Raw genomic sequence first — 57,671 nt, forward strand, 5'->3', positions numbered from 1 at the left:
ATTGCGTGGACACAATTCCATTTCCCACGCGATTGGAAGTCCATTGTGTGGACGCAATTCCATTTTCAACGTGATTAGAAGCCCATTGCGTGGACGCAATTCCATTTCCAACGCGATTGGAAGCCTTTTGCGTGGACGCAATGGCATTTCCCACGTTTTGGGAAGCCAAATTCTTTCATAAAATCTCAAAATAGAACCCAAAGGAAGGTGTTTCAGACGGGAATGCGAATCTGTAGAATAGGGAGAAAGCGGATAGGCATAAAAAGAACCGGTTCGCTTGGGGAATGCGCATTAGCTCATGGAATGAGTCGTTAAGGTCGTGGTTAGCCCAAGTCGAACCGGTTTAAACCAAACAAAAAAACTAATTCTATTTGTCCATATAATCGGTCCCTCACGGGAGTACATTATATTCGAGAGGTATTAATTAACATAAATGAACATCGTTATAATTGCGGTCCTTCGCCCCATTGGGGAGCACCTTCGTCCATCCAAAGGCGTTCGGTATTGAGCACACCGCCCGATGAACCGATGCTGAGCCCTTGCTCCTCGTAGGTGTTGATAAGGATATCATACATCTGGTCGGTAGGCGAGGGGGCACTGATGGCCATACGGCGTGGGATGGAACTTGCCGGATACCCGTTGGATGCATAATCCATACGCGGGAAGATGTCGGAGTTAAACTTCGGCACACCTGAACGCAAGGCTGTACGGTAAGCGTCGATAGGCGAGAGCGAGAAGTGTATCATCTCTTGGAGGTATATCTTCTCCAGGTCGTCTGCGGTATTTCCTGTAAGCTGATAATCCTCGTGCGACATCATTTCCTCTATTTCCCCGCTTTGGAGGTCAATCACGGCCTCGTTCGGGTCATAGTTGTAAGTGGTACCGTAGTAGGGTATCTGGTTGAGGTTTGCCAACCGGTCATACTCTTCAACGGATGCTTCCAACGCTTTATTGTAGTAATCCTCGGCCGACTGCGGAAGACTTGCGCCTAAGAGCGCGAACTCAGCCAGATAGAAGTTCACTTCGGCGGTAGTCAGGTACATGCCGTACCAGGGTTGGTCGTCTGTATCTTCAATGACGGCATCGCCCGAAGCCACGGGAAGCGTGAAGTCGATACGGCCATACACTTGCTCTTGCTGGAAGTAGGAGAAAGGCGTGTACGTGTAGGATTCATCGTAACGGCATTGGTTAGAGTAGTCGAACCAATCGCCGTATGTCCCGGCCTGTTGGGCGGCATTGAAGTCGAGCGGCAAGCCATAGTAACGTACCCACGGTTCGCCTGGCGATTTCCACGAATCGAATTGGTAGTTGCCATCGCTATCTACCGTATAGTTGATGTTGTCCATAATATAAGAGGGCACATCATCCGCTCTCCCGGCATCGAAGAAGAGCTGTACCACCTTCGAGTTCCAATCGTTCTTTTGGAAGATAAAGCGTACGCGCGGGTCGCGATTGTTTACCATAAAGTCAATCATCGTTTGCGACCCGGCTACGCTTTGTAGTATTCCATTACTCCAGTGGTAGACATAATCGTTACTTGAAGTATTCTCTGTACCTTTGTTGAAGAGGAAGTCGTCCGACTCGCCATCGATAAGTCCGCAAGATGCGTTTGCAACTTCTTCGGCAATCGATAAAGCGCGAGAACGGTCTTGGAAGAGCAAGCGAACAGCTATCTTCAGTTTCAACGAGTTGGCCAACTTCGCCCATTTCGTAGCATCCGCGCTATAGATAGGGTCTTGAGCAGACTCGAAGTTCTGGTCCGTCGAAGTCGTAAAGGTAGTGATGCAAGTGTCCAGTTGGTTAATCCAAAGGTCATAGAGGTCTTGTACGCTGTCGTATTGTGGCGTCAGCGTTCCTCCATGCATGGCGTTAGCCGCTTCCGTATAAGGAATGTTTCCATAAAAGTCTGTATCATGGATGCCAGCATAGATGCACAATACGTTCATGGCAGCTTCGTAGTTGGCATACATTTCGCTTTCCTCTTCCGTCAACGTCGAACGTGTGTATGCGATTTCGTTTTTATACTTTAATACGTCAGTCGTAGTCAGTCCGGGTAGCGATTGAGCATCAAATGTAGTCGATGTGACACTTCCGGTCGACACCAACGTCTGCATGTATTGATACATAGCATCTGCCTGGTAGAACCAATAGGTATAGTCGGAGGTTTCAAACTCTAGTACACCCTGAGCAAACAGGTAAGCTACATCAGCATCTGTTACCGCGCTGGGGTCAGTATTTACTTCCGAAAAGTCGTCTCGGCAAGATACGGCGAGTACGGCACAACCTGCCAGCATTCCCGTTATCATTCCTTTGTATATATTCTTTCTCATTTTACTATCAATTTATAATTCGTAATGTTTACCATTATGTACTATTTATATTATTAGGAATTACTTTTGTCAAGCATTTAGAATCCTACATTGACTGTTAGGGTAAAGCTGGATGTCACACCTGAGAGCGAACGGATACGGAATTCGCTGGAAGCCGTACCGGAGACCGATTCCGGGTTGATATTGTTTGGCAACGAGTTGAGCAAGTAACCTAAGTTATGCCCGTTCAGGGTCAGGATACAGTGTTTCGCCTTAATCTTCTCACAAGCGGAAGTGGGAAGGCGGTAGCTGAGCGAAACGTCGCGTAAGGCGATGTAGTTCAATTTCGAGAACCACGCATCGTTTACTACACCATAGTTCGAACCGCTTCCGCTCCAAGCATTGTTCCAGTAAGTCCAAGCCGAGGCATGTGTTGGCTCGATAACGCCTTTATCGATCAACTCCTGATAGGATTCTCCTGCTGTGGACACACCACCCGAACCTACTGTATAGGTGCTACCGTCGGCTTGTGTGATGGTCGTTCCGCTGGAAATAATACCTTGCGGGATGACACCATCGCTATAGGTCAGACCGTCGTAGGCGGAAGTCCATGTCACGCCACCATATCCCGAACGTCCTTCCAAAGAGCTTTCTGTCCATCCATAAGCCGTACCATAACGATTGGCGTAAGATGCGACATAGCCACCGAAACGCATATCCAAGGCGACGCTGAGGCTCCAGTTCTTATAGCGCAGGCTGGTTGAAACGGAACCGAGGAAGTCCGGAATCATGGAACCAATCTCGACTACCTCTTCGTTGCGGTAGAGGTGAGCACGGTGCTGGGAGTCGGTCCATACCAACATGGGTAAGCCGGAGGATTCATCTATCTGGACGTAACTGTCGGTCATCAATGTTCCATACGAAGAACCTACTTTAGCCACCGAACCGATACGGTAGTTACCATAGCTTACATCTCCCGAAAGGACGATATAATCTGCCACATCCTCGTGGAGAGAGACAATTTTATTCATATTCTTCGTCCACGTAAAGTTCAAATCCCATTCCCAGTCTTTATTTTGGAAAGGAACCGTGTTCAAGGCCAATTCTACACCTTTGTTTTCGATGTTACCGGCATTTACCACTTTGCTGCTGATACCGGATACACTGGGGACGGAGATAGACATAATCTGGTCGTAGGTGTTCTCCTTGTAATAGGTAGCATCGAGGGCGATGCGGTTGTTAATGAAACGCCAGTCCAAACCTACTTCCCATGCTTTCTTACGTTCAGGCTTCAGGTCCGGGTCATAGTAGGTGCTACTCATCGAGAGGCCATAATATTTGCCCGACGAAGTGGTAGTTGTATTCAATGAATAGGCCGTATTGATTCCATACGGGTCGCAGTCATTACCTACTTGGGCATACGACGCACGTACTTTGGCGAAAGAAATCCACTCAGGCAATTGGTCGCGGAAAGTAGATGAGAGCAACCACGAACCGTTGATAGAGGGGTAGAAGTAAGAATAGGTTCCATGTCCGTCTGAATAGACCAAAGCAGACGACCAGTCATTACGTCCTGTAACATCTACGAACACTTGGTCTCTCCAGCTTACTCCGGCTTGGAAGGCTACAGATAGCATCTTCTTGTGGGCCTGAATCTCTGCGGTGTAGGACGGGGTATTCTCCGAGTTCTCAATAAAGAATTGATTGGGAACCACCAAATCTCCTTCCGTGTTCATCGCTTGCTGCTGCTGGAAGTTCTGATAATATTCGCCCCGCAGGAATCCGTTTACGGTCCAGTCTCCCCACGTCTTGTTGAAGACGAAGTTCGCATTCAGGTTGGTTTGTTCCTTCGTAGTCTGGCTGATGCCGTAGTATCCGCCTTCGTTGGCATAGCCGCTACCCGGCTGTTTGTTCTCATAACGGGTATAATAGTAATTGTAGTTACCTTCGACATTAAACTTCAACCAATCCAGCAGGTCTATGTCTAACTTGACGCTGGGACGTACCGACGTCTCTTTTTGGCGATAATCGTTTTCATATACGCTCCACCAAGTACTGCGTCCTGGCATATTCCCATATTCGTCGCCGTAGGAAGAATCCGCCAAACCACCGTGGTCGCCTTTGTATTTGTCTTTCGAATAAGAGGTATTATAAAGGTTCCCCCATGTGCCATCAACGAAGTTCAAACCAATGTTCTTTTGCGTATTGCGAGGAGTAGAGTTGGCGAACGACATGCTGGCCTCAATCTTCACCTTGTTGGTAATCTGATGGGTTGCCTTTCCTAAGAACGAGATACGGTCGAACTGGTTGTTGGGGACCGTACCGTTGGCATGCTTATAAGACAGAGAGGTATAGAAGGTTGTCTTTTCGTTACCTCCGCTGACGGCCACGTTCGTATTCGAATTGAAACCGGTATTATAGGCATCGCGGAAACGGCTCTTTACGGCACTATACGGAACAGTGGTGCCATCATAATATTCAATGTCTTGTCCGTCGAACGCAGGTCCCCATCCCATGGTCTCGGCTCCAATCAATGAACGGTTGCCCGACGAGTTAGTATAAAACTGACGTTCGTTGTCATACACATAGTAGTCACCGTTGGCATCCGTTTCTCCATAATCCACATAACCTGCGATGGTACCGTTACCAAATGCATTCTGGAGATTAGGTGTTTGAGTCACGACATCTATACCGATCGATTGGGAGAAGTTGATACCCAAACCTTGGTTCTTCTTTCCGCTCTTGGTGGTGATGACTACGGCACCATTCAAACCGCGCGAACCATAAAGAGCCGTAGCAGCTGCACCTTTCAGGACAGAAACAGACTCGAAATCATCTGGGTTCAAGTTCTTCAATTCGTTACCATAGTCGTTTGTATCGCTCGACCAATCCGGGTCTCCCGTATAGACATCGTTGCTCAAGATGATACCATCCACTACATAAATCGGTTGGTTATTGCTTCCTAACGTAGAAGCACCACGAATTTGAATCTTGGTTGAACCGAACATACCACCGTCCGAACCAGAGATTTCTACACCCGCTACTTTACCTTGCAAGGCAGATACCGGGTTAATCAAGTTGGTATTCAACTCTTCACCCTTCAGTTCTGTCATGGCATAACCTAACGATTTCTCCGAACGTTTCATACCTAAAGCCGTTACCACGACTTCGTCCAATTGCTCCGAATCCTCCGCCATCTTGACACTCAGCGAAGGTTGTCCTTCGTAGATAATCTCTTGCGTAGTATAACCGATGTAAGAGATTTGGATGACATCCCCCCGCTTCAATCCTTCCAAGAGGAAATTTCCATCCATGTCGGTAATGGTACCGTGGGTAGTTCCTTTAACCAGCACGGTAGCACCTACGACAGGTCCCATCGCATCCGAAACGGTCCCCTTTAGCTGTCCTTCATCTTGCGCAATACTTCCTGCAAGGGGATTCGCAGGAGCTATTTCTGCGTACACATTGCCTGTAATGCTCAGTACGGTAGCTATAAGCAAAAGGCAAACGGGTTTTGTACTTTTCTCTTTGTACATGATATAAAAGATTTAGTTATTAAATAGGTATAGATAGATTCTCCCAGTCCCCTTTGCCTTGAAACAGAGGCAAAAGGGGGGACTACGTGGCAAGGCGTTCGTCTGCCAGCATAGACTAAATAAGTGTGTGGATTAGAGCTTTCGTTTGCGTTCAAACGAATCGTTCGTCCTGCTTCCGGTAAAGGGGAAGCTTCTCAATAGGGAATAGTTCCTGCGGAGGAGGAAGGGGTTCCCATGCCACGTGGTGCATGGAAAACCGTTCATCAACACTAAATACATCATCATCACATTTCAACTTAATCTGTTCAACATCACATTTCCCTTCCTTAAAATAGGAGGTGGGAATGGTAATCGCTTTCTATTTTATGCAAATCTAAGCGAACTTTTACCAATGCAAATGTAGCTAATTTTAGTTGGGATAAACAAACTTTGTGTGTTAAAAATGAGGTGCGTAAATGCTAATAATTAGGAACTTATAAGTGCGCTGCAGGCTTTTGTATGGGAAAATTCAGCTTTTATCGATTGTTTTCCTGGTTTTGTCGATAAAACAGGGGAATGGGAAAAGGAGGAAAAAATAGTTATAATCGTTTTCAATCTTCGTTATAATCGTCGGCGATTCTCGTTATAATCGGAAAGGATGTCCGGTATATTTCTTTGGGAAATATATTTAATGTATCTTTGTGGCATTTTTAGTTTAGATAATAATTTAGGTATAAAGCATGATTTCAATCGACGGACTGACGGTAGAGTTTGGGGGTACTACCCTCTTTTCAGGCATATCATTTGTCATCAATGAGAAGGAGAGAATCGCTTTAATGGGTAAGAACGGGGCAGGGAAATCAACCCTTTTGAAGATATTGGCCGGCGTAAAGGAACCCACACAGGGGCGGGTTTCTGCGCCGAAAGATACGGTCATTGCTTATCTTCCCCAACACTTGATGACGGAAGACGGGCGGACGGTCTTCGACGAAGCGGCACAAGCGTTTGCCCATCTGCACGAGATGGAGGCGGAGATAGAGGCACTGAATCACGAATTAGAGGTGCGTACCGATTATGATTCGCCGGAGTATATGCAACTAATCGAGCGTGTCTCGACCTTGAGTGAGAAGTTTTATTCCATAGAAGAACGGAATTATGAGGCAGACATCGAGAAGACGCTCCTCGGATTGGGCTTCCAGCGGACGGATTTCGGACGGCAAACGTCGGAGTTCAGTGGCGGGTGGCGGATGCGTATCGAGCTGGCTAAGCTCTTATTACAGAAGCCGGACGTGTTGCTCCTCGACGAGCCGACGAACCATCTCGATATTGAATCTATCCAATGGCTGGAGGATTTCCTCATCGAGAGCGGGCAGGCGGTCGTGGTAATCAGTCATGACCGGGCGTTTGTAGACCATATTACGACGCGGACCATCGAAGTGACTATGGGCCGTATCTACGATTATAAAGTGAACTATTCGCAGTATCTGCAACTGCGCAAGGAGAGGCGCGAGCAACAACAGAAGGCTTACGACGAGCAACAACGGTTCATTGCTGATACAAAGGCCTTCATCGAACGCTTCAAAGGTACCTATTCGAAGACGCTACAAGTGCAGAGCCGCGTGAAAATGTTGGAGAAGTTGGAGCTGGTTGAGGTGGACGAAGAGGACACGTCTGCCCTGCGTTTGAAGTTCCCGCCCGCCCCTCGGTCGGGAAGTTATCCGGTTATTTTGGAAAATGTCTCGAAGTCTTACGACGAAAAGTGCGTCTTCCGGAATGTAAATCTCACCATCGAGCGGGGCGATAAGATTGCGTTTGTCGGGCGGAACGGCGAGGGAAAGTCTACCTTGGTCAAGTGTATCATGGGCGAAATACCGTATGAAGGGAAGCTGACCCTCGGCCACAATGTGCAGATTGGCTACTTCGCCCAGAACCAAGCCTCGCTGTTGGATGGCGAACTGACCGTCTTCCAGACCATCGACGACGTGGCAAAAGGCGACATCCGTACGAAGGTAAAAGACCTCCTCGGCGCCTTCCTCTTTGGCGGAGAGAACGCAAACAAGAAGGTAAAAGTGCTGTCGGGTGGCGAAAGGACACGCCTCGCCTTGCTCCGTCTCCTGCTGGAACCGGTCAATTTACTGATACTCGATGAGCCCACGAACCACCTGGATTTAAAGACAAAGGACATTCTGAAGCAAGCGTTGTCGGACTTTGACGGGACGCTTATCGTCGTTTCGCACGACCGAGACTTCCTGGATGGGCTGGTTTCTAAGGTGTATGAGTTCGGAAACCAGCGCGTCACCGAGCACTTGGAGGGCATTTATGAGTTCATGCAACGCAAGCGAATGGAGAACTTACGCGAACTGGAGCGCGTCTCGAACCGTCCATGATGGAGAAGTTGTTGGCGCTCTTGAAGCAATTTTTCGGGTATCCTTCCTTCCGTCCCCTGCAGGCAGAAATCATCCAGCACGTCCTTTCCGGGAAAGATGCCCTTGTCTTGATGCCGACGGGAGGGGGCAAATCCATTTGCTATCAGCTCCCCGCGATTTACCTTCCCGGTCTTACTTTAGTCATTTCACCACTGATTGCCTTGATGAAGGACCAGGTGGAGGGGCTGGTGGCCAACGGTATTCCGGCGGCTTCCCTCAATAGTTTGATGAGCGAAGCCGAGGTGCAGCAGGTCAAACAGCTGTGTGTGCAGGGGAAAATCAAACTGCTTTATATCTCGCCGGAGCGGGTGAAGGCGGAGGCGGACTGGTTTCTTCCTCGGCTGGATGTCTCGTTGATTGCTATCGACGAGGCGCACTGTGTCTCGCATTGGGGGCATGATTTCCGTCCGGAATACACGCAACTCTCCATCCTGAAGGAGCGGTTTCCCTCTGTTCCTGTCGTGGCGCTGACGGCGACAGCGGACAAAGTCACGCGGGCCGACATCGTCAAGCAACTTCATTTGGCCGATCCGCGTGTCTTTATCTCGTCGTTCGACCGCCCGAACATCGCGCTGAATGTCCGGCGGGAGCTCAACAAGCGGGAGAAAGTGCACGCTATGGTGCGCTTCATTCGCCTGCATAAGGGACAAAGCGGCATCGTCTACTGCATGAAACGGGCCGATACCGAGAAGCTGGTCGACGAACTGAAATTATTCAATATCCGCGCTGTGGCGTATCACGCAGGACTCTCTCCGCAGGAACGCATCACTGCGCAGGACGATTTTATCAACGATCGTGTCGAGGTGGTCTGCGCCACCGTGGCTTTCGGCATGGGCATCGACAAGAGCAATATCCGCTGGGTAATCCATTTTAATATGCCAGGCAGCATCGAAAACTATTACCAGGAGATTGGCCGTGCCGGGCGGGACGGCGCGAAAAGTGACACGCTTTTGTTTTATTCCCTGTCCGACTTGATCGTCCTTCGCCAGTTCGCCGAAGAGAGCGGACAGCAGGAGGTGAACCTCGAGAAGCTCAACCTCATGCAGCGTTACTGCGAGGCGGATATCTGCCGACGCCGCATCCTCTTGAGCTACTTCGGCGAAGAGGCGGAGCATGACTGCGGGAATTGCGACGTCTGCCAGCATCCGCCGGTCCGCTTCGACGGCAGCATTTTGGTGCAAAAGGCCCTGAGCGCGATGATTCGGACGCAGCAACAAATCGGCATCGAGATGCTGATATGGATCCTACGCGGCGCAGCCCGGCAGGAAATCACGGAGCGAGGTTATCACCACCTGAAGACGTATGGCGCGGGGCGCGACCTTCCTTATCTCCATTGGAAGGAGTATATTTACCAGATGATACAGCTGGGCTTCATCGAAGTGGACTATGCGAACGCGAACCGACTGCGCATGACGCCGCTCGGCCAGCGCGTTCTCTACGGGAAAGCCCAGGCTCAGTTGGCACAATATCGTCCGCCCGAGAAGGAGGAGAAGCCGGCCAGCAAGTCCGCACGCGGCGCTTTTCGGGCCGAACCTATCCGCCCGATGGCTTCCTCGTCGGTTGACGACCAACTCCTCGATGCCCTCAAACAGCTCCGCAAACAGTTGGCCGCCAAAGAAAACCACCCCGCCTATCATATCTTTACCGACGCAGCGCTCGAAGAAATGGTGCGCCTCAAGCCCGTCACCCTGGACGACTTTAGCCTTATTCATGGCGTGGGGCAAATCAAACTCGACCGGTATGGCCGCGTCTTTGTCGCCCTCATCCGCTTCATCTTGAAGCTGCCAAAGATGGGGTAAGGAGGGTGTTTTTATCAGGTTAGGATTATTTTTCTACATAAAAATGACTGTATTGAATAGCCATAAAGAAGATATTAGACAAGAAAATGCAGCGGGGAAGCAGCAAACAAGACCTAATTGGACGGATGAATTCAGTGGTATGTGGAACGCTGACCCGCGTTCTGCCGAAGAAATCATAACCGATATTCGCTCAAGTAGATGTCATCATGACCGGATTATATCACCGGAATTTGGGATAACAGACGGTGTAACCGTCTAATTATGCTTAACCGAAGGTGACGCGATAGCATCACCTTCGGCTCCACTGACCCCTATAAATCCGACCTCGAAGGGGTCGAATTCGTTGCATATTAGGTGGTTCGACCTCTTCAAGGTCGTCTCGTATAGATACATAGATACCGAAGGTGTCGCTTTCGCACCACCCTCGGTTAAGCATAATTAGACGGTTTCACCGTCTGTTTATCCCTTAAAAACGAAGAGGATGCACCGAAATAGAAAATGGCACACCGATGACACTGATTCAACAGATGACCGCAGATTCTTTTTTTATTGATTTATAATTAAATAAATCTGTGGCTATCTGTTGAATCAGTGTTATCAGTGTGCCATATAATCACTACGGCACACCTTCTTTATTTTTACGGTTTCACCGTCTGTTTTCCCTCTATACCAGCGTCACTTCCGGGCATTCTATCACGCGCGGCTCCTCGAGTGGCGTCTCCGTTCCGCTGTAGTAGGTAGTCAATGTCACCCGGTATTTACCTTCCGTCAGGTCAATAGGAACTACAAAGACCACCTCTGTATCGGTATTATGTCCGAATATTGTGACTGTTTCTACAGATGTATCCGGCGAATCAGACTGGTAGAAGTCGATGGCTCCCGAGCTGGTTCCGTCCGAACCTACCAGGAGAAGTCCGTTGCCAGTGAACTTGGTCAGCTGACCGCGCGTCAGTGTTCCGTCCGTTTTCTGCGTCTTCATGTCTAGGATTCCCGTCACAGCCGGAGGGATAACCGAGTTTTTTACCATCCGATAAGAATCCTTCGAGCCATATTTCACCCCGTCTTCCACCACGCCATCCAGTTCAAACGTAGCCGTTTGCAGAGCCTGTTTCAATTCGGTAGAGGGGGAAAATATAAATTTTAAGTTCTGTATCATCGTTTGCGGGTCGAAGTCATCAATATTATTTACCCCCTTACTACTAAACGATAATCGCAGTTTTCCTAAATTACCAAGCGTTACTGTGATTCCACTCATGATTCGGGGAACCAAATTATCTGCCACTGTTTCCATCACATGATTGAACTCTCCTTTCGACAATGTCGTATTTCCTACCGCTGCTTTTGCCGTTTCTGTAGCATCCATTACACCTTTTCCTGATGGAGCTGCGTACCATAATAGCTCTTTTGTCGACGGATTCATCCTCTTTACTAAATTGTAATTTGCTTTCATAGCTGTCTTTTTTTAATATGTTAGTAATCAAATTTTTATTTGGTTCTGACTATATTCTTTGAAAAATACCCTCATCTCGCTTGAAAAACCTGCCCGGATTTTGGTAAAAACCTGCCCAGGTTTTCATGTAAATCTGCCCAGGTTTTTATACAAACCTGCCCAGGTTTTTTTTAATTCACCATTGTATTTATAAAAGAACACCTTCATACCTAAAACAAGGCATAAAGGTGTTTTGTTTTAAGAAAAGGAGATTTTTTTCAAAAAAATAGCAGTACGCTGTCAGTATCTCGTCAGAAGATAGCATAAAAGGGCATTTTTTTTCTGGGAAAGAGACAGCTTTTCTTGTATCTGCCTGCCGGTTTCTTCAGCCTTTTCGGATGGGATACCCAGCCAAAGGGCATTCTCTTGGTTCGTCAATCGGAGGAAGGAGAGGTAGCTATATCGCTGTTCCAGCGGGGTGAGCCCGGCCTCATCCAGGCATTTCTGCAAGGAGGGATAAAAATAATGCAGTATTTTCTGCATGGATTTCCAATCCCTTTTCCCCAGCGGCTTCACCTTATCTGGATTTTTAATTCGCTTCTTTATCCGTGCATACGACGGGATTTCCTTGACGATGGTACGGTTTATCGATAGCAGTCCACGCAGGATACATGCCTTATTATCCTGTAATAGCCTATATTGTTCGCGCAAAATCTGTATGCGATACAGGCTATTTTTTTTATCATACCTCGATATTTCTATATCCAACTCCCTTATTTTTACCTGATTTTCCACCAGCTTTTTCCGTATAAACAGGTCTTTTGTCAAGAAATCTACCAACTCATTATTCGAAAAGATGCCGTTCAGGAAGTCCGTAGTTTCCTGCCATTTTTGCTGCCTATACTGCAAAAAAGGCAATAATTGCACCTTCGCCTCCTCCTGTTGCGACTGCATTAAGCGACTATTCCAGTACGCTTGTTTGTAAAACTTCATCTGCTCTGCCAGTTCTTGCCGCGACTTTTGGTTGTCTTTGTACAGCTCTTTCATCTCATCCATCATGCTCTTTAACTTCTTCCGATACTTTCTTTTCTGATATACATGGTAGGCTATCTGGAAAAACAGGACGAATAGAAGGAACACCATTACATATTTTAAAATCGAAATCTGCTGGGAAAGACCCGGCAAATTGAGCTTCTTTTCAAAGAGTTCCATGTGTTCTTCCGCTTTTTGATTCCACTCTTTCCGCTCTTTTTGACACTGAATTTCGTAGATTTTCGTCAGTTGCCGCGCCTTTTCTATAGAGTCTAAAGCCGTATGGTAGTCGTCTTTTTTCGCCATCATATTCGCGAAAGTTCTTAACCAATGGATATAATCTATGGTTCCCAAGGCGGATTTTCGCGCCTCTTGCAGGCAGTATTCTACCTGTTTCAGACTGTCTTCTTGCAGATAAAGAATGCCCAAGGCGATAAAAGCCGACGCAGCCGGTTGGGGAGAAGCCGCGTCAACAGCTTGCTGGAAGCAATACTTGGCTTGCGGAATATGCCCTGATTCCTGATAGATTTCCCCTACCTTATTATATAAGGAGACGATATCGGCCTGGCGGCCTGCCAGCCGGAAAAGGGAATCAGCCCGATGAATGCAATCTTGGGCCGCCGGGAGCGAATCCTGTGCCACGTAGGTTTGGCCCAAAATCTGCCACGCCCGTGCCTGAAGGAAGCTGTCCTGGGTCTGCCGGAATACCGGTAACGATTTCCGCGCCCAGTCTTGTGCCTTCGGAATATCCTTCTTTTTCACATACCAATTCGCCAGTTCCAGCCAGATACGAGCCGATAAATACCTGTCTCCTGCCGCCCGGCTATACATTTCCGCCTTGGCAAAATACTCAAAAGACGATGCGAAAATGTTTTCTTCCTGCATGGAACGGCCTAAATAGAAGCTCATGCGAGCCTGGTCAATAGGCTTTCCATGCTTTTCCAGATAACGATGTGCATGCTCAAGGTCGAAGAGATAAGGCAAAGGAGTCCGAATCGAATCGGCCAGACGACAAGCCACCTGGCAGTAACGCACCAGCCACTTATCCGGCAATAACACCGGATGTTTTACACTATCCAGCAGGGCACGCGCCTCCCACGGGGCGGACTGTTCGATACGTTCTGCCTGTTTTATCCACTGTTTCCACTGCTTTGTCTCTTTCCTATACGGGCTGCAAGCTATTAATGTAAAGCATAAAATGCCATAAATCCACCTGTGCATAATCTTTTTTGTTTGGAGGCACAAAGATAATATGAATCTATTAAATAACAAGAGACCAGCCTAAAACAATGGGATTCCGACGGCAATTCCTGGCAAAAGTCTGGCATAAGGACCAGAAAGAGGAGGGACCTTTGCGCGAAAACAGCCCGCCAGATACCAAAATGCCCCGCCTTGCGACAGGGCAAGACGGGGCATACGACCCAAAATCAGCCTCCTTTACGGGAAGAGAAACCGCTGCGTCAGTCCGGAAAAAGCATCAATACGGCGGTCGCGGAAGAAGGGCCACCAGCGACGAACCTGCTCTGAACGCTTCAAATCTACGTCGACTACTTGCACCATCTCCTCGCTGTTGGGAAGCTCGGCCAGTAGTTCTCCTTGCGGACCAGCAACGAAACTATTGCCCCAGAACTCGATGCCGCGCGTCTGTCCCGACGGGTCCGGCTCATGACCTGTGCGGTTTACGGTGATAACCGGCAGCCCGTTGGCAACCGCATGTCCGCGTTGTACCGTCACCCAAGCCTCCTTTTGCCGGCACTTCTCCGCCTCTGTATCCGAACTTTCCCAGCCAATAGCGGTCGGATAAATCAGGACTTCGGCGCCCCGCATAGCCATCAGTCGCGCGGCTTCCGGGTACCATTGGTCCCAACAGACGAGGACTCCCAAGCGGCCCACCGAGGTGTTGATGGGCTCGAAGCCCAGGTCTCCCGGCGTAAAGTAGAACTTTTCGTAATAAGCAGGGTCGTCCGGGATGTGCATCTTGCGGTACATGCCGGCGATAGAGCCGTCTCGTTCGAGGACGACAGCCGTGTTATGATACAACCCCGGCGCCCTCTTTTCGAAGAGAGACAGCACGATGACGACACCCAGCTCGCGGGCCAACGCGCCAAACGATTCGGTCGAGGGACCGGGAATCGGCTCTGCCAGGTCGAAAAGTGCGGTGTCTTCCGTTTGGCAGAAGTACAGGCCATTGTGCAATTCCTGCAAGACAATCAGCTCCGCACCGGCAGCAGCCGCCTCGCGGACGCGGGTTTGCAACTTGCGGACATTCGCTTCGATGTCCGAAGTATTACGCTGTTGAATTAAACCTACCTTCATGTTTTTATCTGTTTATCTGTGTCCTATTTTAGAAATCAACGGATGACTCCCTTCGGATACTGCATCGTGACGCAATGAAGAGAACCATGTTGCTTGATAAGCGGGAGGCAATTGACGCCCACTACTTCCCGTTCGGGGAACACCTCCTGCAGGATTGCGCGGGCGATTTCATCCTTCGGCGAGCCATAAAAGGGCAGGAGGACGGCGCCATTCAGGATAAGAAAATTCGCATACGTAGCCGGCAGACGCTCCCCATTCCAGCGGACTTCATCCGCCATAGGCAGCGGCACCAAGCGATACGGCGCCCCGTTTAATTGCCGGAAGGCCTGTAATTCTCGCTCCATAGCGCGGAGTTCCTTGAAATGTTCGTCCGTGGGGTCGAGACATTGCACGTAGGCAATCGTATCTTCCCGGCAGAAACGGGCGAGCGTATCGATGTGGCTGTCCGTATCATCTCCCGCTAAATAGCCATGTTCCAGCCAGAGAATGCGCTTCAACCCGAAGACCTGCGTCAAATAATCCGCTATCTCTTCCCGCCGAAGATACTCGTTGCGGTTGACCGAAAGGAGGCACTCGGACGTCGTGAGCAGCGTACCTTTCCCATCCGACTCGATACTTCCCCCTTCCAAGACGAAGGGCTTCATGCCGCAAACACGCGCATTAGCTGAAAAAACACGCTTCTGAAAAATCCTGCGGGTGATGAGGTTGTCGAGCCCGGCCGCGAACTTCATCCCCCAACCATTGAATACAAAGTCGTATACGAGCGGACCATCCGACGTAAACACCGTGATGCCGCCGTGATCTCGAGCCCAGGTATCGTTGGTTTCTAACTCGACAAAGCGGACGCGCGACGCGTCGAATACACCCAATTGCCGGCGTACCTCTGCTTCGTTACGGCAGACAATCAGCAGATTCTCTCGCTTTATGATTTCATGAGCAATCGTCACGAAGCACGCTGTTACTTCATCTAAGATAGGAGCCCAGTCGGTTTCTTCGTGCGGCCACGTCAGTTGTATGGCGCTTTGCGGGTACCATTCCGCCGGCCAAGTAATGTGAAAATGATCTTGCATGATTTTGTTTTCTCTGTTAAGACGGCGTAAAGGTACAATTATTCCTGCCATTTTCTATCGCTTTTTCATAGATTTTCCCTATATTTGCCAGCATATAGTTTAAAAAATACGGGAAGTTATTACCATGAAAGGAATCAAGAATCTGATATTTGACTTCGGAGGTGTATTGGTTAACCTCGATAAGACCGCCTGTCGGAAGGCGTATGAGCAGCTGGGGATAGAAAGTATCCATGAAAGCGTATTGGATGATTATCGCCAAAAAGAATTGTATATGCAGTTCGAGTCGGGCAATATCTCGGCGGCCGGATTCCGGGCGAGTATGCGCCGTTTGTCCGATCAAACGTTGACTGACGAGCAGATTGACCAGGCCTGGATTGCGATGTTGGCAGATATTCCATCCTATAAGTTGGATTGGTTGCTTCGTCTGCGCGAGACGTACCACGTCCTATTGTTGAGCAATACCAATAGTATCCATTGGCAATGGGCGGAGCAACATCTTTTTACCTATAAGGGACATCATGTGGATGATTTCTTCGACCGTATTTACCTCTCGTATGAATTGCACATGCAGAAGCCCGATATTGAAATATTCAAATGCGTATTGAATGATTCAGTGATTACCGCAAACGAGACATTCTTTATCGATGATTCTCCTGCGAATTGCAAAGCTGCAGAATCGATAGGCATCCGCTCCTATTGTTGTCCTGCCGGTTCAGATTGGACATTCCTGTTTAAAGAGTAGCCTTGGATGGCGCGAGGAAATATTTTCCCGAAGTCCCTTTTGGAGAATTTCAGGTTAAGCTCGCATATTGTTCGCGGAAGGCTTGTGGAGAAAGTCCGGTTTCGCGTTTGAAAAATTTGCCGAAAGCGGATTGGTCGGAGAAATGGAACTGGTTTGCGACCTCTTGGATGGAAGTATCCAGATGGCAGAGGCTGCGCTTGGCTTCGGCCACCATTCGTCCGTAAATCCAGTCGCGAGGGTTTACTTTCATGTAACGTTTGACGAGGCGAGCGAGTGAACGAACGTCGATGCCTATTTGTTCGGCGTACCATTGCACGTCATGGTGTTCTTTGCTGTTTTCATGCACTAAACAAACAAAATGGTAGATGAGATTTTCGGTTCGACCGTCATCGACAGATCGTTCGCTTGTCCGGGCCTGCAAGACGGCGTCTAATACTTCCAGGTTCAGCTTGCGCAGTTCTACCTTCATCAGTTCCTTTTGAAAGAGATGTTGTTTGAGTTGGAGAGAATCTTCCAAGTAATTAAGAATTTGCCGCAGGCGGGAGGCTCGTTCTTTGCTGATAGGCACGAACAGACGGTTGTTTCGTTGCATGAAGGTCGAAAGCGGAACGAGGGGAATTCCCTTCATGACTTCATTCAGGAAATCAGGCGTGAAATAAATGCGAAAAGCCTCTATGTTATTGGATGCCTGTATGATGTTTATTTGGTCGAATTCGAAAATATCCAAAACACCTGGAACCGATAGGTGCAGTTCCGAGGCATTAACCATTATGTGTATTTCGCCTTTAAAAAGGAGAAATAGCGAGAAATAACCATCTCTGTTCCCTGGTAGGTTGGAGGGAATAGATGTTTTATTCAACCTTACAATTGCGATGTGTTTGTCGTTCGCCGCTATATTCAGGTCTTCTGCCGGTTTTCTGCTGGCCGTGTTCAATGTTACCCAGTTTGTCATCTTCTTAATCAATTAGGGCGTAAGTTTAGCATATAAATATGGGTTCGGCAACCTCGTTTATACATTTTAAGAGGGGACTTCGGGCGAATCCGGGTCGTTTTTCTCTTGTGGCCTTTTATGCTTTTTCTCGACTAAAAAAGAAAACCAATCGATAAAATCCGTAGAAATATCTGCCATGTCCAATTGTGCATCCAAGGTCATGGATTGGGTATGGAATTGAGTGGATTCTCAATTTTTAACGAGGTGGATTCTAAAAAAGCCAAACAGGCATGGTCTCTTCTTATAAGACTTTAAAGGTGGGAAAGACGAACCGCACGTTGAATCAGGAATACACGGCGACTATCAACGGTAGGCAAAGTGTGGAGATTCGACCGCAAGTAAGCGGTACCATCACAGAGGTGTGCATATCGGAAGGCGCATCGGTACAGAAAGGCGAGCCTCTTTTTATTATCGACCAGGTTCCTTACCGTGCCTCTTTACAAATGGCGAAGGCGAACGTGAAGAGTGCTGAGGCTGCGGTTGCCACTTCACGCCTTACGGTAGAGAGCAAAGAGGATTTGTTTGAGGAGCGGGTGATTTCAGCATTCGACTTGCAGACAGCCCGCAATTCTCTACTGGAAGCCGAGGCTACTTTGGAGCAAGCTAAAGCTGAAATGGTCAATGCGCAGAACAATCTGTCGTATACCGTAGTGACCAGTCCCGTGGATGGGGTCGCCAGTATGTTGCCGTATCGTGTCGGAGCTTTGGTTGATGCTTCTATCACTACGCCGCTGACGACCGTTTCGGACGATTCGGAGATGTACGTTTATTTTTCGATGACGGAGAACCAAGTCCTCTCTCTCGTGCGTGAATATCAAACCACCGCCAATGCATTGGAGCACATGCCGAAAGTCTCGCTTCGTTTGAGCGACGGTCAGATGTACGCATACGAGGGTTGCATTGATGCCATCAGCGGGACGATTGATACGGGTACGGGAGCTGTCCGTTTGCGTGCTACCTTTCCGAATCCGGAGCGGATGTTGCGCAATGGCGGGAGCGGCACAGTTGTTTTTCCCTATCAATTGGATAACGTGATTGTCGTCCCCCAGGAAGCTACGTATGAGATACAAGATAAGATATTTGTATATAAGGTGGTAGATGGTAAAGCGACATCGGCTCAAGTAACCGTCTTTTCGGTAAACGATGGCAAGGAGTATATTGTGGAAGAGGGTTTACAGGTGGGCGATGTCATTGTGGCGGAAGGCGCCGGGTTGTTGCAAGAGGGCACATCCATTGAGCAGCAGAATAAGGGATGATGAAAGGAACCGGAACGCCTATAATTCTAAAATAATATCGTTTTTTATAAGAAGGAGGGCTCCGGCTTCTAAAATACGATCGTTTTTTATAAGAAGGAAGACTCTAGCTTCTAAAATAATATCGTTTTTTATAAGAAGGAGGGCTCCGGCTTCTAAAATACGATCGTTTTTTATAAGAAAGAGGACTCCGGATTCTAAAATACGATCGTTTTTTAGAAAAATAGGTATTCAGGATCCGAAAAAATAGATGAATTTGAATATTAAACAGAGATTATGAAACTGAAATTGTTTATAGACCGTCCCATTTTGGCGTGCGTCATTTCAGCGCTTATCATGCTGGTGGGATTGATAGGATTGAGCAGTTTGGCGATGGAACAATATCCGGACATTGCGCCGCCGACTATTAATGTATCGGCTACTTATACCGGCGCTAATGCGGAAACTGTACAGAAGGCCGTGGTGGTACCGTTGGAGGAGGCCATCAATGGCATGGAAAACATGACCTACATGACCTCTACTTCCACGAATACCGGCTCGGGAAGCATCACGGTTTATTTTAAGCAGGGCACGGACCCGGACATGGCAACCATCAACACCAAGAACCGGGTGAGCGAAGCCGAGGGGCTTTTGCCGGCTGAGGTGACGCAAATCGGCGTAACGGTACAAAAGAGACAGAATAGCATGTTGAAGATTATCGCCCTGTACGCGCCAAATGACGAGTATGACCAGACGTTCATCAGTAATTATTTTCAAATAAATATCGAGCCGCGCTTGTCGCGTATCAGTGGCGTAGGTAATGTCAATGTGATGGGAAGTGATTATGCCATGCGCATTTGGTTGGATCCCCAGAAGATGGCACAATATAGCCTCACGCCTTCGGATGTGACGACGATATTGGAAGAACAGAACGTGGAAGCTGCCACAGGGACATTGGGCGAGGATTCAGAAAACACGTTCCAATATACACTGAAGTATAGAGGTCGCTACGAAACAGCAGAAGAGTTTGGTAATATTGTCGTCAAGGCGTTGGAAAGCGGCGAGGTATTGCGGCTCAACGATATCGCGAAGGTGGAATTGGGTTCGCAAACCTATACATATAACAGCGAGATAAACGGGCATCCAGGAGCTACGGCAATGATTTCGCAGACTGCAGGCTCGAATGCGAACGAGATTATTGTAGAAATCGACCAATTGATGGAAGAGATTCGCCAGGAATTGCCGAAGGGGTTGGAGTTGGTGGATGTGATGAGTACCAAATCCTTCTTGGACGCATCCATTCATGAAGTAGTCAAAACGTTAATAGAGGCTATCATACTGGTGATTTTAGTTGTGTATGTATTTTTACAAAGCGTCCGCTCTACGATTATTCCGGCCATATCCGTCATTGTGTCGCTGGTAGGTACTTTTGCGTTCTTGTATATAGCCGGTTTTTCGTTGAACCTTTTGACGTTGTTCGCGCTGGTATTGGTGATTGGTACGGTGGTTGATGATGCGATAGTGGTGGTAGAGGCTGTGCAGGCGCAATTTGACGGCGGCATACGGTCTCCTTATGTAGCGACGACGCGGGCCATGGATGGCATTGCTACGGCAATCGTGACGACTTCGTTGGTGTTCATGGCTGTCTTTATCCCGACTTCCTTTATGGGAGGGACGAGCGGCACGTTTTATATGCAATTCGGATTAACGATGGCTGTGGCTGTCGGTATCTCGGCCGTCAACGCATTGACTTTGAGTCCTGCCCTCTGTGCCTTGCTTATGACTCCGCATATAGAAGCCGGTATGGGCGAAAAACTGACGTTTTCCAGTCGCTTTCATCATGCATTTGAGGCGTCGTTCAACCGGTTGGTGCTTCGTTATAAAAATGGGGTGAAATGGTTTTTCCGTCGCAAATGGTTGATCGGCATAGGGCTGGCAGCCACTATCGTGTTGTTGGTGCTTTTGATGAAGACAACAAAAACAGGCTTGGTTCCCGATGAAGATATGGGGACAGTGTTTGTGAATGTAACAACTCCTCCGGGTAGTAGTTTGGCACAGACCGTCAGGGCCATGAGTGAAGTGGAATCCTGTATCAAAGATATTCCGCAGATTGAGCGTTATTCCAATGTATCGGGATATAGCATGATGGGAGGACAGGCTCCTTCCGGTGGTATGTTGATTATCAAGTTGAAGGATTGGAGCGAACGGACGGAATCGGAGGATTACATTAGTGCCGTTATAACAGAAATTTATCGCCGTACCGCCAATATCCACAGCGCGAAACTTTTTGCTTTTGCGCAACCTACTATTATGGGGTATGGAACCGGAAGCGGTGTGGAACTTTATGTGCAAGACCGTACGGGCGGTACTATAGAGACGTTGAAAGGGTATACTGACCAATTCATTGCTGCCCTGAACCAGCGTCCGGAGATTCAAATGGCGTATTCTACGTTTGATACCAAGTTTCCTCAATATAAGGTAGAGGTCGATGCGGCAAAATGCAAGCGTATGGGAGTTTCTCCCTCCGATGTATTAAGCGTTATGTCCGGATATATTGGCGGAGATTACGCCTCCAACTTCAACCGTTTTTCAAAACTTTATCGGGTGTATGTGCAAGCAGACAAGAATTTCCGTTTGGATACAGATGCGTTGAACAATATGTTTGTACGAACGGATGCAGGGGAAATGGCACCTATCGGACAGTTTGTCTCTTTGACGAAAACGTATGGGCCAGAGACGTTGACGCGTTTTAATCTTTATAGTTGTATTCAGGTGAATGCGATGATGAACGATGGTTATAGTTCCGGAGATGTAATTAATGCAGTGGAAGAAGTGGCTGCGCAAACGCTTCCCGTTGGTTATGGATATGAGTATGGTGGAATCACTCGCGAGGAGGCAGACAGTAGCTTGAATACAGTGATTATTTTCTCAATATGTATTTTGTTTATATATCTTATACTCTGTGCTCTATACGAAAGCCTGTTTGTGCCTTTAGGTGTGATGTTGAGTGTTCCGTTTGGACTTTTGGGTAGTTTTGCCCTTTCCAATTTGTGTGGATTGGAAAATAATATTTATATGCAGACCGGGCTAATCATGCTGATAGGTTTGTTGACAAAGACTGCTATCTTGCTGACGGAATATGCCTCGGAACGTCGCCGTCAAGGTATGACGCTTACGCAAGCGGCCATATCAGCGGCCAGTGTCCGTCTCCGTCCTATATTGATGACTGTCCTCACGATGGTAATAGGGATGCTTCCTTTAGTGTTTGCTTCTGGTGCAGGAGCGAATGGGAATATTTCGCTTGGTACGGGTGTGGTTGGCGGTATGATTGTAGGAACGTTAGCTTTGTTGTTTGTCGTTCCTTCTCTCTTCATTGTTTTTCAAGCAATGGAGGAGCGATTAATGCCAAAACGCAAGCCGGAAAATGTGGATGAAGGTATATGAAATAAAAAGATAGTAAGATAAATGAACAAAAGATATGGCTAAGAATTATTTATGGATTATCATATTGACCACATTAAGCAGTTGTGGTATTTATACTAAATATGAGCGGCAGGAGGTGGATACAGAAGAACTTTTTGGGAATATATCCATTATGGATACCTCTTCTATTGCTGATTTGGCATGGCGGGATTTGTTTACCGACCCGCAATTGCAGACCTTGATAGAAAAGGGGCTTGCTGCAAATACGGATTTACAGGTTGCTCGTTTGCGAACGCTTGAAGCACAAGCGTCTTTACGGAAAGCTAAGTTGGCTTATTTGCCTTCTTTATCTTTGGATGCGGAGGGGAATCTAAGTCGCTTCGATGGGGAAAATTCTCCTAAGACATACGCCATACAGGGGACGGCGTCGTGGGAAGTCGATCTTTTTGGCAAGCTAACAAATGCCAAACGGGAAGCTTTGGCGGAATTGGAAGAAAGTGAGGCCTATTCTCAAGCCGTCGAGACACAGCTTATCGCTACAATTGCGGATAATTATTATTCGTTGCTGGCTAAAGATGAACAGTTGGCGATTTCCATGGAGACGTTAACCAACTGGCGGGATTATGTCCATACGATACGGGTTCTTATGAAGGCGGGCGATGCAGATATGGCTGCTGTTAACCAAGCAGAAGCCAATTGTCTTTCTGCGGAAACATCTGTAGTGACACTGCAAGAGCAAATAAATGAATTGGAAAATACCCTTTCATTGTTGTTGGCGGAAACGCCTCATGCCATTCCGCGCGGGAAGTTATCCGAACAGGAATTCCCAGATACCCTTTTAACGGGTGTACCATTGAAAATGCTTGAACGTCGTCCCGATGTGCGGCAAGCTGAAGCACAACTCGTGCAAGCATTTTATGCTACGAATAGTGCACGTTCGGCTTTCTATCCTTCTATTACATTAAGCGGTTCGGCTGGGTGGACAAATAATGGGACAATTGTGACCAATCCGGGCGCATGGCTTTTACAAGCAATAGGTTCTTTGGTGCAACCCCTATTCAACCGAGGTGAAAACATAGCCAATTTGCAAATAGCCAAAGCACAACAAGAAGAGGCGTTACTTTCTTTTCGGCAAAGCTTGTTGGATGCGGGTGCGGAAGTAAACGATGCGTTGGTTCAATGGCAGTCTGCTCAAAAACGGATTCGTTTGGAAGAGGAACAGATAGGTTACTTGCAGGAGTCTGTACGTACTACACGTCTCTTGATGGAACATGGTAATAACAATTATCTGGAGGTGTTAACCGCACAGCAATCGCTTTTGCAAACGCAACTCACACTCTCGTCCGACCAATACGAAGCTATACAGGGCATCATCAATTTGTATCATGCGCTCGGAGGAAAATAAAGTTACACACTTATTTATATATCTATTATTGTTTCTTCATAAAATAGAAAACTATTGCAAGCTCCCGCCGGGAGGCGCGAGCTTGTTTTTATTAGTTAGTTTTCTCTTATTGCCAACTTAAATAATCCTCAAACGTCCGATTTTCCAAATTCGGTATTACATAGTCGGCTATCCCTTGCAATTGCATGGCGGGGTTCGTCGTACTCAGTGCTACGACACGCATGCCTGCTTCTTTTCCAGCTCGAATACCTGCAAACGAATCTTCGAATACGAGGCAGTCTTCCGGTTTTCGGTTGAAATCTTGGGCTGCTAAGAGGTAACACATCGGGTCAGGTTTGCCTCGTGTGATGCGATTGGCCGAGACGATGGTATCGAACAGTCCTTCCATAAAGGGTAATTCATGGAAAGCGTGTGCTAATTTCTTGTCGTCTGAACTGGTTACTAACCCAATCTGAACACCATGCGATTTGAGCATCCGCACAAATTCAAACGAACCTGGCAAGACGGGCATCGGCATGTTCCAATCGAAATGGTTGGATTCGGCAAGGATTTGCTTCCTTTCCTCTTCCGAACGGTCGGAAAAGTATTTCTCGATAAGTCCATGGATGGTGGTGCCTTTTATATGCGAGGCGAAATTCGGAATGCCGGTATGGTAACGTTCGCCCATCTCATTCCAGAACACATCGTAAAGCTTTTCGGTATCCACCAAGACACCGTCGAAATCGAATAATACGGCTTTCAGCGTCATGCTTTTGTATTGTAGAATAAACAAGAAAAAACAGCCCGTATCGGCTACGGACTGCTTTTCTGTCTAATTTAAATAATAAAGTATATGAATCAAAATTGAAAGTTCATTTCCTTATTGGATGTTCGGGTTCAGCTTGTTCCATTCAGAGATGGCTGGCAATACACCCATTGCAATCACTTCGTCGCGCAATTCGCACAAGTGAGCGTAGCTCTTATCCAAAGCAGCTTGTTCTTCAGCTGTTCCGTTCAATGCTGCGCAATGGCAACCATCAGCAGTGATAGAAGTTTCCCAAGCCATCATGATGTGGTCGTACTTGTCGTTAGAGATGTACGTACCAGCCGGCCAACGGAATGCTTTACCACCCATAGCGGCACCAATCATTTCGATAGAAACGTAAGCCGGGCTTTGGAAAGAAGAACGGCCGCGCAATGCAATGATGTTGGCACCACCCTTAGTTACCTTCTGCTGGATTTCAGCCCACTTTTCTTTCGGAAGTGCATCTGTTCCAATCATATCAATCAATGGTTTGCCTTCTACCTTAGCTGTAGAAGCAAATACGGCCATTTGTTCGCCGTGGCCACCATACGTACGGCAATTCTCAACGGCATCCATCGGTACGTTGAAGTATTTAGCCAATTCGCTGCGCAGACGAGTAGAGTCCAAAGCGGCCAATGTAGTTACCTGCGAAGGTTTCAAACCAGAATATAATAAGGTAATCAAACCTGTAATATCAGCCGGGTTGAAGATAATCACGATGTGTTTTACATCCGGGCAATATTGTTTTACGTTCTTACCGAACTCTTCTGCGATAGCGGCATTTCCTTTCAGCAAGTCTTCGCGCGTCATGCCTGCCTTACGAGCAGCTCCACCTGAGTTTACGATGTACTTAGCACCGGTCAACGCTTCCTTGATGTCTGAAGTATAGGTGATGTTCACGCCTTCGAAACCGCAATGGAACAATTCTTCCGCTACGCCTTCCAGACCCGGAGCATACGGATCGTATAAACAAATGTTTGAAGTCAAGCCCATCATAATAGCTGTTTGAGCCATGTTCGAGCCAATCATACCTGCTGCGCCGACAATTGTCAGCTTTTCATTTGTAAGCACGTTCATAAATCTATAAGTTTTAAATGTTTCTTGTTATAGGGGGAAGTCAAAAGCCTTTCCCTTTGTTTATCTGGATGCAAAAGTACAAAATATATTCGCTCTTCTTGCATCCGAACTATTAACATACTATAAAAAGATACGAATCGGCGGGCGAAAACTTTTTTTCTTAGGGGGAAAACTTTCATTTTTGCAGATCATTTCTTTACGTATCGTCGATGTTTCTCTATCTTTAGGCTAAAGATATACAAATATCGTCGATGTTTGTACAAATATCGACGATACGTGAAAAAATATCCGGTATGTTGGTAAGTTTAGGTAGGCATCCCGAAAGGTTTGTATCGGAGGCATGAAAAAATTCTCGAAAAAAAAACAGAATTTTGCTCCGTAGTTTTTCGGTGCCGTCCGTATTATATATGAATAAAGTCGAACGAAGATGGAATTTGAATATAGCATATTGGCAAAGTATTTAGCCGGGAAAACATCGGCGGAAGAGCTGGCGGCAATCCTTGCGTGGGCGCGGAGTTCGGAGAAGAACGGACGCATCTGGCAAGCCGTCGTCGAGCTTCGGATGAAGGATGCTTTCGACCGGAACAATACCGAGGCGGCTATCGAACGGGCATTGCAATCCGTTGAAGAACGCATCGGGCAGAAGCGCGTCTGGATACCCCTTCGGCGTGCGCTCCGGTATGCGGCGATGGTGGCATTGGTCGTAGGAGGTGCGCTGGGTTATTGGATGTCCCGCTCGAATTCAGAGGACTATTTGAGTATCATGGTAGCCGAGGGCGAGAGTGTGAAGCGCATCCTGCTCCGCGATAGTTCGGAGGTTTGGCTGAAAGGTGGGGCAACGCTCCGTATCCCGAAAGCGTTCTCGGCCACGAACCGCTCGGTGTCGATGGAAGGCGAAGCCTTTTTCTCGGTGAAGAAGGATTCGTTGTCGCCTTTCTTGGTTGAGGCGAATGATGCTTATATTAAGGTATTGGGGACGGAGTTCAACGTGCGGACGGACGAAGCAGGGCATACGCTGGAGACGACGCTCCTTTCGGGACATGTCGTCCTCCAAGACAAAGACCAAGAGACCATATTGGATATGCAACCTGGAGAGCAGGTAACCTATAATACGGATAAAAATGAAGTGAACGTGCGACAGGTGGATGTGAACGTGGCGGGCGTTTGGCATTTGCAACAAAAGCAGTTGGAAGAGGCGACATTAGGGCAGATAGCTGAGGCGATTGCCCAGACGCATGGCGTCCATTTCAACTTTGCCGACGCCCGTCTCCTCGCACGTAAGTATCGCTTTGTGTATGCAAAAGACGAACCGATCGAGGAGATTTGTTCGCATCTTGAATTTATCGCACCCATCTCTTGCCGCATCGAAGGCAAGGAAATATTCGTGAGTTATCGAAATAAATAAAACAAAATAAAAGAATCAATTAAACTTAATCAAAATGATTGTATCATGAAAAAGAAACCGATTTGTACAAGCGTAGCGTTGCTGTTGGCGGCAATGTCTTCGACGATGCTGGCCGAGCCATTGGCACCTCCTCAGTTGGTAAATGTGGAGATAAGTGTAAACCGGACGACGGTAGGCGAAGTAATCCGGCACCTTGCCCAGCAAACAGGCTACGAGTTTTCGTATGACGATGCACTGTTGAGCAAAGAATTGTCCGACGTAGCATTGAATGTCCAGAATGAACGCATCGAAAATGTTCTGGAAGAAATCTTCGACGGAACCGGTATTACCTATAAAATCGTAGGCAACCGCATCTTCTTGAAGGATAATAATGGTGATAATGGGTTAATAAAAACTAAATTGGGGGGGTAAATCAGGAAGGTAAGAAAATCACCGGAACGATCGTAGACGCCCAAGGTATCCCCGTTATCGGTGCCAACGTATTGGTAGAAGGCACGACGAACGGTTCCATCACCGATATGGACGGAAAGTTCATGATAGAGAACGTAGCAGAAGGAGCTAAACTTCGTATCTCCTATATTGGCTATAAAGACCAGATTGTGTCTGTATCCGCCCAAAGCGATTACGCCATTACGCTGAAAGAAGATGCCGAGGCACTGGATGAATTGGTGGTGGTAGGTTTTGGTACTCAAAAGAAATTGAATTTGACGGGAGCTGTAACGGCTGTGTCAGGAGAAGAGATGACGAAACGTCCGGTTGTTAATACAGCTACGATGTTACAAGGTCAGGTTCCGGGTTTGCGCGTAAATTCAGCAACAGGCGTTCCTGGTGATGAATCCACAACGTTCCGTATCCGTGGTCAGGGAACTTTTTCTGATGCAGGTTCAGATCCGTTGGTATTGGTAAATGGTGTTCCGGGAGATATTTCTCATTTGGATCCAAGTGTTATTGAAAGTGTCTCCGTATTGAAAGATGCTGCTTCAGCTGCTATTTATGGTGCCCGAGCAGCTAATGGTGTTATATTGGTTACAACGAAAGAAGGTGCGGGTGTGCAAGATGGTAAAGCACATATATCTTATCATGGAAATGTGGGACTTTATACACCGACTCGAATGTATGACTTAGTGACTAATTCTGTGGAGTATATGGAATTATTCAATTTGGCTCAAAAAAATTCGGGTTTAGGAAACGCTTATACGCAAGAAATGATGGATGCTTATCGGAATGGTAATGGAAGTGTTGAATATCCTAATTTCGATTGGTTGGATTATATGTTTAATACAGCTGTAGTGCAGAATCATAATTTGTCAATTGCGGGAAATTCGGGAAAAACTACTTATAACATAGCATTGAATTTTGTGAATCAGCCAGGGACATTAAAAGGTTTTGATTATCAAAAATACAATGCAACAGTTAATTTGACTTCTCAGATTACAGATTTTATTAAAATAGGTACTTATACAAGCTTGATGTATGGTGATAGAGATCAACCTCGTCAAGGGCAAGATGATGTGCTATTATCTACTATGTCTCAAGCGCCGACCTATATGCCTTGGTTACCAGATGATGGAACAGGAGAAACAAAATGGACATCATCTGCTTATTCGTTTGAGTCTCATAATAAAAATATGCCAGCTATTATAGGAACTGATACTAAAAAAACTTTCCAAGATTTTGATATTAATGCTCAGCTTTGGTTGGAAGTGAAGTTGGCGAAAGGTTTAACTTGGCATACTAAAGGAGCAGCTCGTTTGCAATCAGGGAAGACAAAAGAATGGGGTGGCTCCGATGTTCCTGTTTATAATTATCATACAGGAGAACAAGCTGGTTATTTGGATAGAGGAAGTAATGGTTTTACGGTAGAGGATACACGTCGTTTCTATACCAATTTGTATACCTATTTAAAATATGATGTCTCTACAGCTGATCAGAATCATAACTTTAATATTATGGTAGGTTATAACCAAGAATCAGAAAAGTATGAAACGGTAAAGGCTTATCGAAAAGATTACGCATTTGATTTGCCAGTTATCGACGCAGGTTCGCAAGCTAATTGGTCAAACGAAGGAAAAGAAGAAGACTGGGCTATCATGTCTGTATTCGGACGTTTCAATTATAATTATAAAGAACGTTATTTGTTTGAAGCCAATATGCGTTATGATGGTACATCTCGTATTGCCTCAGAAAATCGTTGGGGTATTTTTCCTTCTTTCTCTGTCGGATGGCGTGTAACAGAAGAGGAATTTATTCAGAATTTGAATTGGGCTTGGTTGAACAATTTTAAGGTAAGAGCTTCTTGGGGACAATTAGGTAATCAAAATATAGGATTGTATCCTTATCAAGCCATGATTGAAAGTGTTAATAACTATCCTTTTGATAAAACAAACGAAACTGTAGCTTATCAACAAAAAGCGTATGCTAATCGTGATATCAAATGGGAAACTACAACAATTACTGACGTTGGTGTAGATATGCAAGTTTTTAATGGTTTAAATGTAACATTTGATTGGTATAAAAAAGTTACTTCTGATATATTGAGAAGTTCTCAAGTTTCTGCTTTGTTAGGTATGACGGCACCTACAGTTAATAATGGAGAAGTGCAAAATACAGGTGTTGAAATTGCTTTTAATTATAGTAATGTAATTACGGATGGTATTTTTAAGGGATTGCAATATAACGCAGGCGTTTATTTTGATCGTTCAAGAAATAAACTGACACAATTTGGTGCGGAAGAAATAGACAATTATTATTTGAGAAGAGAAGGTCTACCGTATAATGAATACTATATGCTTGAATGTATAGGTATTTTTGCAACAGAAGAAGAGGTAGCTAATTCTCCAAAACAATTTAATGATAATACATTGCCTGGTGATTTGAAATATAAAGATCAGAATGGTGATAATATCATTGATAATAATGACCGTATTCCAATGGGAGGACGTTTTCCTAACTTTGAATATTCAGTAAATTTAGGGGCGAGTTGGAAAGGTTTTGACCTATCATTGACAGGACAAGGTGTAGATGGTAAAAAATTCTATACGAATGATTGGGGTATTTATCCTTTCCGTCAAGGTTCTGCTCCTACTAAAGAATATGTAGAAGGTATGTGGACAGAAGAAAATCCATATAATGCAAAATTTCCACGTTTATATTTTGATGACTTTGGAGGGAATAAGAATACACGTCCCAATAGTTATTTTTTACAGAATGCATCTTACTTTCGCTTGAAAAATTTGACATTTGGTTATACACTTCCGAAACAATGGACGGATAAAGTGAAGATGTCACGTGTACGTGTTTATTTTTCTGGAGATAATCTAGTTACTTTCACAAAATTTTATGGGTTAGATCCGGAACGAGATGCTGATGGCAGAGCCGCTCAATATCCTCAAAATAGAATATGTTCTTTTGGTGTAAATGTTGAATTTTAAACAGTAATGAAAATGAAAAAGCTAAAATATTTGATTTCCATTTTATTATTAGGAACAACAGTTTCTTGTAGTGATTTTCTACAGAAGGATCCGCCAGCATCACCTTCGCAAGATATTTTCTGGCAGCGTAAAAGTGATTTTGATTCGGCGTTAGCAGGTTGCTTCTCTATTATGTATGAATGGCCTGGAGAGATGTCTCAGATTATTGCATGTTTTGATAACTTGACAGATAATTCAATCTGTCAGCATAATGAAGATACTTATGGGCGTTCTCAAACAATAGCATTAGGAGATTTAGATCCGAATACAACAGGTTATGTTTCTTATATGTATTCTCATTGTTATACGGGAATAGCTCGTGTCCATTTAGTATTGGAGAATTTGGAAAACTATTCAGGTTCGGATATGTCTGATGAAGATCGTAACTTTATTGTGGCTCAATGTAAAGCATTGCGGGGATATTTTTATTCTTGGCTTTATCAATGCTATCGTGAAGTTCCATTAGTTACAAGTTCTTTGAATTTGGATAATATGTATCAACCAAAGGCTACACGCGCAGAAATTTATGCTCAAATAATGCAAGATTTTGATGAAGCAATAGCAGCTTTACCAGATAAGCCTTATTCTGATGCGCAAATGAGCGGCTATTTTACCCCTGGAACGTTAAAAGCATTTAAGGCACGTTTAATGTTAGGTGAAGCTTATGATGATAATGGAAAAGCGGATCCAACAAAGATGGCAGAGATTGTACCTTTGCTGGAAAGTATTCAAGGATATTCTTTAGCAGATAGGATGCGTGATAATTTTTTGTCAGATAAACAGCTTTCATCTCCTGAAATAATGTTTTCTGTCCGTTATTTAGCTCCTAATATTACTCATAGTATGGATTTGTATTATGGGGCATGGACTACATGTGGTGTAACACGTGATTTGGTAGATGAATTTGAATGTACAGATGGTTTAAAATGGGGAGAATCTCCTTTGACAATATCTGTAGATGAGTCTTTATTAAATACGAATGCTACAGCTGAAGAAAATTATAATGAAAGAGAAAAATTATTCCAGAATCGTGATCCGCGTTTACGCGAAACAGTTACGCATAGTGGATATGCTACTTTCCCAGATGAAGGTTTTGAAGAGAATGGACGAATAAAATTGACAGATCAGCAACAAACTGGTTTTGGAATGCTGAAGTTACTTCAACCAACAACTGAAATGCCAAGTTACTCAACTATTTCGGATGCGGATGTAGTTATTCTTCGATATGCTGAGGTTTTGTTGATGATAGCTGAAGCTGAAAATGAAGCGAATGGTCCTACGTCGAAAGTTTATGACGCAGTAAATGCAGTTCGTGCACGTTCGGAAATGCCTCCTTTACCAGAAGGTTTGACGCAGGATGAAATGCGTGAACGTATTCGTCATGAGAATCGGGTTGAATTTGCATTTGAAGGTCAACGCTATTTCCAATTGAAGCGTTGGAAATTGATGGAGGAATTAGTAGATGGAGCTGTTGATCCAGCGTTGCCTGCTTATATTAAAGTATTTCAGCCTGCATTTTATTATTGGCCGATACCACAAGGTGAAATTGATAAAGCTGGAGGTATTTTGGAACAAGATCCAAATTATGTATAATAATCTGAAATAGTAAAATTTAGAATTGACGGTACTTTTTTGAAGTACCGTCAATTGTATAAGAAATTTTTAATTATGCTAATGTTATAATTTAATTCATGATGAAAACGAAGTATATATATTTGATTTTAATGTTGATGTTTATAGGGAGTTTTCTCTCTGCGCAAAATCAAATTGCTTTGTATCCTTATCAAATGCAGCCATCAAAACATCCAGATTATACACGTTATTATGTGAAATCTCCTGATTTTTCTGTATTTGGAAATAAAATCCAATTTATAGGATTAAGAGATTTGTCAGGTGACTATAAAAGGAAATTGGATTTATGGGTAGACAAAGACAAATTGGGTGATATATTGTGGGTATCTTATCCTTTAATTTATCAAGATAATTTGAAAGAGATTGTTTCTGAAATTAAGAAGAGAAAGTTATTTTTATTTGATTTATGGGGATATATACCTGGATCTGGACCAGGTGGTTATTGGACTCAGTTTCAAATACCAGAAGGAGTATTGAGCTTATTTGAGACGGAATTAGGTGATCATTGGCTTGGCATGGATAATGGAGAACAAGATGGACGTTATGTGGGTAGTTTTGCTCCACGTATGTATCCTTTGGGTGCAGATCGATTGCATCAATACTTTAATTTCCAACGCCATTTTGAAGAAATGGGAAATCAATTAGGAAACAAAATGGCCACATTGGTCTCTTTAAATTTTGGACATTATTTCTTGAAAGAAGGTTTATATACATTGATTGGTGCTGAAACAGCTCAAGGTCTGCCTAATTCTCAAATTTATTATTCTTTTATTCGAGGAGCAGGAAAACAGTATGGTGTTAATTGGTTTGGAAATGCATCTGTATGGAACCGTTGGGGATATAAAACGTATGATAGCGATGCTACTAATATAGAGGATGATTATAATAGTGGAGGTCCTTGGAAAGGAACATCTTTAAGTTTGTTAAAGCGATTAATGTATCATCATTTGATGTATGATTGTGTCGCCGTCGGATTTGAAGGTTCGATGCGTATAGGAAATAAGTTGAGTCCAATCGGAAGGATTCAACAGCATGCAGTGCGTTGGAACGATAAGTATGGGGATCCAGGTATTATGTATACGCCTGTAGCTTTAATGGTGGATTTCTTTTCAGGTTGGTCTTTTCCACGACATCTTTATTCATCTCAGGCTTATAAAGTATGGGGAAATTTGCCTTATGAATTATCCGATTATTTGACAGATGGTATATTAAATATTTTATATCCTGGTTATCAGGATGCTTCTTATTATAAAGATGAAAGAGGATTTATAACTCCTACGCCTTATGGCGATATCGCGGATTGTATAATGAGTGATGCTCCGTCGTGGATATTAGAGCAATATCCGGTGCTTGTAATAGCTGATGAACTAAGAAAGGGGCAAGAGATAAATGACAAACTAAATAATTATATCAAATCAGGTGGACATTTGATAATAACAGCAGGTTCTTTACAGAATATGCCGGATGGAATTGCAGGAATTACGGCAGGTTTGGGTATGAGTAAATGTACAAATCGGATTCAATATAGAGATAAATATATACAGGAGTCTAATGAGTTTTCAGTATTGCAATTGGATTATCCTTCGGATGCTGTGATTTTACAAAAGTCAGGAGAACAAGTAATTGCTTTAGAAAGAACATGTGGTAAAGGAAAGGTTACTGTTATGGCATCACCTTTTGGTGTAATGGAAACGCCTCAATGTACTTTACCTGTTAAAGTAGAAGAAGAAAAAGAATTAGGTAAGCCTTATCCATTATTGAAACATGTTTCAGCTTTGTTAGGTGATATTTTTTCTTCAGTAGAACTGTTTGATACCAATCCGGAGTTAAGTTTAATTACTTGTTCTCGTTCAAGTAATGAATATATAGTTTTGGTTTCAAATAATCAATGGAAGGAAATGCCGTTTCAGATTCAGTCGAAAAGTGGAAGAATAAGTTCAATAAAAGAATTGCCAATTGATTGTTCAGAAATAAAAGCAGTTGGATATACACCTAAGGTTATGAAAAATCAAAAATTAGGAAAGAATACAGCGGAAACAATAGCTGGAGGAGATGTTCGTATTTTCCAAATTTGTTTGCAGGATGCAGATGTAGAAATACTTCCAGAAGTTCAACCTTCTAAAAGAATGCAAAGAAGAGCATTAGTGTTGCATGATGTTTTGAATTTAAAAGAAGAAATTCTCTCTCGTCCGACATTTTTTCAACATTATGATCGGGTGGTTATAGATTGGCGATATTTGTATAATAGAGATAAAGAAGTATTGAAACAAGAAACTGGATGGTTTAAACGGCAACAATTAAAAATGTCAGTAGATTTATCGTCTGGTATTAACCTATATCCTGATCTTCGTATAGTAAATAATGATTCACTTTATTATCAGAAAAGTATTGAGGTAATTAAAGATGTAATAGATAAAATGGCCATTTTAGGTGCGGATGAATTGTTTATTACAACTCAACGTACAATAGAAAACAATTATACCATGGAGCAATTCTATCAGTCTCTGCAAGGAACGTATCAGTTATTGGCTGATTATGCAAAAAGTAGAAATATTACGTTGCTGCTAAAGCAGGCAAAAGGTAGAACTCCGGATTCAATAAAGGAACTTTTGGATTTGTGTAAGAAAGTTGATCGAGATAATTTTTGTTTTGCGCCTTCACTTGCTTTATTATTAATTGATTCTGATAATTGGAAAGAAAGCATAGATTTACTTCAAAATGAGGATGTACATCATTTGTTTCTTTCAATTCCAGAAAAAGATATTCATCAGCAATTATGGAATTTGAATGCACCTGTATTTAAATCCAAACAGATAGATATGATTCAGCAATTTGTAGAAGCATTCCCAGATGCAAATATTATATTTGATTGCTTATATCAATCAGAAGATGAGGAGTATAAGGACGTAAAAATGTTTGAATAAACTGTTTTTGACATCCAGATGCTATTTATTTAGACATCTGGATGTTACTTGAAATAGATCTGGATTATTGTCTTAACTTGTACCTGTTTTGTGATAAAATGGTTATTTTTGCAGGTAATTTTCTTTCAATAGATAGGTAATAATATGGATCATATTTCTCAAATAATAGACAAGCAAGAAGGTCGTCGCCTTGAATTTAAGGGTGAATTGCCTACTAATTCGGATTTAGCGAAAACAATTGTGGCTTTTGCAAATGACGCAGGAGGGGATATTTATCTTGGGATTGATGATGACCGGACGATTGTAGGCCTTCTTGAAGATGATTTACCTCGGATAGAAGAGCAAATCAGCAATATGGTTTATGATCGGTGTTATCCTACTATTTTGCCGGAAATCTCATTTCTTACCATTGAGGATAGGCATCTGATTCGTATTCGGATTTATCGCGGTAGTATGCCTCCTTATTATTTGAAGAGTGAAGGGAAGATCAAAGGGACTTATATTCGTGTGGGTTCAAATAATCGGATGGCTGATGAGAGCATTATAGCAGAATTAGAACGCCGTCGGAGGAATGTGTCATTTGATAGTGAAATTGTATTGGATAAGACGATAGATGAGTTAGATATCCATACATTTAGCGAATTGTATGAAGAAAAAACGGAAGAACCATTAGATGCGCAGGTTTTACGGAAATTGGAATTGGTAAAAACGGAACAAGGAAATGAATACCCAACTAATGCATTGATTTTACTTTCGGATGATGCAATACGATTTGCAATGTTTCCGAATGCAAAAGTCGAATGTGCTCGTTTTAAAGGTGTAGATTCAGAAGAGTTTATTGACCAAAAAAGCATAATGGGCTCCATTGCGATACAAGCAGAAGAGGCTTACAATTTTGTGCTTCGCCATATAAATAAAGGGGCAAAGGTAGAAGGCATTTATACGGTATCACGTTGGGAATATCCAATAAAAGCTATTAGGGAAATTATTCGGAACGCTGTGGTGCATCGTCAGTATTCATTGACGGGCAAAGATATTAAAGTGGCTATCTATGATGATATGGTGGAAATTACCAGTCCTGGATTATTACCACCATCTATCGACTATGCGGATATGGAAAGTCGTCAGTCAGATGCCAGGAATAAGGTGATAGCTCCTGTGTTTAAGCAATTGGGAATCATCGATCAATGGGGGAACGGATTAAAGCTGGTCGCTACAGAAATGAAGCGTTATCCTCATGTCGAATTCAGATGGAAGGAAGTTGGCTTGTCTTTTCAAGTTCAGTTTATCCAAAAGTATTATGTCGGTGAAACTGGTGGTAATCGTGTCGGTGATGTCGGTGAAACTGGCGGTAATCGTGTCGGTGATGTCGGTGAAACTGGCGGTAATCAGGAGTTACGGAATCAGATTTTAAGCATAATAGCAAATGAAAATACAATTAGTATTCGAGCTATTGCAGAAATGCTTGGTGTTAGTAAACGTCATTGTGAACGAGTTATCGCTACTTTAAAGAGATCTGGGATTGTGGCTCGAAAAGGTTCTGCACGGGATGGATTTTGGGTAATTAATAGATAAACAGACAAAAACAAAATGAACACGAAACTTACTTATTTATTTTTTTGTATGTTCCTCCTCTTGCTGGCCAGTTGTCGGCAGGAAAAGGAACCATGTATTCAAGCAGCGTATGATTTAATTGAGCGTGTAACTCCAGGGTATGGGAACCAGTTCCAATTAGAATTGATAAAACCAGTGAATGGGCAAGATGCGTACGAGATTGATTCGGAAGGTGGGAAGGTCGTCTTGCGAGGGAACAATACTGTGTCGCTTGCTACGGCTTTCAACCAGTACCTGAAATATATCTGCCATGCACATGTGTCGTGGTTTGGAGATCAGTTGGATCTTCCGGAACAATTGCCTTTGCCCGCCGCGCCGATAAAGAATACCATCAATGGTAAATACCGTGTGTATATGAACTATTGCACGGTCAGTTATACGGCAGCTTGGTGGGATTGGAAGCGTTGGGAGCGCGAGTTGGATTTTATGGCGATGAACTCCATTAATATGCCGCTTTCGGTGGTCGGCCTTGAGGCTGTGTGGTATAATACGTTATTGAAACACGGCTTTACCGACGAGGAGGCGCGTCAGTTCCTCGCCGGTCCGGGTCATTTTGCTTGGCAATGGATGCAAAACTTGCAAAGTTACGGTGGTCCGCTTCCCAAATCATGGATCGACAAGCATATTACGTTGGGAAAGCAGATCATGGAGCGTCAGTTGGAGCTTGGCATGCAGCCGATCCAGCAAGGGTTCTCTGGCTATGTGCCTCGCGAATTGAAAGATAAATATCCGGAGGCGAAGATACAGCTCCAACCCTCGTGGTGCGGCTTTACGGGGGCGGCGCAACTCGACCCGACCGATTCCTTGTTCCTCGTCTTGGGGCGCGATTTCTTGGAAGAGGAGAAGAAGCTATTCGGGGCGCATGGTGTTTATGCCGCCGACCCATTCCACGAAAGCGCGCCTCCTGTGGATACGCCGGAATATTTAAGCGCCGTGGGCAACTCCATCTACAAGCTCTTTAAGGATTTTGATCCGAATGCCAAATGGGCGATGCAGGGCTGGAGCCTCCGCGAACCGATTGTCAAAGCCGTGCCCAAGGAGGATTTGATTATTTTGGACCTCAACGGCGCCTTGAGCCAACGCGACAGCGCGGCTTGGGGTTATCCCTTGGTGGCGGGCAATTTGCATAACTTCGGTGGGCGCATCAACTTGCATGGCGACTTGCGTCTGTTGGCTTCCAACCAGTATGCGAAGGCCAAGGCGAAGAACCCGAACATCTGCGGATCGGGTCTTTTTATGGAGTCGATTGTGCAAAATCCGGTTTATTATGATTTGGCGTTCGAGATGCCCCTCCATCGGGATTCGATCGATGTGGAAGCGTGGTTGGCCGACTATGCCGCACGTCGATACGGCATAGCCTCAGAGAACGGGACGAAGGCTTGGATGTGCCTCTTGGAAGGTCCATATCGTCCGGGTACGAATGGGACGGAACGAAGCTCTATCATCGCTGCGCGTCCGGCCGTCGACGTGAAGAAATCAGGTCCGAACGCCGGGCTGGGCATTCCTTACGACCCGCAACTGCTCATCGAGGCCGAGGGGCTTTTGCTTGCCGATTCGGCCAAGATGAAAAACTCCGTGCCCTATCGTTTTGATATTGTCGACGTGCAGCGCCAGCTCATGTCCAACCTGGGGCAAGCCATTCATAAGCAAGCCGCCGAAGCGTTCAAGCAAAAGGATGAAAAGGCATTCCTCTTGCATAGTGGCCGTTTCCTCGAAATGCTGTGCGACGTGGATGCCCTGCTTCGTACTCGTCCGGAATTCAACTTTGATGCGTGGCTCACGGCTGCCCGCTCATGGGGAGACACCGAAGAAGAGAAGAATTTGCTCGAAAAGGATGCCACGTCGCTTGTCACAATTTGGGGCGCAGATGGCGACCCGCATATTTTCGATTATTCATGGCGCGAATGGACTGGGCTGATCGAGTCCTATTATTATCAACGTTGGTCCAAGTTCTATGCCATGCTGCTTGAACACTTAGAGAACGGCACGCCTTATGTCGAGAAGGGGCTTCCGCAGATCTATGGCCGCGAGGCTTTCCGGGCGAACGATTTCTACAACGGATTGGCTGATTGGGAGCTCCAGTTTGTCGCTACGCCGAACAAAGCCCGGATGCCGATTACCGAGGGCGATGAAATCGAGCTGGCCGGACGCTTATACCAAAAGTATGCTAAGCTTGCCAAGGAGTATTACGGCGATTCCACAGGTGCGGACGAGATTCACGAAGGCAATATTCATGAGAATTTAGGTGAGAAATGATTTGCAAGGCTCTTGCAAACCTTACGGAAATTAAAAGATAAAGTTGAATTTTAGTTTAGGGAAATTTTATATTCACGATATAGGTTTATAATGAAATGAATAAGATACTGATACCTGCGCTGGCGATGCTTTTCGCCTTTCAAGCCTCGCTGACGGCGCAAGAGAAGGTGACGAACGCGTTCGACGACTTGAAGCGCACCGGCATCGTGAACGAACAGCAATCCGAGATGCGCCAACCAGCTTCCGGGGAGGCGTTGGCGAAGTTGTTGGCCAATCCTCCGGCGGCGGGCTATTTCTGTTTTGCCGAAGACCGTTTGCATGACATCCGCCTGACCGACGCCATTCCGGCCCGCTGGACCATGCGCCCGCTGGCCGATTGGCAAAAGTTGGAGGCAAGCTGCGCGCCGGGCGAGTTTTATGTCTGGCAAGTGGGAGTGTTTGCTCCGTTCCATACATTAAATAATATAAGCGCCACGATTTCGGACCTGCGGAACGAGGCGGGGGATCGGATTCCGGCGTCGGCTTTCCAATGCTTCAACCTGGCTGGCATCGATACCTATGGGCAGCCTTTCCAGAAGCGGGTCGATGTGGAAAAAGGAAAGGTGCAGGCGCTTTGGATGGGGATGGATATTCCCACGTCGGCGAAGGGTGTCTACGAGGGTGTCGTGACTCTCTCCGATGAAAAGGGGAAAGAGACGGAGATCCAGGTGGTTCTCTCGGTCGAAGGGACACCTATCGCGCACCATGGCGACGACGAAGGGTGGCGGAAGAGCCGTCTTCGCTGGTTAAATTCTTCTATCGGAAATGCTGAAACGCCTACTCGGCCTTACGAACCTGTCCAACTGGCGCGGAAGAAGGGATTCAGCTTCTCGTGGCTGGGCGGAGAAGTGGAATTGGGTTCGAACGGGCTTCCTGCTCAAATCACTACGAATTATACGGCCAATAATGCATTGTGCGATACCATTTCCAATCCCATCTTGGCCGACGCGATGTGCTTCGTCATCGAAACCGAGGAGGGAATTGAACCGCTTGGCAAGGCTTCTATCCATATCGAAAAGAAAACAGACGCGCACATCGTCTGGACCGCCCGGCAAAAGAGTCCGGACTTCATCGTCGACTGTACGGGAGACTTCGGTTTCGACGGCATTACGAATATCCGGCTGGCGGTCAAAGCGCGCCGCGACAAACTGGTGAAAGATATCCGGCTGGAAGTGCCTTATACGGCTTTTGCCTCGAAGTATATGATGGGGTTGGGGCATAAAGGCGGTTTTCGTCCGGATTCCGTCATCAAGTGGACTTGGAACGCCGAAAAGCACCAGGACAAAATCTGGATGGGAAACGTCAATGCGGGGTTGAACCTTCGCTTCATGGACGAACACTTTGTCCGCCCGCTGGTCAATATCTATTATGCGTTGGGTCGATTGAATTTGCCTGTTTCCTGGGGGAATGGCGGGAAAGGCGGCATCGATATCTTGCCAGCAAAGGAATCGACCCGGCTGGTAGCTTATAGCGGTGAGCGTACGATGAAGGAAGGAGACGTTTTGCATTATTATTTCGACCTGCAAATTACACCCGTCAAGCCGTTGGACTTGGAAAAACTGGCCACGGAGCGCTTCTACCATTCGAATAGCGACCTCAGTTCCTCGTATATCCCGGAAGCCGAAAAGGCGGGAGCCAACTTCATCAATGTACACCATAAGAAGGATATTTACCCATTCATCAATTACCCATATTACGATGAATCGACGCCGGATTTGAAGCGTTTTATTGAGCGTGCACATGCCAAGGGAATCGGCGTCCGTCCTTATTATACGACGCGCGAACTCACGGTGAAGGTACCGGAACTTTGGGCGTTACGGAGTCTCGGTACGGAGGTGATACATGAGGGTCCAGGAAAAGATACCCGTACCTTGATCCATCCGAACGGTCCGAACGAATGGTTGAACCGGAACCTCACCACTCACTTCATTCCCGCCTGGTATAATGCCTTCCGCGAGGGCAAGTATGCGGGCGATATGGATATTTCGATCATTACCACGCCCGATTCGCGCTGGAATAATTACTATTTGGAAGGATTGCACTGGATGGTGAAGAACTTGGGCATCGATGGCATCTATATCGACGATAGCGCACTCGACCGGCAAACGCTCCAACGTGCCCGCCGCATCCTGGACGAGGACGGCAAACGGCGTACCATTGATATCCATTCGTGGAACCACATGAACCAGCACGCTGGTTATGCCAATTCGCTCCATATTTATACAGAATTACTTCCTTACGTTGATCGCACATGGATCGGGGAGGGATTCCGCGAAAATAACACAATGGATTTCTGGTTGGTCGAGATGTCTGGCATTCCCTTTGGCTTGCTGAGTGAGACGCTCGACGCTAAGAACCGTTTCCGAGGGATGATCTATGGCATGTTACCTCGTTTGCCTTGGAGTGGAAACCCCGTCCCGCTTTGGGAGCTATGGGATGCATTTGGCATGAAGGAGGCCGAGATTCACGGATATTGGGATCCGCAATGCCCAGTGAAGACTGATAATCCGGACATCCCGGCCACCGTCTATACGAATGGAAACCGTGCGTTGGTGGTTTTGGCCAATTGGACAGACCTCCCGCAACAAGCCCGGATTACCATCGACGAGCAAGCGTTGGGTTTCCATCCGACGAAATATATTTTGCCGCAAATACAAGATTTGCAATGGGGTAAGACATTGCACGATTTCAAACAATGCGAATTGATGGGACGCGGCGGTATGATTTTGCTCATCGAATAGAAGGACTTCCTGACAAAAGATGCCTATAATCCCAAACGATTCTCGTTGGAAATGCCGACGATTATAACGAGAATCGGAAGGAGGTATAGGCATCTTTTCTTTTACATATATTAATCCTCCATTTTCTTGCCTATTCCTGTTTTTGCTATACATTTGTACCATTCTAACATCAAATAAATAATACAATGAAAACAACTTTAGCATGGTTGGCGGCTTCGTGCCTGTTTTCTTTTTCTCCTTGCCTGGAGGCGGAAAATAATATCACCATAGGCGTAATCCAATACGATTTGAGCAACATAGACAAAAGCTTTAAGGATTTGCGCGACCAGGGTTTCGGTTCTTGCGAAATCAATTACGGGGCGAATAAGCTCACGAAAGCATTTGCCGAGGAGGTCAAGGCCGCTTCGAAGAAGTACGGCATAAAGGTGACGACGTTGGTGGGCGTGCCCGGAAAGAATAATACTTGGAATTTTCGGAAAGGTCCCTCTACCATTGGTTTGGTACCGGAAGAAGGACGGGCGGAGAAGGTGCAACAATACCACGAGATGATTGACTTCTGTGCTTGGGCTGGTATCCCAGCAATGCACTCCCATTTTGGTTTTATTCCAGAGGATTGTGCTTCGACGCAATATAAAGACTTTATCCGCGTAATGCAAGACTTGGCGAATTACGCGAAAGAAAAAGGAGTGATGATTTATTTCGAAACGGGGCAGGAGACCCCCATTACCCTTATTCGCGCGATAAAAGATATCGGGACGGGGAATGTCTTCGTGAATTGTGACCTCGCCAACTTGCTGATGTACGGAAAGGCCAATTCGCTCGATGCCGTCAAGCTTTTCGGGCCGCTCATCAAAGAGTTTCATGCCAAAGATGGAAAGTATCCCGACCCGAACAATCCATACGAGTTGGGTGCCGAGGTACCGATTCCTACAGGCGATGTGAATTTCCCTGCCGTTATCGAGGAATTGAAGCGGCAAGGGTATGAGGGAGCCATTACGATTGAATGCGAGCTGAATGGCGCACGGCACGATTATGTGGTCGAGACGCGGAAATATTTGCAAGAGTTATTAGATAAAGAATAAGATATTAATCAGAAAAACATTTTGAACCATGGAAATGAATAGAAGAAACTTCTTGAAGACCTTGGGAGGCGTGGCGCTGTTTACGATTGTGCCTCGCCACGTGTTGGGGAATGGCTATATAGCTCCCAGCGACCAGTTGACGAAGGGTATTATCGGTGTCGGTGGTATGGGGCGCGGCCATTTGAATTATGGCGGTACGCGCTTAGTGGCCGTTTGCGATGTCGACAAGAAGCATTTGGAATTAGGAAAACAATTGGTCCAGGAGAAGATAGCGGCCTATCATGATTTCCGGGATTTGATTCTCGACCCGAACGTGGATATTGTCCACATTGCCACGCCTCCCCATTGGCATGGCATCATGTCGGTAGAAGCCGCAAAGGCGGGAAAAGACGTATGGTGCGAGAAGCCTATGACGCGTACGATTGGCGAAGGCAAACGTGTGATGGAGGCCATGAAACAATACGGACGCATCTTCCGCTTGAATACTTGGTTCCGCTTTGCAGATCCCTTCTATGGACTCGGAACGCCTGTGAAGCCCTTGAAAAAGTTGGTACAGAGTGGTCTCTTGGGATGGCCTTTGAAGGTGACGATTAGCAAACATACGGGTTTCGATTGGAAATTCTATTGGGTCGGGAAAGAGTATTTGGAACCGCAATCAGTCCCGGCCGAATTGGATTACGACTTCTGGCTCGGTCCGGCACCTTACAAACCTTATAATCCGCACCGTGTGCATTCTACTTTCCGCGGGTATTGGGATTATGATGCCGGCGGATTGGGTGATATGGGGCAACATTACATCGACCCGGTGCAATATATCCTGGATAAAGATAACACCAGCCCTGTAAAAGTGGAGGTCGACGCACCGCAACAGCATCCCGATGCCGTAGGAACTTGGCGTTCTATTACGTATACTTACGAGGATGGTTGCCAGATTGTACTTTGGGGAGGTGATTATGGTGATCCGAATACGCCTTACATCGCTGGACCGAAGGGTAACGTCTATAAGAATTTCGTATGTGATATTCCGGATTGGGAGAAGAGATTGTCTGATTTCCCCGAACCGGAACCTCAGGAGACAGACTTTATCCAGTGTGTTCGGACGCGCCAACCTTTCGCGTTGAATGAACGCAATGGATTCCGTTCCGCCACGATTGTGAACATGGGAGGCGTGGCGTTGCGTCTCAATCGCACGTTGCATTTCGACCCGGTGAAATTGGAATTCATTGGCGACGAGGCAGCCAATCGTTTGTTGGATCAACCCATGCGTGCGCCGTGGAGCATTTGAGTTTCCCCATTAGAAGTTTAAATACATAGTACACGATCTTTATATGAAGAAAATATATATGACAATCGGTGCCTTCTTGCTGTGCGCAAGCATGGCGATGGCACAAACTCCAGCCAACCGGACGGCCAAAACGGTGGCGGCGGATGTATTGGCGCAGATGCCGGCGCAAGAACAAAAGGCATATAACGAATTAATCGGACAGCTGAGTGCGGCAGGCGAGGGGGCTGTCCATACGCTTATCGGGATGATAAACGCGCCCGGAAAAGGCAGCAATGCACAGGTGGATTATGCGTTGAGCGGCCTTTCGCATTATGTGATGGCCAAAGGAAAAGAGAACGAGCGGGTAGTTGTCTCGAAGGCCTATTGCCAAGCCTTGGAAACTGTCTCGGAACGTGAAACGCAGGCGTTCCTTATCCGGCAGTTGGAAATTATGGGAGGTGATGAGGCCGTGGAGACATTAGCCGGTTTTCTAAACGACGAACGATTGAGTGGACCGGCTGCACGGGCTTTGTCGCGCATTGATACGAAAATGGCAGGTACGGCTTTGGTGAGTTCGCTCAAACGACGCATGGGAACTCCCAAAACGCAACGTGACGCGATGAATGCAATCGCCGAGATGCAACCTGGAAACGTGGAAGGCGCGGAGACGTTGCTCCTCACGTTTGCTTCGAATACGGATATGAATTTGCGGAAGACAGCGCTCTATGCGTTGAGTTGTGTCGGGAGCGAAGCTTCGTTGGAAACGTTGGAGAAAGCAGCCGAGTCTGTTCATTATACGATGGAACCTTCGGGCGCGAACGAGGCCTATATCCGGTTGTTGAAGAGACTGGTGGCAGATGGGAAGCGCGAAGTAGTCGAAAAGGCGGCTAAGAATTTGCAAAAGAAGGCTCATAAGGCAGATGCTCAGCAAACCCGCGAGGCAGCTTTGGAAATCTGGATGTCGGCGACCGAACCGAAAGAGGCAACCAAGTTGTTGCTTTCGGCTTTGAAAGATAAAGACAAAGGATACCGGAACGCCGCATTGGATTATGCCTCTGCATTTGTGGATGAGACGGCAGACATTGAAATTGCGAAGTTCATGATGAAAGCGAAGCCGGATGTCAAGGTGGATATCCTGAATTGGATAGGACGCGAGGCAAAATGCAAACAAAAGAATCCTATCTGGAAGAAATTGATGATTCGCTTCGATTTGCCGTTTGCCAGTGTGCTTCGTGATGAATTAAATACGGAAGATGAAGCGGTTCGGCAGGCGGTCGTGTGGGCCATGGTGAAAATAGGGGACAAAGGATTTATCCCGACGCTGGCGAATCTGTTGACAAGTAATGAAAAGCAGATGGTGCTCTTGGCGCAGGATGCATTGCTGGCTTTCCCTGGTGACATTGACGACGAAGTGGCGAAAGCGATAGGAAAGGCGGGCGATTGGGGAAAGATTGCTGGTATTGAATTGCTTGCGCAGCGGATGGCGGATTCGAAGGTCAATACGATTTTGGCGCAGCGGGAACATTCTTCGTCCGAAGTGCGTGCGGCAGTCTATAAAGCCTTGAAGGATGTGGTGACGGCGCGCGATTTTGTGGAGATGTGTGGTATCTTGGAATCGTCTACAGACGCGGAAGAGATAAAAGAAACGCAGGCTGCGGTATCGGCTTCGGTCTTGTCGATGCCAGAAGCGGAACAAGTGGAAGCGATTGTACGCCGTATGTATCAAGCGGGCGAGGTAAAGAAACATCTTTATTATCCTATCTTAGCTGCTACGGGACAGCAGAAGGCATTGGACTTGATTATCGAAGGGTGTCAAAAGAATACGGGCGCGGCGAAAGAGGCGGCTGTGGAAGCGTTGCTGGCGTGGAACGATTTGCGTGCGGCTGATTTCTTGTATGAGGTGGCTCAATCGGATGGAGCGTTGGCTGCGAAAGCGTTGACGCGGTATATTGAATTGATTGCCGCTTCGGATATGACGGGCGAGAACCGTTTGCTCCGTCTGCGGAAAGCCATGGATGTGGCTCAGACGGCTGAGAATCGGAACCTTGTCTTGCAGAAGGTGCAAGAGACGGGTACTTTCCTGGCGTTGCTTTATGCCGGAGAGTTTTTAGATGATAAGGCGGTGCAGCAGTCGGCGGCTCAGGCCGTGATGAATGTTGCCTTGGCGCATCCTCAATATACGGGCGAGAATGTCCGTGCTTTGTTGGAGAAGGTTTCGCAGGTGTTGGATAACCCGGATGCCGATTATCAGCGGGAAGGTATTAAGAAGCACTTGGCGGAAATGCCGGACGAGGTGGGATTCGTCTCGATATTTAACGGCAAAGACTTGACGGGGTGGAAAGGCTTGGTGGAAAATCCCATCGCCCGGGCGAAGATGACGCCGGCGCAGTTGGCCAAGAAGCAAGCGAAAGCCGACGAGCAGATGCGCAAGGATTGGAAAGTAGAGGATGGCTGTCTGGTGTTCGAGGGCTCCGGTTTCGATAATCTTTGTACGGAGAAGTCGTATGGCGATTTCGAGATGTATGTGGAATGGATGCTCGACCCGGCTGGTCCGGAAGCGGATGCGGGAATTTACCTCCGCGGGACGCCGCAAGTCCAGATTTGGGATACGGCGCGTGTCAACGTGGGCGCGCAAGTGGGTTCCGGTGGTTTGTATAACAATCAGCAGAATCCCAGCAAACCTACGAAGGTGGCCGACAACAAACTGGGCGAATGGAATACGTTTTACATCAAGATGGTGGGCGACCGCGTGACGGTCGACCTCAACGGCGAACGGGTGGTAGACAATGTCATCCTCGAGAATTACTGGGACCGGAAGCAACCGATTTTCCCGGTAGAGCAAATCGAGTTGCAGGCGCATGGCAGCCGCTGTTCGTTCCGCAATTTATATGTCAAGGAGCTGAAGCGCGTCGAGCCTTTCCAATTGTCGGAGGAGGAAAAGCGCGAGGGCTTTAAGGTGTTGTTCGACGGGACGAACATGTACGAATGGATGGGCAACACGGGCGATTATGTCTTGGCCGATGGCTGCATTTCGATGGAGCCGAGCCGTAGTTTCGGCGGAAATCTCTACACGAAGGGAGAATATGCGGATTTTGTCTATCGCTTCGAATTCCAGTTGACGCCGGGCGCGAACAATGGCGTCGGGTTGCGTGCTCCGTTGGAGGGCGACGCGGCGTATGTCGGTATGGAGAGCCAAATCCTCGATTGCGAACATCCGATTTACAGCAACATCACGCCGCTGCAACACCACGGTTCCATCTACGGCATCCTTCCGGCCAACGAACAGCATATGAAGGCGATGAAACCTGTCGGCGAATGGAACTACGAGGAGATTGTATGTGATGGCGATTATATCAAGGTGACGCTCAACGGCGTCGTGATTGTGGAAGGCAATATCCGCGAAGCGACGAAGCAAGGTACGCCCGACGGACAGGAACATCCGGGACTCTTCAACAAGAAGGGGCACATCGGTTTCTTGGGGCATGGCTCGCCTGTCAAGTTCCGTAACATCCGTATCAAGGAACTGAAACATTAAAGAATTGACAATTAACAATTAGCAATGGACAATGTGCTATGGGAACAAAATCCCCCTGCGCATTGTCCATTTTTCTTTATAGAGATGCAAATTGTCAATTGTCCATTGTCAATTGTCAATTGATCTGATGACTTTCGCCGGCACGCCTCCCACGATGGTATTCGCCGGCACGTCTTTCGTGACGACGGCTCCGGCTGCCACGATGGCATTGTCGCCAATGGTCACTCCGGAGAGAATCGTGGCGTTCGAGCCAACCCATACGTTCCGTCCCAGCCGGATGGGCTTCGGGTAGGTATGGTAGCGGTCGGAGGGCGCGATGCCGTGGTTGAGCGTCGCAAATACCACGTTGTGCCCGATTTGCGAGCCCTCGCCAATCGTCACCCCGCCATGGTCCTGGAAATGGCAGCAGGCATTGATAAACACGCCCTCTTCTACGTGGATATTCTTTCCAAAGTCCGTATAGAAGGGCGGGAAGACGCGGAATGTCTTCGGCACCTCGTAACCGAACAGGCGCGAGAGCAACGCGCGTACCTCGTCGGGCGTATGGTAGGCGCTGTTTAGTTCGAAGGTGATGCGCCGTGCTTCGTCGCTCATTTCGTCCATGAATTGGTGGATTTCGTCGGAGGCGAGCGCTTCCCCCGTCTTTACATATTCCAAAAACGCTTTTAATTCCATTGTTTATTCCTTTTTAATGATTTGTGCGGCAAAGATACGCGTTCTTCCGCCGCGCGCCTGTATATGGATTACGGATATTTGCTTTCCGCCGTCCCATTTTTTCTGGGATGCTGCGGCGGGCCTCCCGAAGCGTCCCTGCGCTTGGGGCTTTAGCGAGAAGAAGGTCCGATAGCGAAAACTCCTTTTTCGGAACCCGGCGCGATGCTGGAGAAAGAAAAAGTAATTATTTTTTATTTCTCCTATAGCTGGAGGAACCCATGTAAAATAGCATAAACTCCTCCCATAGCAGGAGGTAGATTTGAAAATCATTTTTAGCTGCTCCTTAAGCAGGAGTTAAAATCGAAAATCATTTTTGATTTCTCCAGTTTCCGGAGGAGATAAATTAAAACTCAAAAGATTCCTCCAGTTATAGGAGGAATAAATATAAAATAACCTGATTTTCTCCTATAATAGGATGAAAAAAAGAAAAATAACTTATATAGCTCCCCTAATTGGATAATAATATGTATCTTTGTTTTTAGAAATCCCATAGACAAAAATAAAAACGTAGAAAAGGAGGAACGGCTATGATAGAAGAGATTCATTATGATTTTTCGCGGCATAATGCGCGCGCCGCGCAGCACCTCTATTTTGTGCAGGAAGCCCTGAGATGCGTGCCCGAAGAGGTGGCAACAAAGTATGGTTTCGGGAAATGGCGGCAAGATTTCGCGCGCGCTGTCGACGCCGAGTGGGATTGTTTCCATCTGAAGCGCGGCTATCGGTTGACGGAGAAGATTGCAGAGGCGAACCATGCCCGTACCGAGGTATTTACCTTTTACAAGCAGTTGGCCAAGTCCTATGCCCTGCATTGCCCCCACGCGGAGAAGAAAGAGGCGGGGAAGCAGCTCTTTTTTATTTTCCAAGGGATGGGAAACGTGACGCGCATGTCGTACGACAGCCGGACGGCGATACTTTCCCATTTGGTGACGCAGCTGAGGGAGGAACCTTACGCGACCGTATTGACCCAACTGGGACTGGACGACGCACCCGGAGACCTGGAGGCCGCCAACCAAGCGTTCCAACGCGTTTATCGCGAACGCACCCGCGAAGAACGCCTTCATGCCGAGATGCCCGAGATGAGCCTGTTTCGCGCCGCCTCCGACCGTGCCTTCAACGAGATGGCCAAAACTATCAACGCCCTTTATGTCGCCAACGAACTGGTCGGACAGAATACCGAGAAGCGCGAAGCCCTGCGCAGCGTCATCCTCAATTTGGAGGACCAGCTGCTTGCTGTCCGCCGGACCATCGGCCGAAATCGGAGCGAGGCGGAAGAGGAGGAGGAGCCGTCAGCGCCCCTGGATGCGTAGGGAGATTTCGGTGTTGTGCTGCGAGACGGTTTCAAGCAGGGCGCGTTGAGACGTGACGGGGGCAGTGAGGAACTCCGGCAGGTTGTACGTCCGCGTGAAGGTCTCATAAAAATGCGGGTCTGCTTGCGGGAGAAGGAACGGCTTTGTGAATTGCCCCGTCGCCGCGTCGAAATGGGCGAAAAAGGGGCGCGCCCACAACCCGTCGAGGCGCTTGCTGCTGAGGACAAGCCAACGGCCCGTCGAGGACCACGTGTGGAAACTGTCGACATCCGGACTGTTCAGTTCCGCGGCCAGACGCACCTCGCCCGTCCGCAAATCCAATAGATAGAGGTCGCTCTCCGGATGCCAAATCGAGAAGTTCCCATAATCCGACATCGTAAAGAGGAGGAAATTCCCATCGGGCGAAACGCGCGGGAACGAAATGCTTTTCCCCTCGCGCGAAGCCGCATAAAGGCAACGAGGCGTACCGAACGGTTGGGCATCGTCTGCCTGGAATGGGATGGCGTAGAGGTCGTACCGGAGGCTGTCGAGCGGCGTAGCGTGCGTATAGGCATTCCCCCGGCAGAAGAAGAGCGTCTGGCCATCGGGAGACCAAGTGGGGAATGTCTCCATGGCGTCGGGACCGTAAATCGCGGAATCGGTAAGAAGTACGTGGCGGTCGACGTCGTAAACGCCTAAATCGGCCGCGAGGTCTGACACCTCGATGGGTTTCTGCCCCGAAACGTGGAAGAATTGTTGGATTTCATTCATGGAAAAGGCGATGAACCGTCCGCTGGGATGCCAGGCAGCATAGGTGTTCCCGTGGGAGGCGCCTGTCGCCGAAGCGGCGATTTTCTCCATCTGTCCGTTGCGATAGACGACTGTGCCATTGTCTTTCCCTCGCACGTGCAGCATGAAATCCGCCGGACGCTGGTGGTTGAATGTATGGCAGTTGAGGCATTGCTTGCCGATGTCGCGGTTCTCGAGGATGGGCGTGACGTCGAAGTTCGTGAGGTTGCGTTCGTAAATCCCCATTTCGTTCCAAAGTTCGTAGCCTGGGTAAAGGAGGCGGTAAGCAAGGAAAGCGTCTACTGTATCGGGACTGACGGTATTTAGGATGTCGGCGTACTGCGTCCATGATTTCTCGCGCTGGATATAAATGCGGAAAAAAAACTCTTTCCCTTGGGCTCGTTGCAAAAGCGTACGCCATGCTTTCTCCGGAATGATGACTTCGGGTTTGCTTCCGGACGTGGAGTAGAGAATCTCCTCGCCCACGCCCATCTCCGTGTGAAAGGCGTCTCCCTTTTCTTGGATATAGAAATTGGCCGGAGCGATGTTGACGGGAAACGTGACGCCAATGTAATCCGGAAAGATACGAGGAAGTTGCTCCTCAGTTCTGTCTGCTTGGACATTTTGCGGACGGCAACCGGCAAACCCGAACGCGAGCAGGCATAGCGTGGCGATGAGGTTAATTCGTAATGATTTTGTTTCCATAGGGACTGACGAAATTTAAGTAATACCAATAGGTTTTCCCGAATTCTTTCCGAAGGCGGTAATTATCTTTTTGCTGAAAGAGCTGGTAGTAGCGAGCAAAGCGTTGCTCCGTTTGGGGACGGATGACATATCCCGTCGCGGCAAACGCCTCTTCGCCGATTCCTAATTTATACATGAGCAACGCCTCTTCGAAGATAGCGGGCATTTCCGGATAATCGAATTGCTGGATAAACGGAAGGTATTCGACGAAGCGGACTACCTGATTGCTGAGCAGCAGGTCGCACATGAGATATTCGAACGCCATACGGTTACCCTGGTCTTGTTCACAGAGGTAAAGCAGCTCCGGACCGATATTCATGACATTGGCAAAACGCGCGGGATGTGTCGGCGCGTGTGCCAACGCGTAGTGTAATCCTTCCACTTTTCCGGACGATAGAACTGTCTCCAACCGTTTAGCCTCTTCGGCATAAAAAAGGGATTGTTTCAATAGATTGAGGAAACGTTGTGCGACGCGAGGCCGCCCGATGATGATGTTATAACGCGCGAGGTTCAAAAGGTGCGGAGCCGTTTCACCCCAGACCACCATCGCTTCGAACTCCCAGCGTTGTGCCTCGTTGATATGCCCTAACTCTTCATAGAGAAAATGGCCATATTCACTTTCCCGGCTGTCACTGTTCCATGGGAAATAAAGCCCTTTGACACCCAACGGTTGCGGATAATCGAAAAGGTGGGAGAGGAGTTCGCCTTTATGATAAAGCGCTAAATGGCGGAAATAGTAGATAAGTTGGTTGTTTCGTCGCTTATCCAAGTATTTTCCAGTTTGACGAAGTACTTCGTCCCAATTTTTTTCTTTCACAGCTTGCTCGGCTTTAATCATTCGATGCTCGCTCATATTATATGAATGGATGAAAAGATAGGAAGCGGTAACGGCATAAACGGCGATGACAACTATCGTAATGCTGTATGTTACTTTCGTGCTGCATTTCCATTCCGGCACGAACGGATGTATTTTTTTCCAGTATGGAGAGAAGAGTAGATTCAGCAGCGTAAAGAATATCAGAAAAAGCCAACAAGAAACAACCGGTACCAATGAGTAATCGGCAGCCATCGTTTGCAGGAATAGGTAAAGAGAAGGAATTAGAGAAAGCTGAAGCCAGTCATTCTTGCCTGTTATGATTTGGATGTTATAGGTGAGGAGCCCATAAATAGAGGCCAATATTCCGCCCAGTATGATGCAACCAAGCCAAGGATAATAAAAGAATTGGATGATGAAATCAGTAAGGTAGCTCATCCATCCGACTGTTTCTATTTGTTGCGTGAAATAATGAGAGGAGAAAAGGAAAAGATGATGTTGTTCGTGATAAAAGATGATATGAGATAAGACATCTCCATACAGGCCTGTATAGATGAAAAAAAGAAGGACCGTCAAGATGAAAGGCAATTTGCGCTTCATGTGTGCAACGATTTAAAAGAATCCGTGCCCTCGACAGCCGTCAAGGACACGGAATACAATTGTGTAACAACGTTATTAATTATACCCTGGATTTTGGCCTAAACCTGGATTCAAATCCAATTCCGTTTGAGGAACAGGCATCAAATAGTTGTAGTCTTCATAATGGCTACCTGTTAATTGGATGGGATCGCCTTCATATAAGATACAACGTTTGCCTCCATCTCCATCTGGCGCATTCGGGTCGTCTACCAGACGGTATTTCAATCCTTCGAATGGCGCATTCAATACCTCTTTGGCAATGCCCCAACGGCGGATATCCCATGGACGTTTACCACCTTCCAATGCGAATTCCACACGCCATTCGTTGCGGATACGTTGACGGAGCGCATCTTGTGTCGGACAATAAGTTGGTTTGCTGGCATCCGTGTTCTGCAAATCAGGCATTCCGACACGGCGACGTACTTGATTAACTGCATCAAATGCGGATGGATCTAACGGAGAAAGCTCGTTCTTTGCTTCAGCATACGTCAAGAGAACTTCAGCATACCGGATAGTTACCCAGTCTTTACCCATTTCCCAACCTGTAGATACCGGGTCGATGCTTGGGTCTAACCACTTTTGCTGGTAATATCCTGTAGCTGTAGCATCGCCATGCTGGGCAATACCGGTGTTTCCGCTCGATTTCAGCGGAGCCACTTTGATAGTTACGCCATACATTACTTCGCCATCGTGCAAAATATTGACTTCGCAACGCGGGTCGCGATTCTCGAACGGATTCTTCGGGTCATAAATCTTCGATTCGCTGATAGGAGCTCCTTCAATATCCTCGAATGCGTCAACCAAACTCTGTGTCGGGTTTAGACCACCCCAACCCAATGTCGGGAAACATTCCCATCCAATCAAGTAGTGCGTTTTATTCGGCGCATTGTATTGCACATAAAGGATGAATTCGTCGCACCCGTCGGCTTTTTCCCAGAAGAGTTCTTGATATTTACCCGTATTTTCTTTATCATACAGTTCATATCTGTTCATGTCCATGACGTTCTTTGCTTCCGTCATGGCGACTTCCCAATCGCTGTAATAAAGGGCTGCTCTTGCCTTCATGGCCATTGCCGCACCTTTCGTCACACGAGCAGCATTGTCGGCATCCCATTCTTCAGGCAGATTGGCAATTGCAGCATCGAAATCTTCCATAACTTTTGCATACACTTCTTCGCGCGGAGTACGTGTAATGTTATCCACATCTGTCAGTTCCAATGGTTTGTCGATGTAAGGGACCGCACCGAACTGACGAATTAGCGTAAAGTAAAGATAAGCGCGGAAGAAGCGGGCTTGTCCTTCAATTTGCTTATAAGCCTCTTCGCTCAAGTCCATTTCCTGAATCTTTTCCAAAACCAGGTTGGCTTGGCGGATATAGCTGTATTCGCTCGACCAACCGAAATCGGCCGGGTCGTAGATACCTTTCGATTGGTTTCCTGCAGCCCATTTGATACCATGCACGGCATTGTCCGAGTTGATGTCTTCGTCGGTGTCCCATGTCGGAAGGCATTCATAAATATTCGATACGGCCATTTCCGCATCCGTTTGGGTTTTCCAGAAGCTCTCATCGGAAAGTTCTTCTTGCGGATAGCGGTCTAAGAAATCGCTACACGAAGAAAATGCCCCGAGCAACAAGATAGAAACAATATAGATGAAATTCTTTTTCATGACTCGTTATTTAAAAATGTTGTTTTGTGTTAGAATGAAACTTTTAATCCGATAGATACTTTCTTTACGTTTCCGTAAGACCATCCACGTTCGTTGCCTTCTTCAGGGTCAAGACCACCATCCAAACCTGTAAAGGTCAGTAAGTTTTCACCCGTCAAGAATATTTTAGCAGAGGAAACGTTGATTTTGTTCAAGAATGTTTTCGGAATGCTATAACCTAAGGTCAAATTCTTCAGACGGACATAAGACGCATCTTGTACCCAGAAAGAAGATGTGACGAAGTTTGTCTGGTCTGTACGCGTAATGCGCGGATAAGTCGCATCGTGATGATCCGGTGTCCAGCGATCCAAATGTCTCTTTAATGCTGTTGCTCCATTGTAGAACGCATAAGCAGCTTCCGCTGTATAATAGCCATCTACATCGAATGCGCCTTGGAACAATCCAGACAAATCGAAGTCTTTATAAGTTACGCTGAAATTGAAACCACCTGTCCAGCTCGGGAAGTTCTTTCCGATTACCTGGCGGTCGGCATCCAATGTAATCTTGCCATCGCCATTCAAATCCTTATATTTGATATCACCCAATTTTTCCGTACCCAAACGTTTCGGGCTGTTGGCCAATTCTTCTTCTGTATCGAAGAATCCATCTGCTACGAGTCCGTAGTATGCATTGATTGGATAGCCTTCCAAGTTCCACATTTTGTCGTTATCCGGATTAGCGCCTTCCGTGCCGCTCATGTTGGTGATTTCATTCTTCACGTAGCTAACGTTCAAACCAATTGAATAGCTCCAATCTTTATTGATACGATTGTTGTGGAAGATATTCAAGTCAAAACCTTTATTCTCTACGCTACCTGCGTTCTGTGCCGGCGCTTCCATACCGATAACACCTTGGATCGGCAAGTAGAGCAACATGTCGTTGGTCTTTTTCTTGTAAGCTGCCAATTCGAATCCAAGCATATTGTTCAAGAATCCGGCTTCTACACCTACTTCGTAGTTTGTGACTGTAGCCCACTTCAAGTTGTTGTTTACATAACGGCTTTCGTAAGCGGTTGTATAGAGCGAATTGTTGAACATGAACAAATGGTCTGCATCGCTATAAGCATACGTGGCAATAGCGGGATAAATATCATCGCTCTTTAACTCTTCATTACCCGTACGACCCCAACCAAAACGAATCTTCAGGTTGCTCAACCAATCGGCATTGTCTTTAATGAAGGCTTCTTCCGAGAGACGCCAGCCGGCAGACAAGGCAGGGAATACGCCCCAACGGTTATCTTTTGGGAAGCGGGAAGAGGCATCGCTTCGGAGGTTGAACTCGAAGAGGTACTTGCTGGCATAATCGTATTGGATACGTCCGAAGAAAGACATACGAGCCATTTCGTATCCTCCGTCTAAGTTCGTCTGGGAAGAGGCATCCAACGTATTCAATGATTCCTGCAATTCATCATTACCGCCGCCTTTGCGCTCAGCTTCTGTATATTTGTAAGTATGTTCGTAGGATTCAAGACCTAACAAACCACCAATCGTATGCTTGCCAAACGTCTTGTTGTAATTAATCAAGATTTGTCCGGTATAATAGTTATGGTTGTAGTACTTCTCATATCCTTCGCGCAAGCCAGAATCATATACGTTATCTCCCGAGCCATAGGTATAATGCGCTTTGAATCCATCTTGGTTGCGCTGGTAATTACGGATCGAGTAAACTCCCTTGATGCTTAATTCCGGCAAAATGTTTACCGTCAAATAACCCGTCAGGTTGACTTCTTGGTCTGTAGTACGTTGAAAACCTGTGTTATTCGCTTGGATGGCAACCGGGTTATCTTTTCCTTCGTAATTGAAGCTACCGTCTTCGTTGTAAATCGGGTCGGTCGGGTAATTACGGGTTACGCCTTGGAATACGGTCGTATATCCTACGTAACTATCCTTTTGCACGCCGCGATATCCGGAAGCATTCAATCCGAGACTTATGTATTTGTTGATATCTGAATTGACATTCATACGGGCGTTGTAACGCTTGTAGTTGATAGCGTCTGTCAAACCATCTTGATTCGTATAACCGACAGAGGCACTGTAGGCCGTCTTTTCCGAACCACCCCGGATGGAGAGGTTGTGAATTTGCTCAAGGCCCGTCTTTTTGAATGCAGCGTCATACCAATCCGTCGTGGGAAGTGCGCCTGTCCGATAAGCTTCGATATCTGCCTCGCTAAATGGCATAGGCGAATTCGGATTCTCATTATAGGTCGCCTCATTAAATAAGGTAGCAAATTCATACGCATTGACGTAATCGCGCTTTGCCACGGGTGATGACCAAGATACCGTTCCGGAATAGCTTACCGTAGCCTTGTCTCCCTTTTTACCCTGCTTCGTCGTAATCAAGATGACACCATTGGCGGCTTGCACACCGTAGATAGCGGCCGAAGCGGCATCCTTCAATACGGTAAACGATTCGATATCCGACGGGTCGATAGTATCCATACTGCCCGGAATACCGTCTACAATCACTAGCGGAGAAGCCGCATTGATAGAGTTCTTACCACGAATCGTCAGCGAACTGGATTGACTACCTGGTGCACCTGAGTTCTGGATGGCGGTCACACCTGGTAATTGTCCGGCAATGGCGGCCGAGATGCTCGACACGGGGCGCGTTTCCAATTTCTCTGAATCCACCGAAACGACCGAACCCGTCAAGTTCGCCTTCTTCTGCACGCCGTATCCGACTACGACCACTTCTTCCAATTGCTTAGAATCTTCCTTTAAGGAAATGATTAAGTCCTGGCCATTCCAAACGACCTCTTGCGTTTGATAGCCGATGTAAGAGATTACCAACGTTTCACCCTTTTCTACATTAGTGATGGCATAGTTACCGTCCATGTCGGTAATCGTACCGTTGGTAGTTCCTTTTACTTGGATAGAGGCACCGATAATAGGGTCGCCCAATTCATCTTTTACGATACCCTTACAAGCGGAGTCTTGTTGTGTTGCATTTACCCCCCCCATTTTAACCAATGTTAACTCTGGAGCTGCTGAGGCAAGTCCTAACGGAAGCCCCGACAGTAGAAGTAACATGCCAATAGGTTTTACTGTGTTTACCATATCGTGTTGTTATAAATTTGGATAATAAAATTAGTATTTTCGTTTGAAAGGGTTAGTCCGTTTGGCTAACCAGGCTGCAAATGTATAAATAATTCTTGATGTGCAAAGAAAATTTATTAAACAATTTTGAAGCAATTTATTTTCTGCTATGTGTGATAGGCTTTTCCATTCCTGTTTAAGTTTATAATTGCTAAAGAATGTGGTATGTATAATGTCAATAATGATTATGTTTTTTTCTTAAGGGGGGCGAGAATAAAACGTGCTCACGGGGAAAACTTGGAAAAGTCCTTATCAATTCTCTATCTTTAGGCTAAAGATACATATCTTTAAGTTGAAGATACGTATCTTTAAGCTGCAGATATATATCTTTAGCCTAAAGATAGACTTATTCCAGGCATGAAGTAACTTTG

Annotated in this window: 31 protein-coding genes and 1 pseudogene; 18 read left to right on the top strand and 14 right to left on the bottom strand. The window is 46.5% G+C overall.

Annotation, left to right across the window (positions count from 1 at the left end; translation table 11 throughout):
• Positions 1-443: 443 nt before the first annotated feature.
• Positions 444-2,330: a SusD/RagB family nutrient-binding outer membrane lipoprotein gene (locus B5F77_RS07075; protein WP_087329396.1), complete on the bottom strand. Its 1,887-nt coding sequence runs from the start codon at positions 2,328-2,330 to the stop codon at positions 444-446.
• Between the two features lie 77 nt (positions 2,331-2,407).
• Positions 2,408-5,845, bottom strand: coding sequence for a SusC/RagA family TonB-linked outer membrane protein (locus B5F77_RS07080; RefSeq protein WP_087329398.1), 3,438 nt, complete (start codon positions 5,843-5,845; stop codon positions 2,408-2,410).
• A 719-nt stretch (positions 5,846-6,564) separates the two neighbouring features.
• Here B5F77_RS07080 and B5F77_RS07085 point away from each other — a divergent pair.
• Positions 6,565-8,211 carry an ABC-F family ATP-binding cassette domain-containing protein gene (locus B5F77_RS07085; RefSeq protein ID WP_087329400.1) on the top strand — a complete coding sequence of 549 codons (1,647 nt, stop codon included), beginning with the start codon at positions 6,565-6,567 and terminating at the stop codon, positions 8,209-8,211.
• The gene (gene recQ / locus B5F77_RS07090; protein WP_087329519.1) at positions 8,211-10,049 is read left to right on the top strand and encodes a DNA helicase RecQ; all 1,839 of its coding nucleotides are present in this window, start codon (positions 8,211-8,213) and stop codon (positions 10,047-10,049) included. Before B5F77_RS07085 ends, recQ begins: the two co-directional genes overlap by 1 nt.
• Before the next feature lie 664 nt (positions 10,050-10,713).
• On the opposite strand, the gene B5F77_RS07100 is transcribed toward recQ, so the two are convergent.
• The 4 genes from B5F77_RS07100 to B5F77_RS07115 form a co-directional block, all read right to left on the bottom strand.
• A complete protein-coding gene (locus B5F77_RS07100; RefSeq protein ID WP_087329404.1) occupies positions 10,714-11,499 on the bottom strand; it encodes a DUF4469 domain-containing protein in 786 nt (261 codons plus the stop codon).
• 279 nt (positions 11,500-11,778) lie between these two features.
• On the bottom strand, positions 11,779-13,731 hold the full coding sequence (locus B5F77_RS07105) for a hypothetical protein (protein WP_087329406.1): 1,953 nt from the start codon (positions 13,729-13,731) through the stop codon (positions 11,779-11,781).
• Between the two features lie 216 nt (positions 13,732-13,947).
• The gene (locus tag B5F77_RS07110; RefSeq protein WP_087329408.1) at positions 13,948-14,826 is read right to left on the bottom strand and encodes a carbon-nitrogen hydrolase; all 879 of its coding nucleotides are present in this window, start codon (positions 14,824-14,826) and stop codon (positions 13,948-13,950) included.
• A 35-nt stretch (positions 14,827-14,861) separates the two neighbouring features.
• The gene (locus tag B5F77_RS07115) at positions 14,862-15,896 is read right to left on the bottom strand and encodes an agmatine deiminase family protein (RefSeq protein ID WP_087329410.1); all 1,035 of its coding nucleotides are present in this window, start codon (positions 15,894-15,896) and stop codon (positions 14,862-14,864) included.
• A gap of 124 nt (positions 15,897-16,020) precedes the next feature.
• On the opposite strand from B5F77_RS07115, the gene B5F77_RS07120 reads away from it, so the two are divergent.
• Positions 16,021-16,638, top strand: coding sequence for an HAD family phosphatase (locus tag B5F77_RS07120; RefSeq protein ID WP_087329412.1), 618 nt, complete (start codon positions 16,021-16,023; stop codon positions 16,636-16,638).
• Between the two features lie 49 nt (positions 16,639-16,687).
• On the opposite strand, the gene B5F77_RS07125 is transcribed toward B5F77_RS07120, so the two are convergent.
• Positions 16,688-17,590 (bottom strand): helix-turn-helix domain-containing protein, encoded by a 903-nt coding sequence (locus B5F77_RS07125; RefSeq protein ID WP_087329414.1) that lies wholly within the window; start codon positions 17,588-17,590, stop codon positions 16,688-16,690.
• A 269-nt stretch (positions 17,591-17,859) separates the two neighbouring features.
• Here B5F77_RS07125 and B5F77_RS07130 point away from each other — a divergent pair, with 269 nt between their 5' ends.
• The 3 genes from B5F77_RS07130 (at position 17,860) to B5F77_RS07140 (ending at position 23,689) form a co-directional block, all read left to right on the top strand.
• Positions 17,860-18,885, top strand: a complete 1,026-nt coding sequence (locus tag B5F77_RS07130) for an efflux RND transporter periplasmic adaptor subunit (protein ID WP_087329416.1) — start codon at positions 17,860-17,862, stop codon at positions 18,883-18,885.
• Positions 18,886-19,158: 273 nt separating this feature from the next.
• The gene (locus B5F77_RS07135; protein ID WP_087329418.1) at positions 19,159-22,305 is read left to right on the top strand and encodes an efflux RND transporter permease subunit; all 3,147 of its coding nucleotides are present in this window, start codon (positions 19,159-19,161) and stop codon (positions 22,303-22,305) included.
• Between the two features lie 34 nt (positions 22,306-22,339).
• Positions 22,340-23,689 (top strand): efflux transporter outer membrane subunit, encoded by a 1,350-nt coding sequence (locus B5F77_RS07140; protein WP_087329420.1) that lies wholly within the window; start codon positions 22,340-22,342, stop codon positions 23,687-23,689.
• Positions 23,690-23,795: 106 nt separating this feature from the next.
• On the opposite strand, the gene B5F77_RS07145 is transcribed toward B5F77_RS07140, so the two are convergent.
• Positions 23,796-24,437, bottom strand: coding sequence for an HAD family phosphatase (locus tag B5F77_RS07145; RefSeq protein WP_087329423.1), 642 nt, complete (start codon positions 24,435-24,437; stop codon positions 23,796-23,798).
• A 111-nt stretch (positions 24,438-24,548) separates the two neighbouring features.
• Positions 24,549-25,550 (bottom strand): malate dehydrogenase, encoded by a 1,002-nt coding sequence (locus B5F77_RS07150; RefSeq protein ID WP_087329425.1) that lies wholly within the window; start codon positions 25,548-25,550, stop codon positions 24,549-24,551.
• Positions 25,551-25,977: 427 nt separating this feature from the next.
• Between B5F77_RS07150 and B5F77_RS07155 the strand changes: the two genes are divergently transcribed.
• The 11 genes and pseudogenes from B5F77_RS07155 to B5F77_RS07205 all read left to right on the top strand — a co-directional run bounded on the left by B5F77_RS07155 (position 25,978) and on the right by B5F77_RS07205 (position 47,512).
• On the top strand, positions 25,978-26,955 hold the full coding sequence (locus tag B5F77_RS07155) for a FecR domain-containing protein (RefSeq protein ID WP_087329426.1): 978 nt from the start codon (positions 25,978-25,980) through the stop codon (positions 26,953-26,955).
• Positions 26,956-27,000: 45 nt separating this feature from the next.
• On the top strand, positions 27,001-27,366 hold the full coding sequence (locus B5F77_RS07160) for an STN domain-containing protein (RefSeq protein WP_087329428.1): 366 nt from the start codon (positions 27,001-27,003) through the stop codon (positions 27,364-27,366).
• Between the two features lie 14 nt (positions 27,367-27,380).
• Positions 27,381-30,386 (top strand): annotated as a pseudogene (locus B5F77_RS07165) (TonB-dependent receptor); the annotation flags it as partial.
• A 12-nt stretch (positions 30,387-30,398) separates the two neighbouring features.
• The gene (locus B5F77_RS07170; RefSeq protein ID WP_087329521.1) at positions 30,399-32,018 is read left to right on the top strand and encodes a RagB/SusD family nutrient uptake outer membrane protein; all 1,620 of its coding nucleotides are present in this window, start codon (positions 30,399-30,401) and stop codon (positions 32,016-32,018) included.
• 98 nt (positions 32,019-32,116) lie between these two features.
• Complete coding sequence (locus tag B5F77_RS07175; RefSeq protein ID WP_239445758.1) at positions 32,117-34,981, top strand: sugar phosphate isomerase/epimerase; 2,865 nt, start codon at positions 32,117-32,119, stop codon at positions 34,979-34,981.
• Between the two features lie 144 nt (positions 34,982-35,125).
• Positions 35,126-36,556 carry an RNA-binding domain-containing protein gene (locus B5F77_RS07180; protein WP_087329432.1) on the top strand — a complete coding sequence of 477 codons (1,431 nt, stop codon included), beginning with the start codon at positions 35,126-35,128 and terminating at the stop codon, positions 36,554-36,556.
• 48 nt (positions 36,557-36,604) lie between these two features.
• Positions 36,605-38,851 carry an alpha-N-acetylglucosaminidase gene (locus B5F77_RS07185; RefSeq protein WP_087329525.1) on the top strand — a complete coding sequence of 749 codons (2,247 nt, stop codon included), beginning with the start codon at positions 36,605-36,607 and terminating at the stop codon, positions 38,849-38,851.
• A 95-nt stretch (positions 38,852-38,946) separates the two neighbouring features.
• A complete protein-coding gene (locus B5F77_RS07190; RefSeq protein ID WP_087329434.1) occupies positions 38,947-41,631 on the top strand; it encodes a glycoside hydrolase domain-containing protein in 2,685 nt (894 codons plus the stop codon).
• A gap of 185 nt (positions 41,632-41,816) precedes the next feature.
• Entirely contained in the window at positions 41,817-42,713 is an 897-nt protein-coding gene (locus B5F77_RS07195; RefSeq protein ID WP_087329436.1) for a sugar phosphate isomerase/epimerase family protein, read from the top strand.
• Between the two features lie 28 nt (positions 42,714-42,741).
• Positions 42,742-43,998 carry a Gfo/Idh/MocA family oxidoreductase gene (locus B5F77_RS07200; protein ID WP_087329437.1) on the top strand — a complete coding sequence of 419 codons (1,257 nt, stop codon included), beginning with the start codon at positions 42,742-42,744 and terminating at the stop codon, positions 43,996-43,998.
• Positions 43,999-44,041: 43 nt separating this feature from the next.
• Positions 44,042-47,512: a family 16 glycoside hydrolase gene (locus B5F77_RS07205; protein ID WP_087329439.1), complete on the top strand. Its 3,471-nt coding sequence runs from the start codon at positions 44,042-44,044 to the stop codon at positions 47,510-47,512.
• A 108-nt stretch (positions 47,513-47,620) separates the two neighbouring features.
• Here the strand turns inward: B5F77_RS07205 and B5F77_RS07210 are convergent, their stop codons facing one another.
• Positions 47,621-48,187, bottom strand: coding sequence for a sugar O-acetyltransferase (locus B5F77_RS07210; RefSeq protein WP_087329441.1), 567 nt, complete (start codon positions 48,185-48,187; stop codon positions 47,621-47,623).
• A 566-nt stretch (positions 48,188-48,753) separates the two neighbouring features.
• Here B5F77_RS07210 and B5F77_RS07220 point away from each other — a divergent pair.
• A complete protein-coding gene (locus tag B5F77_RS07220) occupies positions 48,754-49,533 on the top strand; it encodes a DUF6261 family protein (RefSeq protein ID WP_087329445.1) in 780 nt (259 codons plus the stop codon).
• Here B5F77_RS07220 and B5F77_RS07225 read toward each other — a convergent pair.
• The 4 genes from B5F77_RS07225 to B5F77_RS07240 form a co-directional block, all read right to left on the bottom strand.
• On the bottom strand, positions 49,513-51,006 hold the full coding sequence (locus B5F77_RS07225) for a PD40 domain-containing protein (RefSeq protein WP_087329447.1): 1,494 nt from the start codon (positions 51,004-51,006) through the stop codon (positions 49,513-49,515). The genes B5F77_RS07220 and B5F77_RS07225 overlap by 21 nt on opposite strands.
• Positions 50,981-52,459, bottom strand: a complete 1,479-nt coding sequence (locus tag B5F77_RS07230) for a DUF6057 family protein (RefSeq protein WP_087329450.1) — start codon at positions 52,457-52,459, stop codon at positions 50,981-50,983. Before B5F77_RS07230 ends, B5F77_RS07225 begins: the two co-directional genes overlap by 26 nt.
• A 75-nt stretch (positions 52,460-52,534) precedes the next feature.
• Positions 52,535-54,166, bottom strand: a complete 1,632-nt coding sequence (locus B5F77_RS07235; protein WP_087329453.1) for a RagB/SusD family nutrient uptake outer membrane protein — start codon at positions 54,164-54,166, stop codon at positions 52,535-52,537.
• Between the two features lie 29 nt (positions 54,167-54,195).
• Positions 54,196-57,165, bottom strand: coding sequence for a TonB-dependent receptor (locus tag B5F77_RS07240; protein WP_239445774.1), 2,970 nt, complete (start codon positions 57,163-57,165; stop codon positions 54,196-54,198).
• Positions 57,166-57,671 lie beyond the last annotated feature (506 nt).

This window comes from Parabacteroides sp. An277 (assembly GCF_002159645.1).
In the GTDB taxonomy this organism is placed as follows: domain Bacteria; phylum Bacteroidota; class Bacteroidia; order Bacteroidales; family Tannerellaceae; genus Parabacteroides.

What these genes read in the sequence shown, in the direction of transcription:
- B5F77_RS07075 (WP_087329396.1), bottom strand. Translation starts at nt 2,330, where the DNA reads ATGAGAAAGAATATATACAAAGGAATGATAACGGGAATGCTGGCAGGT.
- B5F77_RS07080 (WP_087329398.1), bottom strand. Translation starts at nt 5,845, where the DNA reads ATGTACAAAGAGAAAAGTACAAAACCCGTTTGCCTTTTGCTTATAGCT.
- B5F77_RS07085 (WP_087329400.1), top strand. Translation starts at nt 6,565, where the DNA reads ATGATTTCAATCGACGGACTGACGGTAGAGTTTGGGGGTACTACCCTC.
- recQ (WP_087329519.1), top strand. Translation starts at nt 8,211, where the DNA reads ATGGAGAAGTTGTTGGCGCTCTTGAAGCAATTTTTCGGGTATCCTTCC.
- B5F77_RS07100 (WP_087329404.1), bottom strand. Translation starts at nt 11,499, where the DNA reads ATGAAAGCAAATTACAATTTAGTAAAGAGGATGAATCCGTCGACAAAA.
- B5F77_RS07105 (WP_087329406.1), bottom strand. Translation starts at nt 13,731, where the DNA reads ATGCACAGGTGGATTTATGGCATTTTATGCTTTACATTAATAGCTTGC.
- B5F77_RS07110 (WP_087329408.1), bottom strand. Translation starts at nt 14,826, where the DNA reads ATGAAGGTAGGTTTAATTCAACAGCGTAATACTTCGGACATCGAAGCG.
- B5F77_RS07115 (WP_087329410.1), bottom strand. Translation starts at nt 15,896, where the DNA reads ATGCAAGATCATTTTCACATTACTTGGCCGGCGGAATGGTACCCGCAA.
- B5F77_RS07120 (WP_087329412.1), top strand. Translation starts at nt 16,021, where the DNA reads ATGAAAGGAATCAAGAATCTGATATTTGACTTCGGAGGTGTATTGGTT.
- B5F77_RS07125 (WP_087329414.1), bottom strand. Translation starts at nt 17,590, where the DNA reads ATGACAAACTGGGTAACATTGAACACGGCCAGCAGAAAACCGGCAGAA.
- B5F77_RS07130 (WP_087329416.1), top strand. Translation starts at nt 17,860, where the DNA reads ATGGTCTCTTCTTATAAGACTTTAAAGGTGGGAAAGACGAACCGCACG.
- B5F77_RS07135 (WP_087329418.1), top strand. Translation starts at nt 19,159, where the DNA reads ATGAAACTGAAATTGTTTATAGACCGTCCCATTTTGGCGTGCGTCATT.
- B5F77_RS07140 (WP_087329420.1), top strand. Translation starts at nt 22,340, where the DNA reads ATGGCTAAGAATTATTTATGGATTATCATATTGACCACATTAAGCAGT.
- B5F77_RS07145 (WP_087329423.1), bottom strand. Translation starts at nt 24,437, where the DNA reads ATGACGCTGAAAGCCGTATTATTCGATTTCGACGGTGTCTTGGTGGAT.
- B5F77_RS07150 (WP_087329425.1), bottom strand. Translation starts at nt 25,550, where the DNA reads ATGAACGTGCTTACAAATGAAAAGCTGACAATTGTCGGCGCAGCAGGT.
- B5F77_RS07155 (WP_087329426.1), top strand. Translation starts at nt 25,978, where the DNA reads ATGGAATTTGAATATAGCATATTGGCAAAGTATTTAGCCGGGAAAACA.
- B5F77_RS07160 (WP_087329428.1), top strand. Translation starts at nt 27,001, where the DNA reads ATGAAAAAGAAACCGATTTGTACAAGCGTAGCGTTGCTGTTGGCGGCA.
- B5F77_RS07170 (WP_087329521.1), top strand. Translation starts at nt 30,399, where the DNA reads ATGAAAAAGCTAAAATATTTGATTTCCATTTTATTATTAGGAACAACA.
- B5F77_RS07175 (WP_239445758.1), top strand. Translation starts at nt 32,117, where the DNA reads ATGATGAAAACGAAGTATATATATTTGATTTTAATGTTGATGTTTATA.
- B5F77_RS07180 (WP_087329432.1), top strand. Translation starts at nt 35,126, where the DNA reads ATGGATCATATTTCTCAAATAATAGACAAGCAAGAAGGTCGTCGCCTT.
- B5F77_RS07185 (WP_087329525.1), top strand. Translation starts at nt 36,605, where the DNA reads ATGTTCCTCCTCTTGCTGGCCAGTTGTCGGCAGGAAAAGGAACCATGT.
- B5F77_RS07190 (WP_087329434.1), top strand. Translation starts at nt 38,947, where the DNA reads ATGAATAAGATACTGATACCTGCGCTGGCGATGCTTTTCGCCTTTCAA.
- B5F77_RS07195 (WP_087329436.1), top strand. Translation starts at nt 41,817, where the DNA reads ATGAAAACAACTTTAGCATGGTTGGCGGCTTCGTGCCTGTTTTCTTTT.
- B5F77_RS07200 (WP_087329437.1), top strand. Translation starts at nt 42,742, where the DNA reads ATGGAAATGAATAGAAGAAACTTCTTGAAGACCTTGGGAGGCGTGGCG.
- B5F77_RS07205 (WP_087329439.1), top strand. Translation starts at nt 44,042, where the DNA reads ATGAAGAAAATATATATGACAATCGGTGCCTTCTTGCTGTGCGCAAGC.
- B5F77_RS07210 (WP_087329441.1), bottom strand. Translation starts at nt 48,187, where the DNA reads ATGGAATTAAAAGCGTTTTTGGAATATGTAAAGACGGGGGAAGCGCTC.
- B5F77_RS07220 (WP_087329445.1), top strand. Translation starts at nt 48,754, where the DNA reads ATGATAGAAGAGATTCATTATGATTTTTCGCGGCATAATGCGCGCGCC.
- B5F77_RS07225 (WP_087329447.1), bottom strand. Translation starts at nt 51,006, where the DNA reads ATGGAAACAAAATCATTACGAATTAACCTCATCGCCACGCTATGCCTG.
- B5F77_RS07230 (WP_087329450.1), bottom strand. Translation starts at nt 52,459, where the DNA reads ATGAAGCGCAAATTGCCTTTCATCTTGACGGTCCTTCTTTTTTTCATC.
- B5F77_RS07235 (WP_087329453.1), bottom strand. Translation starts at nt 54,166, where the DNA reads ATGAAAAAGAATTTCATCTATATTGTTTCTATCTTGTTGCTCGGGGCA.
- B5F77_RS07240 (WP_239445774.1), bottom strand. Translation starts at nt 57,165, where the DNA reads ATGGGGGGGGTAAATGCAACACAACAAGACTCCGCTTGTAAGGGTATC.